The following is a 57,671-nucleotide window of genomic DNA, read 5'->3' as shown; positions in this document are numbered from 1 at the left end:
TGAAATGTTAGGTGTAGAATTACCAAACACAGTTGTACTTGAAGTTGCTGAAACAGAGCCTGGTATTAAAGGTGATACAGCTTCAGGCGGTACAAAACCAGCAAAAATGCAAACTGGTTTAATGGTTAACGTACCATTCTTCGTAAACGAAGGCGATAAATTAATCATTAACACTACTGAGGGTTCATACGTTTCACGTGCGTAATTAGCAGATAGTTTGATATTTTGGAGTGCAGACAAGGGTCAATTTGACTTCGTTGTTTGCACTCTTTTTTGTTATGCCAACTAATATTTGAGCGAAGTTAATAATAAGTTATATGAAAAGGTCATCTTCCTACTAGATGACTTTTTTCTTTAGATACAGGTCTATTTTTTTGGAAAAGCTCATATATTGCCTTACACAAGGAGGCGTCGTGATGGAGTTACAGGACGTTTTGCGAGTAGCGGGGGTAGGGCTCGTCGTTGCCTTACTTCATGTTTTCTTCGAGCAAATCGGCAAAAAGGAATTTTCATTCTTTATATTTTTCATTGCATATCTGTATATTACAGCAGAACTAATTCGATTTTTACGGCTTTTCTTTGGCGATATTCTTACATTCTTCCAATGGCTTAATTTAAATTAGGTAAACTATGACATTTCTAATTTACGCCGTAATCCTAATGCTACTCTTAATATTTATTAAAGAAACCATCGGCAAACTACACGGAATAATAGTCGTCATCTTTTTTTTCGTACTACTCTATTTCCTATTGTCGACGCTCACTATTCCTTTTTTAGAGCAGCTCCTTTCATATGTTCAATCAGTGCCTTATGTACCTCAGCTTGTGTACTCTGCACTTTTTTATCAGCTTGGCTTGTTCTTTCAATCAATTTTTGAAGAAGAGGAATATGAAACATTTGGCGAACTCGTAATGTTCTCAATACGTATTGTGCTGTTATTTTATTGGACTAGCGAACTAGGAAAAATATTGTCAGATTTATCGTCAATTTTAGAAAAGCTTCAGTAAGGGGCTACACGCCAATGCATGACATACTAAATATCTTTTTAGATCCATTGAAAATTGCTGGACAATCCATCATTTTAATCGTAATCTATACGATTTTGTTTCTAATAGTGGAAGCATTTGTACCCAAATTTAAAAGCTTTGCAGATGCTTTATTTGTAATCATTCTCGTACTAACACTTGGACAAACTGTGATGGATGCTTTCTCCTTAATGGGGGACTTAGTCAACATTGCATCTGACTTCTTTTTAGCCATTACGCCAATATTAACATCACTATTAGTGGTGTTAAACGCAGTATTTTCATTTATTGCATGGAGCCCGGTTATTCTCTTTATCTTTGAGATATTGATTTTACTTTGTAAGAAAATTTTGATTCCAGCCATTACAGTGGCACTTATACTTGATTTTTGTACAAGGTTTCTACCGGAAATTTCCTTTTCAAAGGCTTCAGAATTGATAAGGGGAACAGTAATGACATTAATTACTGCCTCTTTAATAGCGATGGTCACTGTGCTTTCTTTTACAGGGGTTGCATTTTTTACAATTGACCAAGCCATCGCAAGTCCAGTAAAAAAAGTAATCGAGCAAACCGTACCAATAGTTGGCTCGCTTATTGTTGAAGGATTTTCTATTTTTCATAAATATCAATCTACTGCTACAACAGTAGTTGGTTTTGGAGCAATGAGTGCTTTTTGGGGGGCTTCCTTCTATCCGGCAGGCAGGCTGCTCATACATGCTCTAACCTTTAAGTTTGTTGCCGCGATAGTTGAACCTTTTACTGGGAGTACAATTAGCGGATTGTTGGATGATGTAGGAAAGTCATTGTTACTACTGTGTGCTGTTGCAATCCTTCTCGGAATTGCTTTTGTCTTTATTTGGTTAATATTGATGATCATTATGCAACTAGGGGTGGGAAAAAGTTTTTGATCAAACTAATTGCGATTATTTTAATAGGAAAATGTTTACTACTTCTGGCAGATGAAAAAGACATTCTTGTCTATGTAAAACTAGCAACCTTATTAATTTTTTTAACAACAATGTTAGATTTTCTGAAACTCTAAAGCATAGAGTTGGGACTAGCTTCATACAATGTGTTGAAACAGTAAACTTTGTTCAGTGAGAAAGCTTTAAACACCTAGAATGCTTGTTAATTTCATATAAAAAAATTAATAAAGCTGAACAAAGTTACGCCTAGGCTAACCGGGGCGTATTTGATGGAAAGGGGGCGCTAAGAAAACGTGAGGTGGAAAATAAATGGAAAAAACAAAAATTAATCTTTATTCCGATTGCAGTATTAGTGTTCATTGCGTACATTTCTGTTACGTGGAACGATTCAACCGGAAAAAAGCAATCGACAATCTCATCAACAGAAGAAGCTAGACTTGAACAAGCCCTCAGTCAAATTCAAGGAGTTGGACTAGTAAAAGTATATTTTCATTATGATAACCAACCCCCTAAAGGAAATGACACGGACAACTTATTAAATGGCTATTTAAGTTCAAGTGAAACAGAAAAATATGTAACAGGATTGCTCGTTGTATCAGAAGGGGCTTCTAACCCGACTATTAAAAGGCAACTGTTAGAAACTATTAGTAGAGTCATGGAAATGCCTACTCACAGAATTATGATTGTACCTATGGAGAATAAAGGAGATGAACAATGAAAGTAAAAAGAAGAACAGTATGGTTATTAACCCTACTAAGTTTAGCGGCAGTTATTTCAGTTTATTATGTATTTGAGCCAAATCGCAATGTGGATTTAGCAACAATTTTTACGGATGATACGTTACAAGAAACAACTTTGACAGGGGTATCTGAAGAAGAGATTACAACTACAAGCTCAGAAAGTTATTTATTCGAAGATATGCGCATGGAAGTTAGCAGCGAGCGTGATCAGCTAAGAACTCAATTAACAGACAAAATTGCATCTGATGATGTTACAGCAGAAGAAAAAAGTGCTGCATATAATGAAATGAATCAGTTAATCAAACTTGAATCCTCTGAGTCAATGCTAGAAATGCTAATCCAATCTCTTGGCTATTCAGATGCATTTGTTCGCATTAATGACGATAAAGCTCAAGTAACAGTTCTATCAGATGAAGTTTCTACTTCACAAGTAAATGAAATTGTTTTCACTGTACTTTCAGAGAACGAAAATATTAGCGATGTACAAGTTAAGGTTACATCGGATTACTATTAAAAAGCTATTCTATATATAATAATATTATCAAACAGAAATTACGCAGTGCGTTCGTTATAGCAACGAAAGCACTGTTTTTTCATGATTTTCTAGAAATATCTATTTATGTATTTCAAAAAGTATTAAAAAAATATAAAATGGTAAGTGTAGTTATTAAAACATTAGGGGTGTTTTCATGTTTAAAGTACAAGAATTAAGAGAAATTATTAAATTGGTAGACAATTCATCGATTGACGAATTTGTTTATGAAAACGATGGGGCGAAATTAAAATTAAAAAAAAATAATGGAGTTATTTCAGAAGTAGTATTACCAAAAGAAGCTACTCCTGTAGTACAAGCTCCACCTGTTGCAGCTGCTGTTGTAACAGAGCCAAAAACAGTAGAAGAAGTAAAAGTAGAAGAAAAGACAGCTCCAGCTAATGTAGAGGATTCAACTTTACATAAGATTACTTCACCAATGGTTGGAACTTTCTATCAAGCACCATCACCAGATGCTCCAGCTTATGTTAGTGTAGGGGACAAAGTTTCAGAAGAGTCAATTGTATGTATCGTTGAAGCTATGAAACTATTCAATGAAATTGAAGCTGAAATCAAAGGTGAAATTGTTGAAATCCTAGTAAAAGACGGGCAATTAGTTGAATATGGTCAACCACTATTCCTAGTGAAACCTGAGTAAGGGGTGCTTTCATCATGAAAAAAGTATTAATTGCAAACCGCGGTGAAATTGCCGTACGTATTATTCGTGCATGTAAAGAGCTAGGCATTGAGACAGTTGCTGTTTATTCAGAAGCAGATAGTAATGCACTTCATGTTAAACTAGCCGATGAGGCTTATTGTATAGGACCAAAATTATCCAAGGATTCATATCTTAGCTTCCCGGCAGTTTTAGGAGTTGCCCAAAAAACAGGAGTGGATGGTATTCACCCTGGATATGGCTTCTTAGCTGAGAATGCTGATTTTGCTGAAGCCTGTGAAAACGCAGGAATTAAATTTATTGGTCCCTCATCAGATTCCATTAAAATTATGGGTATTAAGGACGTGGCACGCAGTTCAATGGAAGAAGCCGGTGTACCGTTAGTGCCAGGTACTGGGATTGTTCCTGATATTGAAACAGGTAAGAAGTGGGCGAGTGAAATTGGCTACCCTGTCATCATTAAAGCAACTGCTGGTGGTGGCGGTAAGGGGATTCGTGTCGCTCGTACAGAAGAGGATCTAGTAAAGGGCATTGAAATTACACAAAAGGAAGCAGCTGCAGCCTTTGGTAATCCAGGTGTCTATCTAGAAAAATTCATCGAGTATTTCCGTCACTGTGAAATTCAAGTTTTAGCTGACTCATTTGGTAACGTTGTACATTTAGGAGAACGTGATTGTACCGTTCAGCGTCGTATGCAAAAGCTTGTTGAGGAAGCTCCATCTCCTGCACTTTCAGAAGAACGTCGCAAAGAAATGGGCGCAGCTGCTGTAAAAGCGGCAGAGGCTTGTAATTACGAAGGTGCTGGTACAATTGAATTTATCTATGACTACCAGGCTGACCAGTTCTACTTCATGGAAATGAATACGCGTATCCAGGTGGAGCATCCAGTAACAGAAATGATTACTGGTGTTGATTTAGTACAACAGCAGTTGAAGATCGCTGCTGGTGAAGCTCTTCCATTTACACAAGAGGAAATTAAAATAAATGGATGGGCAATTGAGTGCCGTATCAATGCCGAAAATGCATATAAAAACTTTATGCCTTCTGCAGGAACGGTTGAAACATATATAACGCCAGGTGGATATGGTGTTCGTATTGACTCTGCAGTATATGCAGGCTATACAATTCCTCCATATTATGATTCAATGGTTGCGAAATTGATTGTTCATGCAGATACTCGTGAAGAAGCAATTGCAAAAATGAATCGTGCGTTAAGTGAGTTCGAAGTAGACGGACCTGGGATTCACACAACAATTCCATTCCACGAAGCACTTATGAACAATGAAGTCTTCCAATCTGGGAATTTCAACACTAAATTCCTTGAAGAAAACGACATTCTTAACGTTTCAAAAAAGGAAGAAATAACTTCGAATTAATCGAATTGCTTAAAGTCCTTCATGCTTCAATGTGGGATTTTAGACTGTAGACAAACTCTTTTGAGTTATCTACAGTCTTTTCTATTAATGCTACCCAAGCCAAAATAAATGAATCCTCTTGAAGTTCGTTTTATACTGAATAGGTATGAGAGGGGGAGACATTTTGTTACCAAAATTATCAGTACTTGATTTAGCGCCTGTACTTGAAGGTAGTACACCAGCTGAGTCATTTCAAAATAGTAGAGAACTAATCCAAGCTGTTGAAAGCTATGGATACAATCGTTATTGGGTGGCTGAGCACCATAATATGCAAGGGATTGCTAGTTCAGCGACAGCAATTTTAATAGGATATCTAGCGGCTAGTACAAATTCAATCCGTGTTGGAGCAGGCGGTATTATGCTTCCAAATCACGCACCTTTAATGGTTGCAGAGCAATTTGGTACATTGGAATCAATGTATCCTGGACGAATTGATTTAGGATTGGGGCGAGCACCAGGCTCTGACATGTTAACTGCACGTGCATTGCGTCGAGATGATCGAGGGGCTTATGAATTTGACCGACTAGTCGATGAGCTTAGAGGCTATTTTGAGGATGTGGAGCGACCTGTGATTGCAGTACCTGGAAAAGGGATGTCTATTCCGATTTGGCTATTAGGCTCAAGTCTTTATAGTGCACAGCTAGCAGGTCAATTAGGGTTACCTTATTCCTTTGCAAGCCATTTTGCACCAGATTTAATGGATGACGCAATAGCTACTTATACTAGAAATTTCAAGCCATCAGATGTTCTCGAAAAGCCTTATGTAATGGTGGCTGTGAATGCAATTATAGCTGATACAGATGATGAAGCTGAGTTTTTAGCGAGTACCCTATTCCAGCAATTCCTAGGAATTATCCAAGGGAAAAGAGGGAAAACTCAACCACCACGTGATATGTCGAACCTGTGGACAGAAGATCAAAAGAAAGTCGTGCATCAACAGCTAAAATATACGTTCTATGGCTCAAGTGAAAAGGTCTATAAACAATTAGCAGAATTTATGAGCAATCGGGAAATTGATGAGCTAATGATTAATAGCCCGATCTACAATATAGATGATAGAAAAAAATCATATGAGCTGCTTTCTAAAGTCTGGAAGTAATAAATTTTAGAAATTATCAGAGTTCCTTTTAAGCGTATTGGTGAAAAATGGTGTATAATAAAATACAAATAGAAGCCTTTATAAATTGCTGTTTTTTCTAATGTAGACAGGTTTATGAAGTAAGAGAGGATGAAGAAGATGGCTGAGAAAGTAACAAAAGCTTTCATACAACCAACTCCTTCTGGAAAAGAAGAACTTGGTCAAATAGAGGTAGCACCTGAAGTAATTGAAGTAATTGCTGGCATTGCAACTACTGAAATTGATGGGGTTGCTGCAACACGTGGCAACTTTGCATCAGGCGTTGCTGAACGCTTTGGTAAAAAAGTACATTCTAAAGGGGTAAAAGCTACACTCACTGAGGATGGTCAAATCGTTATTGATGTATATTGTTCAGTAAAATATGGTTTTTCCATTCCAAAGGTAGCAAAAGAAGTCCAAACTGTCATTAGACAGGCAATCTTAAATATGACATCAATTGATACAAACGAAGTGAATGTTCATATTACGGCAATCCAATTTGAGAATGTAAAAGAAGAAGAGTAATTGTAACTGATTACACATATGAAATACTGCAAAAGTTGAATAGGCTTTTGTAGTATTTTTTTTATTCTAACTAAGTGGTAAAAAGAGCATGTTTAATGACATCATGCTCTATTTTAGGTTTATATTTTTTACTTTCGTGAATTTATTATTAATAATAGAATGTAAAGAAAGCCGTACTAGCCATTCTCTCTAATTACATAATCTGACTTGGAAGGGGAAAAGCAGATGGAACAATATATTTTATCCTTAGATCAAGGAACGACAAGCTCAAGAGCAATACTATTCAATAAGGAAGGTAAAGTTGAGCATATCTCCCAACGAGAATTTAAGCAATATTTTCCGCATGCAGGATGGGTGGAGCACAATGCAAACGAAATCTGGAGCTCGATTTTATCTGTAATAGCAACTGTATTAACAGAAAAAAATATAAGACCAGAACAAATTGCAGGTATAGGTATAACAAATCAACGAGAAACAACTGTTGTGTGGGATAAAACAACGGGTAAGCCCATTTATAATGCAATTGTTTGGCAATCGCGTCAAACAGCTGAAATCTGTAATGAATTAAATGATGCAGGCTTAGGGGATTTATTTCACGAGAAAACGGGCTTATTAATAGATGCTTATTTTTCAGGTACAAAGGTAAAGTGGATTTTAGATAATGTAGAAGGAGCAAAAGAAAAGAGCGAGAAGGGGGAATTGCTATTTGGCACAATTGATAGCTGGATAATTTGGAAGCTAACAGAAGGTAAGGTTCATGTCACGGATTACTCCAATGCTTCTAGAACACTCATGTATAATATTCATGAGCTTAAATGGGATGAAGAGCTATTAAACATACTGGGTATCCCGTTATCAATGCTTCCAGAGGTACGACCATCCTCTGAAGTCTATGGGCATGTTTCAAAAAAACATTTCTTTGGTGTAGAGGTACCTATCGCCGGGATTGCAGGCGACCAACAGGCAGCGTTATTTGGTCAAGCGTGCTTTGAATCAGGAATGGTGAAAAATACGTATGGCACCGGTTGCTTCATGTTGATGAATACAGGTGAAAAAGCAGTTCAATCAAATCAAGGATTACTAACAACCATTGCTTGGGGAATAGATGGCAAGGTGGAGTACGCATTAGAAGGAAGTATTTTTGTTGCTGGATCTGCTATTCAATGGCTACGTGATGGTTTGAGAATGCTTCGTGATTCCTCTGAAAGTGAGAGATATGCACAAAAAGTGACAAGTGCAGATGGAGTCTATGTTGTACCTGCTTTTGTCGGATTAGGTACGCCCTATTGGGATAGCGATGTACGTGGTGCCGTATTTGGTTTAACACGTGGTACAACAAAAGAGCATTTTATAAGAGCTACCTTAGAATCGTTGGCTTACCAAACAAAGGACGTGCTTAGTGCGATGGAGGCCGATTCGGAAATAACTCTAAAATCATTACGTGTTGATGGTGGGGTTGTTAGAAATAATTTCCTTATGCAATTCCAATCGGATCTTTTAAATGTCCCTGTTGAACGCCCGGCTATTAATGAAACGACAGCTTTGGGAGCTGCTTATTTAGCTGGTCTAGCAGTTGGTTTTTGGAAGAGCAAGGAAGAGATTAGCAAGTACTGGAACCAAGATAAGAAGTTCGAGCCTGAAATGGATGGCATTGAGAGGACAGAGCTATATGAAGGATGGAAAAAGGCTGTAAAAGCTGCCCAGACTTTTAAATAAGAAGCTTTAAAAAAAGTGCCAACCTAAAAGGTGTGGCACTTTACTTATGTAGAGCTAGAATTCCATTGCTTTAAAAGCATAGCTAAGACTTAGCCTCTGAATTCCTCTTGCTGCGGCTACTGCATTGGAAGAATGTAGCTCAAATGCTTGCTTATCCTTCATTTGCAGTGCGGTCATCGCTTTTATCGCTTCCTGCATCCACTGCTTCTCGAATTTATATGATTTTGCTTCTTCGATATGACCCATTTCAACTAGAATCATTGCTTTTGTATAGCTCATAAATGGTTCTTTTTGGATTTTATTCGCCTCATTGAGTGCATCATCTAACTTATTACATAGGAACAACTTGATGGCTAAATAGTATTGATGAATATGAGGCTGTTTATATTTCGATAGAATATTGTCAATGGCTAGTAGCTGATCGTGCATTGAACCAAATCCTTGACTATAAACATAAGCATATAAAGGCTCTTTTTTCTTTTTTATAATGAACTTCTCAACCTTGTTCATATTTTTTGAGCCATATACCATATACAGAAATTCACCAATAATCCAAAGGCATATAAGAAAAAGAAGAAAAAAGCCTATCCCTAATGGTAGATCAAAAATAGCAAATACTACTCCAACTAAAATCGCACATAAATACTGTTTCCACAAATTCAACACCTCATTTGATTTTAATGGTAATTAATTTACAGCACACCGTCAATAAAATTCAATTTATATTAGCTATTTGTTCATTTTTTCTTAAGTAAATGATTGAAGCAGTGTTTGAATAGCTAAAATATGTTATTATAAAAACTAATGTTACCAATGAAGGAGATTTATACATGAAACGACATGATGCGCGCGAAAAAGCAGTGCAAGTACTGTTTCAGTTAGATAATACAGATCTAACATTACAGGAAGCTATAGGCCACGTACTAAACGAAGAGGAATCAGATGCTTTTTTTGAAAAGCTAGTACATGGTGTAACCCAAAATTTAGAAGAAATCGATGAGCAACTTACTAATAACTTAGAAAACTGGTCATTAGGCCGTTTACCTAAAATAGAAAGAACAGTACTAAGAATCGCGTTATACGAATTGCAATATATGCAGGATACTCCAAGCCGTGTCGTTCTAAATGAAGCAATTGAGCTTTGTAAAACATTCGGTGATGAGAAATCAAGCAGATTCGTAAACGGTGTACTATCTAAATTCACACAACAATAGTCGTTTGAAAGGATGTAACAGAAGATGTCGAGTGCAATTATTATTAATGGAAATGAAATTGGGCAAGAAATTCGTAAATCTGTAGCTGATCGAGTAATGAAGTTAAAAGACCAAGGTGTAACACCGGGCTTAGCTGTTATTTTAGTTGGTGACAATCCAGCATCTCAAACTTATGTGCGAAATAAACAAAAGTCTTGTGAGGCAATTGGAATTTTTTCTGAGCTTATTAAATTACCTCAGGAGGTTTCAGAAGAAGAATTACTCAACCAAATTCGTTCGCTGAATAATAGCGAGAATATACATGGGATTTTGGTGCAGCTGCCATTACCATCACACATCAATGAAGACAAGGTGATTGCTACAATTTCACCCGAAAAAGATGTTGATGGGTTCTCTCCTATTAGTGTAGGGAAAATGATGTTAGGCCAAGAAACATACTTACCTTGTACTCCATTCGGCGTTATGAAATTACTAGAACACGCTGGTATTGATATTGCAGGAAAACATGCGGTTATTGTTGGAAGAAGCCACATCGTCGGGAAACCAATGGGACAACTGTTGCTTCAAAAAGACGCTACTGTTACATACACACATTCAAAAACACCGGAACTACCATCCATTACAAAACAAGCAGATATTATTGTAGCGGCTGTAGGTCGACCAAACTTCATTACAAAGGAGCATGTTAAATCAGGTGCTGTTGTAATTGATGTTGGGATTAATCGCGACGAGAATAATAAATTAATAGGTGATGTTCATTTTGCTGAAGTAGAGCAGGTTGCATCACATATTACACCTGTTCCTGGTGGAGTAGGGCCAATGACGATTACAATGTTATTATTTAACACTGTACAGTCTGCAGAAAAATCTCTCTCACAGGACAAATAGTATAAAAACAGGTAGAATATAAGCAGAAGCTGTTTTTCTAATGAGAAACAGCTTTTATATTGAAGAACATCGAATTTCGCTTCTATGTGAAATTCGTATTTTTCTAATGGAATGAATTTCTAATCTTCTATGAAGGAGCCGTACCTATGACAACGTCTTCTTATTTAACAGTTAAAGCCTTAACGAAATATATAAAAAGAAAATTTGATGCTGATCCACATTTACGTGAAGTATATGTAAAAGGTGAGCTTTCGAATGTGAAAATACATAGCTCGGGCCATATTTACTTTACTTTAAAGGATACGGGAGCAAGAATTAATGCTGCCATGTTTCGAACACAAGCAAGTAAATTGAAATTTAGACCCGAAGAAGGAATGCAGGTTTTTATCAGAGGTGAGGTCTCTGTCTATGAATCGACAGGAAACTACCAGTTGTATGCGCATTCAATGGAGCCTGATGGAGTAGGGGGATTGTTTGTTGCCTTCAATCAGCTTAAAGAACAGCTTCAAAAAGAAGGATTATTTAATCCTAATTTTAAGCAGCCAATTCCAAAATTCCCAAAAACAGTAGGTGTTCTTACAGCTACAACTGGTGCTGCCATCCGAGATATTTGTACAACGATTTCTAGACGTTATCCTTTAGCAGAAATAGTCATTTATTCTACCATTGTGCAAGGTGATAATGCTGCACCCAATATTGTTGAGAATATCCGCTTAGCGAACAAGCAACAGCTATGTGACGTCTTAATTGTAGGGCGTGGTGGTGGATCAATTGAGGATTTGTGGGCGTTTAATGAGGAAATTGTGGCCAGAGCAATCTTTGAAAGTCGTATCCCGATCATTAGTGCTGTTGGACACGAAACAGATACAACAATAGCTGATTATGTTGCAGATTTACGTGCACCAACACCTACAGCTGCTGCTGAATTAGCTGTACCAAATCAACAAGAGCTAGTTCAACAGCTATTGAGAGGTAGATCGCAGCTACATCAGATAACATCTCAGAGATTGCAGTATGAAAGGCATCGTTTAAATAAATTAAAAAATGCCTATCCATTAGCAACACCTGAGCGACTTTATCGTCCTTTTACAGAGAAGCTCATACAATTAGATATGCAATTAGGTAGAGCATCACAAATGTTTTTGATGAAAAAGTCTAATGAGCTTCAAAAACATGTAAACGCCATAAAGCTTCATTCACCGCATTATGCAATTCAATCGAACCAAAAGCAAATCGAACAAATGACGAGAATGCTAACAAGATCTATCTCATCGCTATTAGACAAAAAGAAAGATTTTTATATATCGAATATACGTACTTTAGAAGCATTGAATCCTTTAGCGATTATGACTAGAGGCTATAGCGTTGCTTATAAAGACGTACAAGTAGTAAATTCTATAACAAAGCTTACAAAAGACGATGAAATCATGATTCATTTCCATGATGGGAAAGCACAGGCGAAAATTATAAATACGCTGGAACAAAAAGGAGGCGAATAGTTCATGGAAAATAAACAAACCTTTGCAGAAAGTATGGCAGAGCTAGAAGAGATTGTTCGTAAACTAGAGCTTGGTGATGTACCCTTAGAAGAAGCGATTGATCTTTATAAAAAAGGCATGGAATTATCCCATTATTGCCATCAAAAGCTTTCAAATGCAGAAAATCAATTAATATCAATTGTGAATGATCAAGGTGAAAAGCAACCCTTTGAGCCTTTAAAGGGAGAGGACTAGTTATGACGAATCACTTAAAGCAATTTATTGATGAGAATCTACCTAAGATTGAAGCTGAGCTTTATGATTTAGTTGAACGTATCAAAGCTCCACAATCCTTAAAGGATTCTATGCTATATTCTTTGAAAGCAGGCGGAAAAAGAATTCGTCCACTTTTTGTAGTAGCTGTGTGCGATTTGTTTCATAATAAGCAACAAGAAGCTCTATCAGTCGGTGCTGCAGTTGAAATGGTTCATACATATTCTCTAATCCATGATGATTTACCAAGTATGGATGATGACGATATGAGACGTGGTAAACCTACAAATCATGTAGTGTATGGAGAGGCATTAGCAACTCTAGCGGGGGATGCTTTAAATACATTAAGCTTTGGTGTACTTGCAAGATTGGAAAACGTTGAACCACAAAAAAAGGTGGAATTGATAAATTTACTAAGCGTTGCTTCAGGTGCAGAGGGTATGGTCGGTGGTCAAGTATTAGATATTGATGGTGAAAGTCGCAGTTTAAATTTACCTGAACTTGAACATGTTCATATTAATAAGACAGGTGCAATATTAAGATTTAGTATTGAATCTGGTGCAGTTCTTTCAGATGCAACTAAAGAAGAGCGAGCAGCTCTAGTAGAATATGCACACCATATTGGCCTGGCTTTCCAAATTCAAGATGATATTTTAGATATTGTTGGAACGAGTGAAGAACTTGGAAAAACGGCAGGTAAAGATGTCCAGAGTGATAAAAGCACATATCCAGCCCTTTTAACATTAGAGGGAGCAAATGCAAAACTAGAAGAACATTATGATTTTGCTTTATCCGCATTAACAAAAATTGAGAAAAACACGTCGCTTTTAGAAGAATTTGCTAGCTATATTGTGAAAAGAAATAACTAATTATAGGAAGTTCTTTTGAATCTTTGTTTTCACTGCTATAATAGTAAATACGTTTTCTTAGTTGTTTTAATTACGGTGACGAACTCTTAATAAAAAAATCAGCTTCTTCAATTGTATGTAAGTATATACTCCGGAGGTTTCAAATTTTTTGTTAGAGTTGAGCGAGCTAATTTTGTTTTTCTTAGAAATTATGATGAAAAGGTGTGTGAGAGATGGATTTAACTAAAATTACTAGTCCATCCTTTTTAAAAAATATGACAAATAAAGAGCTTGAATCATTAAGTCGTGAAATTCGCTCTTTTCTAATTGAAAAATGCTCGATCACAGGGGGCCATATTGGTCCTAATCTTGGAGTTGTTGAGTTAACAATTGCTTTACATAAAGCATTTAACAGCCCAAAGGATAAATTTTTATGGGATGTAGGCCATCAAGCTTATGTTCATAAAATTTTAACAGGTCGTGCAGATCAATTTGATACATTACGTCAATATAAAGGTCTTAGTGGTTTTCCTAAACGATTAGAAAGTGAACATGATGAATGGGAAACAGGTCATAGTTCAACATCACTTTCAGCCGCTATGGGTATGGCAATTGCTCGTGATATTAAAAAGGAATCTAATTATGTTGTTCCGATAATCGGAGACGGTGCATTAACAGGTGGAATGGCCTTAGAAGCATTAAATCATATCGGACATGAGAAAAAGAATATGATCGTTATTTTAAATGATAACGAAATGTCTATTGCACCTAACGTAGGTGCTTTGCACAGTATTTTAGGCCGACTGCGTACAGCAAAGGAGTATTCAAAAGCAAAAGAAGAGCTAGAAGTGCTTATGAAGAAAATTCCTGTATTAGGCGGAAAAGTTGCTAGTACAGCTGAACGTGTTAAGGATAGCTTGAAATACTTAGTAGTTTCTGGTGTCTTCTTTGAAGAAATGGGCTTCAAATATTTAGGGCCAATCGATGGTCATGATTTTGAGGCATTAGAAAAAACCTTGGAATATGCAAAAAAAGTAAAAGGACCTGTAATTGTTCATGTGATTACGAAAAAAGGGAAGGGCTATAAACCTGCAGAGGAAGATACTGTAGGGACATGGCATGGAACTGGCCCGTATAAAATGGAAACAGGTGACTTTGTCAAAGCAAAGGCAAAAGGTCCAGGCTGGAGTAATTTAATCTCTGACTCAGTACGTAAGCTTATGGAAAATGAAGAGCGAATTGTAGCAATCACGCCTGCGATGCCTGTTGGTTCTAAGATGGAGGGTATACAACGAGACTTCCCAAATCGATTCTTTGATGTCGGCATTGCAGAACAGCATGCAACGACAATGGCAGCTGGAATTGCTACACAAGGAATGAAGCCTTATTTAGCTATTTATTCTACTTTCCTTCAAAGAGCTTATGACCAAGTATTACATGATATCGCTAGACCAAACTTAAATGTAGTTATTGGAATTGACCGTTCAGGTTTAGTTGGTGCTGATGGCGAAACTCACCAGGGTGTGTTTGATATTTCATTCCTGCGTCACTTACCAAACATGGTGTTAATGATGCCTAAGGATGAAAATGAAGGTCAGCATATGGTGAAAACGGCCTTTGAATATAACGATGGACCAATTGCATTGCGCTATCCTCGTGGTAATGGATTAGGCGTTGTGATGGATGAAGAAATGAAAACCATTCCAATTGGCAGCTGGGAAGTACTTAAAGAGGGGCAAGATGCTTGTATCTTAACCTTTGGTACTACAATCCCTATGGCAATGGAGGCATCATCAGAGCTTGCTGAACAAGGCATAGATGTGAAAATTGTAAATGCTCGTTTTATCAAGCCGCTTGATGAAAATATGTTACATGAATTGTTAGCAAAGAAAATGCCGATTTTAACGATTGAAGAAGCCATCCTACAAGGTGGATTCGGTAGTGCGGTACTAGAATTTGCAAGCGACAATCAGTATGTCGATGTAATGATTGATCGTATGGGTATTCCTGATTTGTTTATCGAACAAGGTAACGTCGATCAGTTATTAGAAGAAATTCATTTAACAAAAGAGGATGCAATTGCTCGTATAGAACAACTAGTAAAGAGCAACAAAGTAATAGGATCTAAATTAGTATGACAAAACAAATAAAAGAGCGAGTGGACATTTTGCTTGTTGAAAGAGGCTTATGTGAGACTCGTGAAAAAGCAAAACGTTCTATAATGGCAGGTCTTGTTTATTCAAACGAAACAAGAATTGATAAGGCTGGAGAAAAAATTTCTATTGAGGCACCACTTCAACTTAAAGGCTCACAGCTAAAATATGTGAGTCGTGGCGGCCTTAAATTAGAGAAAGCATTAGAAATCTTTGATATGTCAGTATCAGGAAAGTTAATGCTGGACATTGGCTCTTCTACAGGTGGATTTACGGATTGTGCTCTGCAAAATGGTGCAAAGCATTGCTATGCACTTGATGTAGGCTCAAATCAGTTAGCATGGAAAATTCGCTCAGATGAACGTGTAACTGTTATGGAAAAGACAAATTTTCGATATTCAAAGCCTGAGGATTTTACAGAAGGCTTGCCGGAATTTGCAACAATTGATGTATCCTTTATTTCGTTATCACTTATTTTACCTGTTTTAAAAACAATCTTAATTCCTGGTGGAGATGTCATGGCTTTAGTAAAGCCACAATTTGAGGCTGGAAGAGAGAATGTTGGGAAAAAGGGAATTGTCCGTGATCCCAAAGTGCATTTAGATGTACTTGAAGAAACAGCAAATATGGCAACGAAAATTGGTTTTGTTGTGAAGAATGCTTCTTATTCTCCTATAACAGGAGGAGAAGGGAATATCGAATTTTTATTCCATTTGGTCAATCCAAAAGAAGACCAAGTAGTTGAAGCCTTTACGAGCTTTAAAGAAGTAGTAGATTTTGCTCATAATGAATTAAAATAATGGTAGTGGGTGGCTCTGATTCTAGGGCTATCCACTTTTTCTTGTGGTTTTATTTATGAAATGTTAGTATAAATATACATAAATATTCATAAGAGGTGAATGCAATGAACAAAGGTCAACGTCATATGCGCATAAGAGAAATCGTAACAAATAACGAAATTGAGACACAAGATGATTTAGTAGATTGCTTAAAACAAGCTGGGTATAACGTCACGCAAGCGACAGTTTCACGTGATATAAAAGAATTGCATCTCGTAAAGGTACCATTACAGGATGGTCGTTATAAATACAGCTTACCTGCTGACCAACGCTTTAATCCTTTGCAAAAATTACAAAGAGCATTATCGGATTCGTTCGTTAGTATTGATGGTGTGGCGCACTTTTTAATGTTAAAATCTTTACCTGGTAATGGGAATGCAATCGCAGTTTTAATCGATCATTTAGAATGGCCGGAAATATTAGGTACGCTTTCTGGTGATGATACAATTTTGATTATTTGCCGTCGAGAAGAAGACCGTGAAGATATTAAAGAACGAATTATTGGGATGATTTAATTTATTATTTTATACAATGCGTAGAATTCCACGCTTCGTATGACTTTATTCATGTTTGGCTTTTTATTATTTAAGCAAACTTAAGAGGTGATGTATGTTTGTTAAAGGAACTTAGTATTCGTAACTTCGCAATTATAGATGATTTAACTGTGGATTTTTCAGAGGGACTAACGGTTTTAACAGGGGAGACAGGTGCAGGGAAGTCGATCATTATAGATGCTGTCCATTTACTCGCAGGTGGACGAGCTTCACTGGAATTTATAAGACATGGTGCGAAAAAGGCTGAGCTAACAGGGTTATTTATGGTTTTGAATGAAAGCCATCCTATTTATGAAAAACTTCAAGAATACGGAGTCGACATTGATGAGGGAATGATTATTCTTCGTCGAGACATCAACGAAAATGGAAAAAGTGTTTGCCGTGTTAATGGGAAATTAGTAACACTTTCTATTCTTCGAGAAATTGGTTCCACATTAATTGACATTCATGGACAGCATGAAAGCCAGGAGCTTATGGATGAAAAGAGACATATATATCTGCTTGACCATTTTGCCCATAATGAGTTAGCGCCAATCAAAGAAAAATATACAGAAAAATATCAAGCATATAGAGAATTTAAGCGTGAAATTGCATCCATTAATATCGATGAACAACGTCTTGCTCAAAGAATTGATTTATATCAATTCCAAATTGGTGAATTAGAAGAAGCAAGCTTGAAATTAGGAGAAGAAGAACAGCTAGTAGAAGAACGTAGACGCTTATCTAATTTCCACAAAATTTTTGAACGCGCCAATATTGCCTATGAATCCATTTCTGGAGAGTTGAAGGGCTTAGATAATATTGGGGATGCTATGAATGCTCTAGAGGATGTCGTCGAATTGGATGAGCAATTTAAAGAATCCACTGAAACGGTAAGCTCTGCTTTTTATGCACTGCAGGATGCTGCATATCAAATTAAAAATGTCCTAGATGATCTAGAATTCGACCCAGAACGTTTAAATGATGTAGAGCATCGATTGGCACAATATCAAACGATGAAAAGAAAATATGGAAATACAGTTGAAGAAATTTTAATTTATTTTGAGAAAATTCAAGATGAATTAATCCAACTTCAAAATCGAGATGAAACAATTCAAAATTACGAGAAAAAATTGAACAAGATGGAAGAAGAGCTTGAGCACTTAGCCCTTTCATTAACGAAGATTCGAAAGCAATGTGCAACAAAATTAAGTGAAGCCATTATGGAGCAATTGCGTGATTTACATATGGAAAAAGCGAAATTCATTGTTAATTTTGAAACCTTACATAGTTTCGATTTGAATGGGAAAGACTATGTATCATTCTATATATCAACAAATGTAGGTGAACCACCTAAATCATTACCAAAAATTGCATCCGGTGGAGAGTTATCTCGAATTATGCTAGCACTTAAAACAATGTTTTCCTCATCTAACGGTATTACTTCGATTATTTTTGATGAGGTTGACACAGGTGTTAGTGGCCGTGTTGCACAAGCGATTGCTGAAAAAATTGCAGCTATTTCGGTTTCTTCACAAGTATTATGTATTTCCCATTTACCACAAGTTGCAGCAATGGCAGATCAGCATTATTTAATTCGCAAACAGGTGGAACAAAATAGAACATATACAACGGTTTCTAATATTGATATTCAAAATCGAGTAGAAGAAATCAGTCGTATGATGAGTGGTTCAGAAATAACTGACCTTACATTACAGCACGCTTCTGAACTTTTAAAACTTGCCGAAGTTAGAAAACAAGAAATGAAAAACTTGTTTGTTTAACTGCAAAAAAGAATTTATTTTTCGCTTAAATATTTGTCAAATGTAGTTTTAGGAGTAGCAATCACAGGGCTACTCCTTTATTCCCCCTTTCTTTAGATTTCTCACGACAAATATTTACCTCTCATTATTGATGTACAAGTGACACATAGTAAATGTACAAATCTTAAAGGAGGTGGACTATGAAGTGCCATTTGCGTAATCTGTTGACTTTTCTATTACTCATGGTGTTCATTTTATCGCCAAATGCTGAAGCCTTTGCGAAAAAATTAATACCAATGGGCGAATCAATTGGGATACAGTTACAATTGCCATTTGTTTACGTTGCCCATGATGTACTTTTGCCAAATGGACAATGGCTAAAAAAAGGTGACGTAATTAAAGGAGTAAACGGCTCAGAAGTAACATCAGTTGATAAAATTAAACAACAGTTAGACTCCAAAGAGCTTACGTTATCCGTAAAACAAAAAGCACAAGAGCAACGTGATATTTCATTGACAAGCGAGCAGGCAAACAATATTTTGCCCTTTTTGAAAGATGAAACGGATGGCATCGGGACATTAACCTTTATAGATCCGGAATCAAAACAATACGGCGCGTTGGGTCATCAAATAATTGATGGTGTGTTAAATGAACCACCAGATTTTACAGATGGATCAATATTTTTAGCCTCCATTGAACAAATAAAGAAAAGCAGTCCGGGTAATCCTGGCTATAAAATCTCAGTAATTGAAAATAACAACATTCGTTTAGGGAATGTCAAATCGAATGATCTATATGGTATTTTTGGTAGCTGGGAAAGTGAAATAAAGAACAATTTGCGAAAACCGATTGAAATAATGAAAGATGAAGAAATTGCACTAGGTAAAGCTGAGATTTACACGGCTATAGAAGGATCAGAAGTAGAAGCGTTTGATATCGATATTGTAAAGATAGAGGATAATATCTTGCAATTCGTTGTAACGGATAAAGTGCTACTAGAAAAAACCGGAGGAATACTTCAGGGGATGAGTGGTAGCCCGGTTATTCAGAACGGAAAGTTTGTAGGAGCCGTGACCCATATGTTTGTCGAACAACCACAAAAGGGTGCCGCAATTACGGTAAATGAAATGTTAAAGAAAGAACCAAAATAAGGTGTATAAGGAATAAAGACTATATTTACTGAAAAGTATAGTCTTTTTCCTTTTTTTTTATTAAAATAAAACTAATGCATGGAGGAACATCGATTCTATAGTTGTATCTTTTTAGAAATATGTCGATTCAACAAGAAACATTCATACTACATAATTATTTTTCGCATAAAAGAAGGTTTTTACTTAAGATTGTCGAATGTAGTGTTGTCAAGTATAGTAAATATGTGGCATAAATTGAGATGGGATACTATTAAAGATGAATATGTGTTGTTTATAATCTAAGGGGGAATTTTTTTGGCGAAAGTAAGAGTGGCAATTGCTGACGATAACCGCGATTTAGTCAGAACGATGGAACAATTTTTTGAAAATCATCCTGATATTGAAGTAGTAGCAACTGCATCAAACGGTAAGCTTTGTATTAAAATGTTAGAAGAATTTCATCCAGACGTTTTACTTCTAGATATTATCATGCCACATCTAGACGGTCTTGGCGTTCTAGAAGCAATGTACAGTGATGACGCATTTGCTAAAACGCAAGTAATCATGCTTACGGCCTTTGGACAAGAAGATGTTATGAAACAAGCGGTTACATATGGTGCTTCATACTTTATGTTAAAGCCATTTGAATTTGAACAGCTTGTACAAAAAATTCTACACTGTGCTGGACAAAAAACAGAGAGTGTAAAAAGACAAAGCATCCTTCAACCAGAAGGACAAGCTAAAGTGAACCAACGTCAGTTAGATACAACAATTACAGCAATTATAAAAGAAATCGGTGTCCCAGCACATATTAAAGGTTACTCTTATTTAAGAGAAGCCATCCAAATGGTTTACTATGATATTGAATTATTAGGATCTGTAACAAAAATTCTATATCCAGAAATTGCGAAAAAATTCAGTACAACGCCTTCACGTGTAGAACGTGCTATCCGCCATGCAATCGAAGTAGCATGGAACCGAGGCAATTACGAATCCATTTCGCAAATGTTCGGCTACACAGTGCATCACTTAAAATCAAAACCAACAAATTCTGAGTTCATCGCCATGATTGCGGACAAGATTCGTATTGAATTGGTGGCTTCTTAAGAGATTATTTACTATAGCATATCTAATCCAGCTTAAAGCTGTGACTAGATATGCTTTTTATTTTAAAGGATAGGCAATTATGTAAGGTCTCTAGCAAGTTAGCAAATAGAATAGAAATAGAAACTATACTATTATCTAGCGATTGGAGATAAAATATGAAGATAAATTGGAAGGTTCGTATAAGGCATAGACAATTTTGGGTAGCAATTATTTCTGCATTCGTTCTGTTAGCAAATCAAGTGGCTTCTATATTTGATGTAGATATTACTCTAATGAGTGCGAAGATACAACAATCATTAGAATCGATTTTGCTAATTCTAGCTTTATTTGGAATTATCATCGACCCGACAACAGAAGGAGTTAAGGATAGCTCGCAAGCAATGGTTTATGTTAAGCCGAGATGTGATACTGATGACGTTCCTAAGTCGATTGAAAAAGTAGAGGAAAAGCAGCAGGAAATGAAAATTGAAGTTCAGCATGAAACAAAAATTGAAGTCATCCAGCAGCAGCAAGATGCATCAAAAGAAAAGATAGAGTAAATTGTCTTATAAATATTTAATTTTTTGAAAATATGAAATAATGATGCATCAAAAGTAATATTTTACTAATTTAGGGCATTTTGTCTAAACAAACTGGAAAATTTTATTTATACTGGTTTGTAGAGGTGTTTTGTATGATTATTTTTACTAACGATTTTATCGAAATTATCGAAGAAAATAATAAAGTGTTATTAAAAACAATTCAAGCTAACTTTCAATTAAAAGACTTTGACCAACTCGTACGTAAGTATCCAAGGATCAGATTGACCAATTTTGCTCTCCTCAAAAGTGCATTAGGTATGGTATCTACTCAACCGGTTGAAATTGGTCAATGGCTGCCAATTATTGAAATAGAAATTGCAAAGGATAATATGTCGGCAAATATCACTTTGAACGAAACGACTGAACAAATAAAAAATAATCAAAATAAAATCCTTCTCAATTTAGATGAACTATTAAGTAAACATCATATCACTCATGGTATTAAAGAGATTGATACTGAAAAAATAATTGCAGGTAAGACCTATTGCATCGCTGAAGGCACCGAACCTGTAAAAGGTGAAGATGCAAAGATTACCTATTTAGAAATTCCTGAAAGAAAACCCGTCATCCATGAAGATGGAAAGGCGGATTATTTTGAAATGAATTTCATTTTTGAAATCAAAGAAGGCGATTGGTTAGGTGAAAAGATTCCTGCTCAGCCAGGTATTGATGGAAAAAATATTTTTGGAGAAAGTGTACCAGCTCCATACGGTGATGATATACCGCTTAAATATGATTCCCAGGCTGCCTATGAAATAGAAAAGGATAATAAAATAATTCTTTATGCCTCAAAAACAGGTGCTGTTGAAAATCATCATGGACTTCTTACGGTGAGTAATCATTTAAAAATCGAAGGAGATGTGGGCCTGGGAACTGGCAACATCGACTTCGATGGTTCTGTTTCAGTCCAAGGCACCGTCTGTAGTGGCTATTCCGTGAAGGCTACAGGTGATATTTCCATTGAAAGTCCAGAAGGGATTACTGGAGCTAAGCTTATACAATCCCTAAATGGTGATATCTATATAAAGGGCGGTATTTTTGGTCTTAGTGAAACAGAGGTAGAAGCAGAGGGTAGCATTTTCGTAAAGCATGTGAATGATGCTAATTTGGTTGCCAAAAATGAAATTGTCATAGGATTTTATTCGCTAGGCTCTTATTTAGTGGCGAACATAATTTCTCTTGATGAAAACAAAGGGAAAATTATTGGTGGTAAAGCTGTAGCTAAAAATTCAATTATTACTGCATTCTCGGGAAATAGATTAGATAGAAGGACAGAGCTGGTAATCGAATGCTTAAGTAAACAGGAAGCTCTTGATAATATTCATGAAAGAGCAGCCCTTTTAAAAGGTATCCGTGAAGAAATTTTCGAGTTAACAGCAAAACTGCACGAAGCAAACCAACATAAGAGCAGACTTAACAGAATGCAACTGCAGGGCTTGCAGGTTTTACAAAAAGAATTAGAAAAAAAGAAAGTCAATTCTGAGCAGATTGATAATGAAATTCAGCAGCTGATGCAAGCTGTTAAAGTTAGTGGTAAAGAAGAGATTGTTGTGAAAAAAGAAGCTAATCCTGGTACACTCATTCAGATAGGTAAAAAATCCTCTTTACTAAATAAAAGTACACAGGGGAAGTTTTTAATAGAGTTTGGAGAGTTGAATGTATAAATGACAAAGCGAATCCCTATATTTGCCCACCGTGGGGCATCTGGCTATGCATTAGAAAATTCATTTAAAGCCTTTGAGAAAGCTCGGAAGCTTGGTGCTGATGGAATTGAGCTAGATGTACAGTGTACAAAGGATAATTGCCTAGTTGTGTTTCATGATATAGAGCTATTTCGATTGACGGGTGTAAAAAAGAAAATTAATGAATGCACCTACGAGGAATTAAGAAGGTATTCATTAGGTAAGCATATTTTGAGAAGGTTTTCAAAAGACAAAATCCCTACCTTAACGGAAGTTGTAGAATGGGCAAATCTTCATAACCTGCCTTTAAATATTGAATTGAAGGAATCATTACTTGAAAATCGTAACGCTGTTATTGACGGATTGAGGGGATTAGAGTTACCAAAGGGTAGTCATTTTTCCTCATTTCATGACGAATTATTACGTATTGTTAAAATGCAAAGACCAGAATTCCAAACGGCTATTATTATAACTAAGAAATACAACTGGCAGGAATTATCTAAACAATCACATATAGATGCTGTTCATGCACATAAAAGATATTATAAACGTGAATATTTTAGAGCTTGTATTGATACAGGTAAGGGCTTACGATACTACTCCATTACTGGTAAGGAATCATTTTTAGCTTACCCTGATCCATCAGTAATCGGTTGGATTACGGACTTCCCGGATATAGTAGCTAAGGCAGAACGAAGTAAAAATAATAAAATAGACGTTCAATTTTAAGGGATTTGGGTACCCTAAAATCGAACGTCTATTTTTATGTCAAAATAAATTGTTTACTGAACCTTTGGTGGGATTTTTCCATTTTTACGATCTCTATGGTATAAAAACCCAGCAAAAAAGCCAAGCCCAACAACTAAGAAAATAATACCGATGATAAATTGTAGCCATAACCAAGGGAATGGTGATATTAATTTACTAAATAATGTATCACGCATAAATTTGATTCCAGCACCAGCCATTAAAGCAGGAATCAACATAACAATAAAAGCTAACATCCTTGCCATTTTTAATAACACCTCACTATTACTTTTATTTTACAATGGTCAATTTGAAAGTCAAGGAACACTAAACCTTTACATAAAATGAATAATATTTTTGGATAGTTCAAAAAATTCCCAATATAACAATTTCGGGATTAATGGTTGCCTATTTCCAGAATAAAAAGTATGTTTAATATAGGTAAGAAATTTGTTAGCAATACTAGTATGATTTAAGTTCAATTAAGTAATATTCGAGAAAGAAAACGCTTACTTCTTGGAGGGATTGTAATGGAAATCTTTAAATACTTAGAAAAATACGATTATGAGCAGGTAGTTTTTTGCCAAGATAAAACTTCTGGATTGAAAGCAATTATTGCTATTCATGACACAACACTTGGCCCAGCATTAGGTGGATGTAGAATGTGGACGTATGCAACAGAAGAGCAAGCAATTGAAGATGCACTTCGTCTAGCTCGTGGTATGACTTATAAAAATGCGGCTGCAGGTCTAAACCTTGGTGGAGGTAAAACTGTTATCATCGGAGATCCCTTTAAAGACAAAAATGAAGAGATGTTTCGTGCATTAGGTCGTTTTATTCAAGGCTTAAATGGTCGATACATTACAGCGGAAGATGTTGGAACAACAGTATCTGACATGGACTTAATTCATGAGGAAACGAATTATGTAACTGGTATTTCTCCAACATTTGGTTCTTCAGGAAATCCATCTCCAATTACTGCTTATGGTGTATATCTTGGCATGAAGGCTGCTGCAAAAGAAGCCTTTGGTTCAGATAGCTTACAAGGTAGAACGGTTTCAGTTCAGGGTCTTGGAAATGTTGCCTATACATTATGTGAATATTTATATAAAGAAGGCGCAAAATTAGTTGTTACTGACATCAATCAAAAAGCAATCGATCGAGTTGTTAATGACTTTAACGCTATCGCGGTAGCACCAGATGAAATTTATCAGCAAGAGGTGGATATCTTCGCACCTTGTGCACTTGGGGCAATCATCAATGATGAAACAATTCCTCAATTAAAAGCAAAGGTAATTGCAGGTTCTGCCAATAACCAATTAAAAGATTCAAAACACGGCGATATCATTCATGAAATGGGTATTGTTTACGCACCTGATTACGTAATTAACGCAGGTGGAGTAATCAATGTTGCAGATGAATTATATGGTTATAATAGAGAAAGAGCTATGAAGCGTGTAGAAACAATCTACGATAGCATTGCTAAAATATTTGAAATCTCAAAACGTGATAATATTCCAACATATCTAGCGGCAAATCGTCTTGCAGAAGAACGAATTGAACGTATGGCGAAATCCCGCTCACAATTTTTACAGAACGGGAAAAATATATTAAATGGAAGATAATCTTTTGATGATTTGAAAGTCAATGAGGGAAGTGAAGTAGAAAATCTTTGCTTCCCAATTTGGTTAGGAGGGAATTTATTTGTCTCAAGAATATGATTTAGTCATTCTGGGTGGTGGAACAGGAGGCTATGTAGCTGCAATAAGAGCCGCTCAGCTTGGACTTAAAACAGCGATCGTTGAAAAAGAACAATTAGGTGGTACTTGTCTTCATAAGGGCTGTATCCCAAGTAAAGCCTTATTAAGAAGTGCGGAGGTTTACCGTCAAACAGTTAATGCAAAAAGCTTTGGAGTAGAAGCTCCTGAGGTAAAGCTGAATTTCTCGCAAGTTCAAGATAGAAAGACATCCATCGTAGAGCAGCTCCATAATGGTGTTAAAGCATTGGTTAAAAAGGGGAAAATCGATGTTTATTATGGAATGGGTAGAATTTTAGGGCCATCTATTTTTTCACCGATGCCAGGAACAATATCGGTAGAAATGGCAGGGCAAGAAAATGAAATGCTGCTACCAAAAAATGTGATTATAGCAACGGGGTCAAGCCCTCGAAATTTAAATGGGATAAATGTTGACGGTCAAACGATTCTTTCATCAGATCACGCTTTAGAATTAGAAGTATTACCAACTTCCATTATTGTAGTTGGTGGGGGAGTCATCGGTATTGAATGGGCTTCTATGTTAGTTGACTTTGGGGTGAAAGTTACAGTCATAGAGTATGGTGAACGAATATTGCCAACAGAAGATGTAGAAGTATCAAATGAAATGGAAAAACACCTTGAAAAAAGAGGCGTAGAAATCGTAAAAAACGCAAATATTCTAGCCGAATCCATAGAGCTGGAGAATGGCATTAAGATTTCTGCCAGCATAAATGGAGAGAATCAATCCTTTGTGGCGGAAAAACTATTAGTAGCTGTTGGGCGGATTGGGAATATTGACGGAATCGGTTTGGATAATACAGAAATTGAATGTGAAGGTAATTTCATAAAAGTAAATGAAGTATATCAAACGAAAGAAAAGCATATTTACGCCATTGGAGATGTCATCGGGGGTATGCAATTGGCTCATATTGCTTCACATGAAGGAATTGCAGCGGTTGAACATATTGCTAATGGTGAAAAGAAACAAATTGATTATACAAATATTGCCCGCTGTATCTACAGTTATCCAGAGGCTGCAAGTATCGGTTTAACTGAAGAGCAAGCTAGGGGTAAGGGGATCAATATCAAAGTAGGAAAGTTTCCGTTTAAAGGCATTGGAAAAGCTTTAGTTTATGGCGATGCTGAAGGGTTCGTCAAGATTATTGCAGATAAAGAAACGAATGATTTAATAGGTGTTCATATGATTGGACCACATGTAACTGATTTAATTTCAGAAACAGCATTGGGCATGCTATTAGATGCAACACCTTGGGAGATCGGTCAAACCATTCACCCTCATCCATCACTTAGTGAAATTATTGGTGAAGCAGCACTTGCTGTTGAAGGAAAAGCGATTCATTTTTAAACAATAGATTAATAGAATTTTTATTAACAAATATTGATTCCTAAACTATTTTAAGGGATAGGGTAAATTATTGAAGCTTTCCACTTTAGCGAAAGGGGATGTTTTTGTGGGAGAAGAAAAGATTAAACATCAGCAATTAGGGCTATCTGATGAAGCAGTACTAAAAATGTATGAGACGATGTTAACAGCAAGACGACTTGACGAAAGAATGTGGCTACTTAACCGAGCAGGTAAAATTCCATTTGTTATTTCTTGTCAAGGTCAAGAAGCAGCACAGGTTGGAGCGGCTTTTGCATTAGATGAAACAAAGGATTATATCGCACCGTATTATCGTGATATGGGTGTCGTTTTACATTTTGGTATGACACCAAAAGATTTAATGCTTTCTGCCTTTGCAAAAGCAGAGGACCCAAATTCTGGCGGACGTCAGATGCCTGGCCACTTTGGACAGAAGAAAAATCGGATAATTACAGGGTCATCTCCTGTGGCGACACAAATACCACATGCGGTTGGTGTAGCACTTGCAGGGAAGATGAGAAATGAAGACTACTTAGCGTTTGTGACCCTCGGGGAAGGCTCTACAAATCAAGGAGATTTTCACGAAGGAGCTAATTTTGCTGGTGTTCATAAGCTACCTGTTATTATTTTAGTTGAAAATAACCAATATGCGATTTCTGTACCAATTGAAAAGCAATTGGGGTGTGCAAAGGTTTCTGATCGAGCTATCGGCTATGGAATGCCAGGTGTAACTGTTGATGGCAAAGATCCATTAGCAGTTTATGAAGTTGTTAAAGAGGCGGCAGATCGTGCGAGACGTGGGGAAGGGCCGAGCTTAATCGAAACGGTCACTTACCGTTTGACAGCGCATTCGTCAGATGACGACGACCGTCAATATCGCACTGCTGAGGATATTGCAGAAGGTAAAGCAAATGACCCAATCAAATTATTTGAGAACTATTTAATTGAGTCAAAGACAGCAACAGAAAATGATCTTGCACAATTGAATGAAAAAATAATGAATATCGTCAATGAAGCTACAAATTATGCGGAAAATGCTCCGTATGCACCTCCAGAGCATGCACTGAAATACGTGTACGAGGAAGGAGAAGAGAGCTAATGGCAGTGATTTCTTATATTGAAGCAATTCAAATGGCTATGAAGGAAGAAATGCAACGTGATGAGCGTGTTTTTATATTAGGTGAGGATGTTGGTCTTAAAGGTGGGGTATTTAAGGCGACAGCTGGCTTATATGATGAATTTGGTGAATATCGAGTATTAGATACTCCTTTAGCAGAAAGTGCGATTGCTGGTGTGGCAATTGGTGCCGCTATGGTTGGTATGCGTCCGATTGCTGAGATGCAATTTGCTGACTTCATCATGCCGGCGGTGAACCAAATCGTTTCAGAGGCGGCTAAAATCCGTTATCGTACAAATAATGATTGGAACTGTCCTATCGTAGTTCGTGCACCATTTGGTGGTGGAATTCATGGGGCGCTCTATCACTCTCAATCAGTAGAAGCCTTATTTGCAGGTACACCAGGATTGAAAATTGTTATTCCTTCCACTCCATATGATGCGAAGGGCTTGCTAAAGGCAGCAATACGAGACGAAGACCCAGTATTATTTTTCGAGCACAAGCGTGCATATCGTTTAATAAAAGGGGAAGTACCTTCTGAGGACTATGTACTGCCTATTGGTAAGGCCGACGTAAAACGTGAAGGCGATGACATCACGGTAATAACATATGGTTTAGCTGTAAATTTCGCTATTCAAGCCGCAGAACGACTTGCAGCAGATGGTATAGAAGCCCATATTTTAGACTTACGAACTGTTTATCCATTAGATAAGGAAGCAATCATTGAAGCAGCAAGTAAGACTGGAAAAGTATTATTAGTGACAGAGGATAACAAAGAAGGTAGCATTATGAGTGAGGTTGCTGCAATTATTGCAGAGCACTGTTTATTTGATTTAGATGCACCTATTAAGCGATTAGCTGGACCAGATGTTCCTGCTATGCCATATGCACCAACAATGGAAAAATATTTCATGATTAATCCTGAAAAAATAGAACAGGCAATGCGCAGCTTAGCCGCGTTCTAAAAGGGGGATATTATATGTCTATTGAAAATATTTTAATGCCACAGCTTGGAGAAAGTGTGACCGAGGGTACAATTGAAAAATGGTTGGTTAAGCCCGGTGATCAGGTCAACAAATACGATCCAATAGCGGAAGTGGTAACTGATAAAGTAAATGCAGAAATTCCTTCTTCTTTTACTGGAACGATTAAAGAGCTCATTGCAAAAGAAGGTGAGGCACTAGAGGTTGGTACGATAATTTGTTCGGTGGAAGTAACAGATGCTGCAACTGAAAAAGTAACTGTTCAACCTAAGAATCCAAATGTCAGCTCAGCAATCTTAAATGCCAATCAGCCTCAGCAAAAGGACGAATCCAAAGCCCTGAAAAAGGAATCAAATTCTTTAGGAGCTTCAAAAAAACGTTATTCGCCAGCTGTTTTACGAATTGCCGAGGAGCATAATATTGATTTACAGCTAGTGGAGGGCACAGGTTTAGAAGGACGTATTACAAGAAAAGATCTACAAAAGCTAATAGAAGACGGTCAAATACCGCAAGCAGATACTTCAGCCAAGATTGAAATGGAAACAATAGCACAACAGGTAGAAGAAAAACCTGTATCTATACCAACCAAGGAATCTTCAGTACAAAGTGTAAATGGGGACATAGAAATACCTGTTTCATCTGTGCGAAGAGCAATTGCAAAAAATATGGTTCGAAGTACGCAAGAGGTTCCACATGCCTGGATGATGATGGAAGTGGATGTTACGAATCTTGTAAGCTATCGAGATTCTATCAAAAATGAATTCAAAGCAAAGGAAGGCTTTAATTTAACTTATTTTGCTTTCTTTATAAAAGCAATAGCAAGAGCGTTAAAAGAGTTCCCGATGATGAATTCTGTTTGGGCGGATGATAAAATTATACAAAAGAAGGATATTCACATTTCCATCGCAGTTGCAACAGAGGATGCCCTTTTTGTACCTGTCATCAAACATGCAGACGAAAAGTCTATTAAAGGTATTGCTAAGGAAATTTCTGAACTGTCCACACTTGTTAGAAACGGAAAGCTTCGTTCAGAGCATATTCAAGGTGGGACATTTACTGTCAATAATACTGGCTCATTTGGCTCAGTTCAGTCTATGGGGATTATCAATTACCCACAAGCTGCTATTGTACAGGTCGAGTCGATTGTTAAAAGGCCAGTAATCATGGAAGGTGGCATGTTTGCTGCCCGTGATATGGTGAATTTATGTCTATCCCTAGACCATCGTATTTTAGATGGACTAATTTGCGGCAAATTCCTGAATCGAGTAAAAGAGATTCTGGAAAATGTAAACAAAGATACAATGTCGGTCTATTAAAAGCTTTAAAGAATATAGGTAAAAGAAAACACAACTCGCCATTGGTGTGGAGTTGTGTTTTTTATACTTTATTGGAAAGCTTTTCTAATGTAGAATTAATATATACTTTAATCTTTAACTAGATGAGTTGTGTTATGCATGAACTAGTTAAAAATGTACTATATGATTTTAAAATAGTGTCTTAGAAATCAAAGCGGATATAGTTAAAGGGGGAAGCTTTTAAGCGAGAATATGTCAATTCAAATGAAGGATATTCAATTTCCAGCTGTTAGTTATGATGAGTGGAAAGAACAAGCAATAAAAGCATTAAAGGGGAAACCGTTTGAAACATTATTTACAAATACTATTGAAGGTGTAACATTACAGCCTCTTTATACAAAAGAAATGCTAGTGGATAAATTAGACGAGCAATTAGAACAACAAATTTCAACTATCCGCTCATTAAAAGCAAGTGATACTTTTAATATTGCACAGCAAATTTATGGGGAAACGTCTGAGCAATTTTTTAGCTCTTTACAAGCTAGTATTGAAAAAGGGAATGACTGTATAACGATCAATAGTCTTGTTTCATTTTCCTGGAACGATGAAAATTTAACTAAATTAGCTCGATTTTTATCTGAAAATTCATTTAAAATTTTTGTAGAAAATGAAAATGACCCAATTTTAAATGTTTTCAGTATAATAGATAATCCGAATATAGAAGGGTTTATTCTTAGTAACGAACCAATTAGCTCGATTAATTTTGAAAAGGTTAAAACAGCTGCAGCAAATCTTGTGCCTTATCATAATGATGGTGCAAATGCTGTCCAAGAGTTGGCTATTGCTCTTGCTTTAGCCAACAAATATGCTCAATCTGTAGGTGATTTCGAAAAGTTCACAGCCCAATTTTTTGTAAACTTTGCTATTGATACAGATTTCTTTTCGGAAATCGCAAAGCTACGAGCATTTAAAGTGATGTGGAAAGCGTTTTCACAAGCCTATGGAATGGAAGAGGCTACAAAAATTTCGGTACTAGCAGAAAGCTCATTACGCAGTTATACAAAAGCCGATGAATTTGTGAATCTATTACGTGCGGGTAATGAAGCCTTTGCTGCACTAATTGGAGGAGCAGACTATTTTACAGTCCATCCACATGATTGCTTAACAAAGCCTAATGATAAATCAATGCGAATTGCTCGCAATGTTGCGTTAGTTTTAAAAGAAGAGTCCTATGTTGAAAATGTTTTAGATGCTTCTGGAGGCTCGTACTTTATTGAAACATTAACTGCTGAATATGTAGAAAAAGCCTGGGCACTTTTTTTAGATATCGAGAAAGCTGGGGGAATTGAAGCTTACACACATTCTGGTGAATTACAGTCTGATATCGATAAGGTATACAAAAATAGAGTTAAAGCTGTTGCTACGAGAAATCACTCACTAATTGGGACTAATATTTATGCTAATCCAAATGATGAAGTACCTGCGGATACACATGCTCAATTTGCAGATATTAAAAGGTTAGCGATTCCCTTTGAAAACCTGCGTGTGAACTACAAAAACCTTCAACCGAAAATTGCGATTTTAACCTATGGAAAATTAAAAGATTTTAAACCACGTGCAGATTTTGTGGAGGGCTTTATTGCTACTGCCGGGATCGTACCCGAGAAGTCAGGAGAACTACAAAGTGTTGAAGAAGCTATAGCTTGGTTAGAAAATGCAAATTATGATTATGTAGTGATTGCCGCAAAGGACGAAGATACAAGACTACTTGTCCCTTCAATTCTAGAGTCAAAACTGGAAGGCTTGCTATTAGATGCTGCAGGCAAATTTAAAGAAGAGCAAGAGGAATGGCTTGGAAAAGGTTTAAATGGCTTTATATTTGCTGGTCAAAATATTGTCGATAAGCTATCTGAGATTCTAGAAAGCTTGAAGGAGGTACAATGATGAGTAAGCCAAATTTCGAATCGATTCAAATTAAAGATGTTTTAGTAACTGAGAAGCTACGTTCTAGTCGCAGCTTTATGACAAACGAAGGCATTGAAGTAAATGAATTTTATAATAAGAAAGATATTGAAAATGCAGCTCATCTTAATGACGTTTCTGGAGTGGCACCAAATACACGTGGACCCTATCCAACGATGTATGTAGCTCGTCCATGGACAGTTCGTCAATATGCAGGGTTTTCTACAGCAGAAGAATCGAATGCATTTTATCGTCGTAATTTAGCAATGGGTCAAAAAGGGTTATCAGTTGCATTTGACTTAGCCACTCACCGTGGCTATGACTCTACACATCCAAGGGTAAAAGGGGATGTAGGGAAAGCCGGGGTTGCCATTGATTCAATTGAGGACATGAAAATACTATTTGATGGTATTCCATTAGACCAAATGTCGGTTTCAATGACAATGAATGGTGCTGTATTACCAATTATGGCCTTCTATATTGTAGCAGCAGAAGAGCAAGGGGTGACACCTGAGCAGCTTGCGGGTACAATCCAAAATGATATTTTAAAGGAATATATGGTGCGTAATACGTACATTTATCCACCTGAGATGTCTATGAAAATTATTGCTGATATCTTTGAATACACTAGTAAGTTCATGCCAAAATTTAATTCTATTTCTATTTCCGGCTACCATATTCAAGAGGCCGGAGCTACGAATGATATTGAATTAGCTTATACATTAGCTGATGGGCTGGAATATGTTCGTACCGGCTTGAAGGCAGGAATTGATATTGATTCATTTGCTCCTAGGCTGTCATTCTTCTGGGCAATTGGGATGAACTATTACATGGAAGTAGCCAAAATGCGTGCTGCTCGACGGATTTGGGCCCAAATGATGAGCACGTTTAATCCGAAAAATCCAAAGTCTCTTGCTTTACGTACTCATTCACAAACCTCGGGCTGGTCTTTAACTGAACAGGATCCGTTTAATAATGTGACGCGAACTCTTATCGAGGCAAATGCTGCTTCAATGGGACATACACAATCTCTTCACACAAATGCATTAGATGAAGCCATTGCCTTACCAACAGACTTCTCAGCTAGAATTGCTCGTAATACTCAGCTATTTCTTCAAGAGGAAACTGGAATGACAAAGGTAATTGATCCATGGGGCGGCTCCTATTATGTAGAGAAGTTAACTGAGGAGCTTACTCGAAAAGCATGGGAATTAATCAATGAAATAGAAGAGCTAGGTGGAATGGCAAAAGCAATCGAAACAGGCTTGCCTAAAATGAAAGTAGAGGAATCTGCTGCAAAACGCCAAGCGAAAATTGATTCTAAAGCAGAAACCATTGTTGGGGTAAATAAATATCTATTAGATAAAGAGGAACCGATCGATATTCTGGATATTGATAATACTATTGTTCGTCAAAAACAAATCGAGCGTTTAGAGAGATTAAAAGCAGAGCGTGATGAAGACGAAGTACAAAAACAATTAGATCGTTTAACGAATGCTGCACAAACTGGTGAGGAAAACTTATTGGCTGTTGCTGTGGATGCTGCCCGTGCTCGAGCGTCCTTAGGAGAAATCTCTGATGCAATCGAAAAAGTTTCGGGTCGACATAAAGCAGTCATCCGTTCAATTTCTGGTGTGTACTCTTCCAATTTCTCAGATGATGAGCTGATTAAAGAAGTAAAGCAAATGACAGAAGAATTTTTAGAAAATGAAGGGCGCCGTCCTCGTATCCTTGTAGCAAAAATGGGACAGGATGGGCATGATCGTGGAGCAAAGGTAGTAGCAACAGGCTATGCAGATCTTGGCTTCGATGTAGATATATCGCCATTGTTCATGACCCCAGAAGAAGCAGCACAAATGGCTGTTGAAAATGATGTTCATTGTGTAGGTGTATCTTCGCTTGCTGCTGGACACAAAACACTGGTGCCAGAACTAATTGAAGAACTACAAAAGCTTGGTCGCGAGGATATTATTGTTATTGTTGGTGGGGTAATACCGGCTCAGGATTATCAATATATATATGATGCCGGTGCAGTGGCTATCTTTGGACCTGGTACAGTAATCCCGGTTTCTGCTATAAAAATCATCGAAGAAATTTACCGACGTTTGGGATACGAGGAAGTGTCTGAATAATGGAACGTAAGGAAAACCTTCAGCAGGATAAGGGTGCATTAAATGTTAGATCTGGTGTAGAAGGTGGTCATGATGGACTAACCATTAAACCTAAAAAGTTTAAGAAGAAAAGTCCGGATCCTGTTAATATAAATCAGCTAGTAGAAGAAATTCGATTCGGACATCGAACGTCCCTTTCAAAGGCCATCACCCTTATTGAAAGCTCGCATCATGAGCATAAGGAACAGGCTCAAAGGCTTTTACAGGAGCTCCTACCCTATACGGGGAAAAGTATTCGGATAGGGATTACGGGGGTGCCTGGTGCAGGAAAGAGTTCTTTTATAGAAGCCTTTGGAACAATGCTATGTAATATGGGGAAAAAGGTAGCAGTTTTAGCAATCGATCCTAGTTCTACACTATCTGGTGGAAGTATTTTAGGAGATAAAACACGCATGGAGGAGCTGAGCCGGAACAAGAGTGCATTTGTACGGCCATCTCCAAGTGCAGGTACTCTAGGTGGCGTTCATAAAAAATCGAGAGAAACGATGCTTTTATGTGAGGCTGCGGGATACGATGTTATTCTAATAGAAACCGTTGGAGTCGGTCAGAGTGAGACATATGTGCGCGGAATGGTAGACTTTTTCCTTCTATTAGTGCTAACAGGTGCTGGGGATGAATTACAAGGCATGAAAAAAGGGATTATGGAGCTAGCGGATGGAATAGTTGTTCATAAAAGTGATGGTGATAATGTTCAGAAGGCTCGCAGGACAGTTCGTGAGTATATGCAAATTTTGCACTTTCTACAGCCAGCAACACCTGGGTGGATGAGTAGGGCTCTCCCTGCTTCCTCGATAGAAAAAACAGGCTTATCAGATATATGGGAGATGATTTGCGAATTTGAGCAAACCATTAAAAGAACAGATATTTGGGAATCTAGGCGTCTTGAGCAAACGAAAGAGTGGTTTCATACGATGATACGAGATTCACTGATCGATTCTTTTTTCCAAAATTCTAATCGTAAAATTCAAGTAAAGTCAATAGAAGAGGCCATACTACGAGGAGAAATTACTGTTACACAGGGTGTTTCAAAATTATTTCCTTAAAAGCAAGAATGTCTGCAATTTCACAGCTTTATGTTAAAATGAATAGTTGAGAGGAGCGATAAATCATGAATATGGATTACGATTTATTTATGGAAGAAATTAAAAGAACAGCACGTGCTGAAATTGAAGGTGCGGGCTATGAACAACTACGTACACCAGAAGAGGTTGAGGAAGCATTTGCTCGTCCTGGTACAACTCTTGTAATGGTTAACTCAGTATGTGGCTGTGCAGGTGGTATTGCACGTCCAGCAGCAGCGAACGCTATTCATTATGATAAACGTCCAGATCACCTAGTAACTGTGTTTGCTGGTCAAGATAAAGAAGCGACTGCTGCTGCGCGTCATTTCTTTGGAGATGAGCATATTCCATCATCACCAGCATTTGTTTTATTAAAAGATGGTAAAGTGGTTGCAGATGTTGGAAGACATGAAATTGAAGGTCATGATCCTATGTCAGTAGTTACAAACCTGCAAGGTAACTTTGAAGAGTACTGCGAAGAACTGTAATAGTTGTTTCTATTAAGAAAACCTAGTCTTAATTCATTTTGGGACAGGCTTTATGGATAAGATAGCAAATGGCTTCTTATTGCAAAATCGAAAACGAGGGCTGGTTGCTAAAAGCTTGGCAATCAGCCTAGTTTTCTAACATTTTATTTTGTCGCAATTTTCAGTATGGATGTTTAAAGGAGGAAGTCGATATTAAAAAATATAAAATCGGCTATCGAACTATTAAAACAGCAGTAGGTGCCACAATTGCTATCGCAATCGCGAGCTATTTCAATTTAGACTTTGCATCCTCAGCAGCTATTCTAACAATACTATGCATTCAGACAACAAAAAGAAAGTCTGTACATGCAGTCTATACAAGGTTGGTAGCGAGTTTTATAGGCATGGCATTTGCCTATCTTTTGTTTGAAAGCTTTGCTTATAACCCTATTGTGCTTGGGATTATGATTCTTTTATTTATACCTACAATTGTTTCAATAAATGTATCTGCTGGATTTATATCAAGTGTAGTAATTATTATGCACATATACTCAGAAGCTAACTTCACTCTTGAATTATTTCTAAATGAGCTTACCTTGATGGCAATAGGCTTTGGTACAGGTCTAGCGGTAAATATGTATATGGGCGATTACCAGAAGGACTTAGAACGATATATTGACGAGTTAGAGACCATTTACCGTTCGATCTTCTCTGAAATCGTGAAATACCTACGTAATGGTGATACCTCTTGGGATGGGAAAGAACTCATTGAGGCGGAAAATCTTTTAAATAGAGCAAAATCTTTAGCCTTCAAGGATGTTGAAAACCATTTAACCCGAAAACAGAATGAATTCTATCTTTATTTTGATATGCGTGAGAGACAATTTGAAATTATTGAACGCGTATTACCAAAAATTACAACATTGCCTGTTATGGTACAGCAAGCGGAGTTAGTGGCGGATTTTATGGAGGATTTGGCTGAAAATGTACACTCCGGCAACACAGCGAAAAGATTTAGAGAGAAATTAGAAATTGTGAAAAAAGAATTTGCAAAAATGCCTTCGCCAGAAACTCACGAAAAATTTCTTGCAATGGCATCACTCTATCAATTTATCGAAGAGATGGATGAGTACTTAGTTATTAAACAGTCTTACAAAGGAATAAAGAAAAAGGGAAGAAAAAAGGCGATTACAGAAGAATTGTAATCGCAAGGTTTTGATTTTAGAAGAATGATAGACCAAATGCTAAAGTAGAGATTACCATAATTGCTATCATACAATATACAACTATCTTCTGAAATTTTTTATTACTCATATTCGTTCTCTCCTTTGTTTCTTATTTTTAGTTTATCAAATTTAGAAAATAACACAAGTACGTAGCCAATTGTTTTCAAATTAGTTAAAATATAAATGTACTATAACAGAGGGGTGTTAGGATGGAGAGAGTGGACCATATTGGTATTGCTGTCAAAAGCTTGGATGAGAGAATTACATATTACACGGAGACGCTTGGGCTTAAATTACTGAAAATTGAAGAAGTTCCGTCTCAGCAAGTACGTGTCGCATTTATAGATGCGGGTAATGTGAAGTTTGAATTATTAGAGCCAACAAGTGAAGATAGTGCAATCTATAAACATATTGAAAAACGTGGTGAGGGTATTCAACATATAGCTTTTGGAGTTTCTGATATTCGTGAGAGAATGCAAGAATTAAGAGAAAAAGGGGTAAGGATTCTCTCGGATGAACCAAAACCAGGTGCAGGAGGAGCTGAGGTAGCCTTCTTACACCCAAAGGATTCTTTTGGTGTTTTATATGAGCTGTGTGACAAAAGTGGAAAAGGGGATAAATAAGCTATGGATATGTTTGATAAAATAAATGAAATGTATGACCGTAAGCGTGAAATCGAGCTTGGTGGGGGAGACAAAAGAATTGAAAAGCAGCATGAAAAAGGCAAGCTAACTGCTCGTGAGCGTATTGATTTATTGCTGGATAAAGGTACCTTCGTAGAAATCAATCCTTTTATTACCCATAGAACTTCAGACTTTGGGATGGACAAGCAGGTTGGACCTGGAGATGGTGTAGTGACAGGCTTTGGTAAAGTAAATGGGCGAAATGTCTATTTATTTGCACAAGACTTTACTGTTTTTGGTGGTGCCCTTGGTGAAATGCATGCCATGAAAATTGCAGCCGTTATGGATTTAGCAGCCAAAAATGGTACACCATTTATCGGCATTAATGATTCAGGTGGTGCGCGTATTCAAGAAGGCGTATTGTCTTTAGATGGTTATGGTCATATTTTCTATCGTAATTCAATCTATTCAGGCGTAATTCCACAAATCTCAGTAATTATGGGCCCATGTGCGGGTGGTGCAGTTTACTCGCCTGCAATTACTGATTTTATTTTAATGGTTGATAAAACCTCGCAAATGTTCATTACTGGACCAAAAGTAATCGAAACGGTAACTGGAGAAAAAATTTCTTCCGAAGATTTAGGTGGTTCAAAGGTGCATAACTCCATTAGTGGAAATGCTCATTTCCGTGCACCGTCTGAAGAGGAATCTATTGATCAAATTCGTAGATTACTAAGCTACTTACCTCAAAGCTATAAAGAAAAGGCACCAAAGCAACCAAGACCTGAAACAGATGATTATCGTCCAGATATCATTGACTATGTACCTATTGAACCGACAAAGCCCTACGATGTTCGAAGAGTAGTAGAGCAAGTTGTGGATGAAGGTTCATTTATGGAAGTGCATTCTGAATTTGCAAAAAATATTGTAGTAGGCTTTGCTCGTATTGCAGGGGAATCTGTAGGGTTAGTTTGTAATCAACCGAAAGCACTTGCTGGTGGTCTAGATATTGATTCATCTGACAAAGCATCACGCTTTATAAGAACTTGTGATTCCTTCAATATTCCGATTATCACTTTTGAGGATGTTTCAGGCTTCTTCCCGGGAGTTAAACAAGAGCATGGCGGAATCATCCGACACGGTGCGAAAATCCTATATGCATATTCTGAAGCAACTGTTCCTAAAATAACAGTTATTTTACGCAAAGCATATGGTGGAGCATATGTAGCACTAAATTCTAAAGCCATCGGAGCAGACTTAGTATTTGCATGGCCGAATGCAGAAATTGCAGTAATGGGTGCAGCAGGAGCAGCAAATATTATCTTTGCTAATGAAATTGCTAAATCGCAAGATCCTGATGCTACGCGTGCTGCTAAAATTGAAGAATATAAGGAGAAATTTGCAAACCCTTATGTAGCTGCATCACGTGGGATGGTAGATGATGTTATCGATCCTAGAGAAACACGTATTAAACTGATACAGGCTCTAGATATGCTGTCCAACAAAGAAGAAACACGCCCATCCAAAAAACACGGAAATATCCCATTATAAGAAAAACGCCTAAAAAGAGTTGTTCCTATTGTTAAAGGAACAACTCTTTTATCTATAGTTTTTCTTCTTTTTTGATGTCATCGTCATCTAAAACACCTTTAGTTGACTCTTTGAAGTTTTTCATGGACTCACCAATAGAACGACCTAATTTAGGGAGTTTGGAAGGTCCAAATATTAATAAGATAATCACTAAAATAATGACTAAACCTGGAATTCCAATTGTGCTTAGCATTCAAATTTCCCTCCAATACAAACACTATTTTTTCGAGCTGTCTTCTTTTTTAAGATCCACTAAGGTGAATTCTTCCTTCACTTCTTTAAACTCTCCTGTCACGTCATCAACAATCTCTTTTGTAGAATTTTTAAATTCCTTTAAGGTCTGTCCGACAGCTTTACCTAGTTGTGGCAATTTTGAAGGACCAAATAATATTAATGCGATGACAAGTATAATAACTAATCCTGGAACGCCAATGGACTGTAGCATGAAAACTCCTCCTTTTTGTGTTAGTATGTAGCTTGTCCATTTTTTTCTTTTTAACTTGTTTTTTATTAGTTTGCTCCAAAATGATGATACTTATTAAAATTAAACACTGATAATACTGCAGTGAAGTACATCATAACTGCTATCTTTATTAATAAATTAAATTTTTATCATTTAATTAGGAGTAACAATACGTAACTTAGTTAAAAATAAATTATCAACTTCTAAATTTAGAGTGTCCTACAAATTGCTTTTGTAGGTAGAAATGGAAAGTATCTAGGAGGAATCACATGACACAATATAACCGTGAAGAGCTATCATTGATTTTTCAAGTGTTAGCTGGAATATTAATAACTATGGGTGCTGCGTATGCCTTATCTGTATATTATGGGGCAATATCAGGACTTGCTTTAATAATTGGTGCTGTTGGCTTAGCGATTATTATAGGCTGTTGGGTTGGCATCAAGCATTTAGGATTTATGGTAACCATTATTATAGGGGCAATTATTTTTGCCTTTTGTTTTAATTTTGGAGCGTTGTTTCATTAAAAATGAAACAAGATTATATAAAAGCTGGTCATCTCTATAAAGAGGTGGCCATTTTTTAATACGATCGAAACTATTTACCAAATTAAACCGTATTTATTTTAAGGGGGGATGTTCAGGTGACATGGAATCAGCTTCATAAAGAACAAGAAGAAGTTTTCATACAGTTAAAAAGAATTGAGAAACTAAATAAACAAAAGGAAAACTTAACAGAACAGCTTACACATATCAAAAGAGAAATTGATAATTATAATTTAGAGCTTAAAGAAATAAGAAAGAAGCTTCAGCATTTGGATAGTTTTTCATTCATTAATTTAATTCAAAGCTGGACAGGTAAACAAGAAGAATTACGTGCACAAAAAATTGACAAGGCTGCAATACTTGAATTGAAAATGAATGAAGCAGAAAAAATGAAAGAAGATTTAACAAATGATTTAGTATTAACAACTTCTGAGCTTCAAAAAAGCGATCAACAAAAACTAAATAATAAATTAGAGCTGCTCATAGCAAAAAAACAAATATGGCTTAAAGAATTTGAGCCGGATAAAGCATTAAAATTACAGCAATTAGAAGAAGAAGAGCTCAATTGCAGCAAATTAAAAATAGAAATAGAAGAAGCAAGAGCGACAGGAAAAGATGCAATTCGGATATTGTCTAGTACATTAAAGGTGTTGGATAGTGCAAGTAATTACTCAACCTGGGATACGTTTTTGGGTGGGGGACTACTCGCTACCCATTTAAAGCATGAAAAAATAGATGAATCGAAAAATAAAATGCATCAGGCACAAATAGCGCTCCAACGCTTTAAAAATGAGTTGCTCGATATTCAAGAAATGTCGACCAGACATTTAACTATCAATACAGATGGATTTGTGAAATTTGCTGATTATTTTTTTGATGATATATTTTCAGCTTGGTCGACTCATACGAAGATTACTTCATCAAAGGAACATATATCAAGAGTCCTTTCTGATGTTCGAAATACAATACTTAAAATTGAACAAAAATTACAACTAGTCGAGCAAAAACAAATTGAACTTATAAAGCAGAAAAATAGTATATTAATGCTAAACAAGTAATGTTTGGTTGTCTTCAAACTTTTTGAGGCGTAAAATAGAAGAATAATGAAGTATAAGGGAGTTTTATAACATGAACAGCCGTTTAGTAAATGAATTTTTAGAGCTAGTGCAAATTGATTCAGAAACAAAGCATGAAGAAATCATTGCACCAATCCTAGTAAAAAAGCTGGAAGAAATGGGATTCGATGTTTTTCAAGATGATGCCCATACTCGTAATGGTCATGGTGCAGGTAATATTATTGCCACTTTAAAGGGATCACTTGATGTAGAGCCTATTTATTTCACTGTTCATATGGATACAGTTGTTCCAGGTATCGGCATTAAGCCTGAGATTCGCGAGGATGGCTATATCTATTCTGATGGAACTACGATATTAGGAGCGGATGATAAGGCCGGAATGGCTGCATTATTCGAAATGGCTCGCCGATTAAAAGAGCAAGAAATAGAGCATGGTACAATCCAATTTATCATTACTGCTGGTGAGGAAAGTGGCTTGGTAGGAGCGAAAGAGTTAGATCCTTCTCTAATCCAGGCAAAATTAGGCTTTGCTGTAGATAGTGACGGAAAAGTTGGGGGAATTGTAACGGCTGCTCCGTTCCAAGTGAAATTAGAAACGAAAATTTTCGGTAAAACAGCTCATGCTGGTGTAGCTCCAGAAAAAGGAATTTCAGCGATTACTTTAGCTGCAAAAGCGGTAGCGAAAATGAATCTTGGAAGAATTGATGAAGAAACGACAGCTAATATTGGTCGTTTTGAGGGTGGCAAGGCGACAAATATAGTATGTGATGAGGTCTATATATTAGCTGAAGCTCGTTCAATTAATAAAGATAAATTAGATGCTCAAGTGAATCATATGAAAGAAACCTTTGAAACTGTAGCTGAAGGTTTAGGTGGCCGTGCAGAGGTTGATGTAAAATTAATGTACCCAGGCTTCTCAGTTACTGAATCTGATCGTGTTGTTCAAATAGCAATGCAGGCAGTAGAAACTATTGGAAGAAAGCCTCAGCTTGGTATTTCAGGCGGAGGAAGCGATGCGAATGTTATTGCAGGCTTTGGTATTCCTACTGTGAATTTATCGGTTGGATACGAAGAAATTCATACAACAAATGAACGTATGCCTATTGAAGAATTAGAGAAATTAGCCGATTTATTAGTAGAAGTAGTAAAATGTTCTTCAAAATAGCATTTTAGTTGAGGTGAAATAATGTCATTTGAAAAAGTTGTTATTTTTAATTGTGGTAAAGAGGAATATGCAGTTCCGGTAGGCCAGGTTGTTTCTATTGAAAAATTGAGCCATATTACACCGATTCCGCATTTGCCGAAATATTTACTCGGATTTGCAAGAGTACGTGGGGAACTAATCCCTGTAATTGACTTTAACCGTATTCTTTATAATCAGACTAGCCAAGGTGATTTAAGCAGAATGGTTGTACTAAACACCGATATTGTGAATTATGGGCTAGTTGTTGATGAGGCAAAGGAAATTTTAAATCTTACAGAAAACGAGATTAAACAAGTCGGGCTTGTAAATTATTCAAAAACTCGTTATTTTACAGCAGTGGCAAACCTAGAAGATCGTATGATAGCATGTGTAGATCCGAAAATTCTAGTAAACTCACTAGATGGAATTCGCGAAATTATTGAATATCTACATAAACTACTTGAGGATGAAAATAATCAGGTGAATTCTTAAAAGTAAGCTAGTATGGTGAAAAAGTTATTGCACCTACTAGCTTCTTTATTTGAATAATTAGTTGTGGTTTTCTGATTGGGATTCACTATTATTAGTTATCGTTGAATTTTTCTTATAAAAATGAGTTGTAAATCCATAAATACTAGGAATGAACATGATTACTGTTATTAAAACTAAGGTAAATAGCAGGTTTTCTTCAACCCATGGTATATTTCCTAGGGCAAATCCTGTACCTAACCATACAAAGGTCCAAATCAACGCACCAAGTACATTATAACGGACAAAGTTAATATAAGAATGGCCAGTAAAGCCGGCAATGAAAGGAATCATTGTACGCATTAAAGGAATAAAGCGAGAGAAGGTAATAGCAACTTTTTCATATTCATTTAAGAAGTCACTAGCTTTATCAATACTTGACATAGGTATAATTTTAGTGAGACGATTTTTTTCAGCAGGTATTCTTTTAAAAGCATGTCCGATAAGAAAATTATTACTATCAGCTAAAGAAGTTGCAACAAAGAGTAGGAAAAATAAAACAAAGATATTTAATTCACCTACTGCAGCAATTGCACCACTTGCAAACAAAAGAGAATCTCCAGGTAAAAAAGATAAGATAACAAAACCTGTTTTACCAAAGACAATTAGAAAGAGCAGTAAATATATATAGATTCCAAACCTGTCTATGTAGAAGTAAAGTTCAGAATCAAGCCTCCGTAACACTTCAAAGATTTCAGACATATCCAATGTAGCAAACTCCATTCTGTTATTTCTAAATATATATCTTATTAAATTATATTCTTAAAATAAAATAATTAACCTGCATTTATCCTTAATTTAACTTTTTTTCATCAAATTTTTATCTGAATTATAATTCAGATGACTTCTAGCGTACAGTCGCTGATAGATTTGAAACTTTTCAGGCTATTTAATCGTAGATATATCTAAAGCTTAATGTGACGTGAGGTGTAATAAATGAAAAAGTATTTGCCATATAGACCAGTTCTTTATTTACCTAAAACGAAGAGTGAAAGAATAATGGATATTATAGGGATTACCCTTTTTCTAGGAGCCATACTCTTTGTAGGAGTAAACTGGGGCAATATTCCGGAAAGTATACCTGCCCATTTCAATATTGAAGGGGAGATAGATCGTTGGGGTTCCAAATACGAGTTTATATTCCTCCCAATCATAGCAGTGTTCCTATTTGTGATTATGAGCCTTTTAGAGAAAGCTCCTCATATGCATAATTATCCAGATCGAATCAATGAAGAAAATGTAGAACAATTTTATTTGCATAGTCGCAAATTACTAAATATCGTAAAAAATTTTTGTTTGATTTTGTTTGCTTATTTAATTGTTCAGATTGGTCGTGTTGCAATAGGGGGAATAGAAAGGTTCTCGATTGGATTAGTCCCAATTATCTTGATTATCTTATTTGGTACAATCGGAATTGGAATATATAGGCAATCAAAAATAAAGTGAATTACGAGCAATTACAATTTAATTCGTGGTGGGAAGAATGGAATATCTATATTATAATATAGATAAAAATGGTAATTGAACGAGACTAGATACGGGTTGTTTTTTAAAGCTTTTGTAAAAGCATATTCAGTAAAAAATATATTATTAAAATATAATTAGTGATTCGTTCCTGATTGGGGAGAGCTTTTTGCAAAATCTGATTCAAGTATTTTTAGGTGGTATGTTAGGTAGTGCACTGCGCTATTTAGTTCAATTATATACAAATACCTCCATCATGCTTTGGATTGTAAATATTTTAGGTAGCCTTATCCTTGGTAGCTTAAATGGATACTTTTTAAAAAATGAGAAGCCGTCAAATTTATTTTTAACGACAGGAATGCTTGGTGCTTTTACTACATTCTCTACCTTTACGGGTAACTGGTTCAGCCTGCTGCAAGAGAACCTGCTTTCCGGAATTGTGTATGGTTTAGTCATGACTTTGCTATGTTTTATAGCGGCTTTATTAGGGTACATTTTGAATCGAGGTAAGCAAGCATGGAATGGATAATGGTGTCGTTCGGAGGAGGTGTAGGGGCTGCACTACGGTATTTGGTTCAACTATGGATTGTTAAAATTAAAATTTCTTCCTATTGGGCTACCGCTTCTGTGAATGTGTTAGGGTCAATTTTTCTTGGGATTGCAAGTCATGGCGTAATTGAATCAAGTACCATCCTTGCGTTTTTAACAGTTGGGATTTTAGGGGCTTTTACAACCTTTTCAACCTTTGCATTTGATATCGTAAAATTGATTGAAGCAAAAAAATGGAGAACAGTATTTTTATTTATAAGCGTGAATTTAATTGGTGGTATTCTTGGATTTTTAATAGGTTGGGCGCTTAAGTAATAATTGATATAGTAAAATACATACATTAAAGGCGGTACTGACATGAAGGCATATTTAGCAAATGGATTATTTTCAATAGGGGACAGATTGGTAAATGAAATGCTTGCCAAGGAAATTCGTAAAGAATTACCTGAAATTGATCTCTATGTTCCACAAGAAAATGATGCAATTAACGACAAACAAGCATTTGCCAATAGTATAGCAATTGCAGAGGCAGATATGGAAAAATTACAAAATAGTGATGTATTAATTGCTGTTTTAGATGGCATTGAGGTTGACTCTGGTGTAGCAGCGGAAATCGGCGCATTTTCTACCTACAACCGACCAATCATTGCGTTATTTTCGGATGTACGCCAATTAGGACGAGAAAATCAACAAAAAATTAATGCCCTTGTTGAAGATGGCACAGAAAATCAATTCATATATCGAAATTTATTTGTAATCGGCATAATTAAAAGAAATGGTGTCATCGTAAGTACAGTGGATGCTGTTGTTGAAAATGTGAAAAGGTATTTAAAGGAGGAAAAACAGTGAAAAGAACGGGTGAAAAGGTTTTAAGTATTATTGCACATGTACTTAATGTGTTAGCGGTAGGTTTATTGATTGTAATGCTATTTGGCAGCAGGATGTTTATGGATATGACCATGAGCGACCCTGTTTTACAGAGTGAATTTGAAAGTCAAATGTCTGCAAGTGGATTAACGCAAGCTGAGATGGATGATCTGCTATTATATATGGATGATTTTATTGGCTTTATAAGCGGAGTAGGCTGGGTGTTTGTAGTTTTAGGTCTCATTGCATTAGTACTTGGAATTATTGGTACATTCAGAGTCGACAAAAATGCAAAATTAGCGGGAATCTTATTTAGTATTTCAGCGGTTTTATCGGGGATTATTTCACTACAAGGTATTTTGTTGATCATTGCTGCTATAATGTGCTTTGTACGAAAACCAAAATCAGACATCTCTCTTCAAAAGACAGATGAAAATGGGTATGTTATTGATTAATTAGATTGGATTTAAAGTTCGGAAAACAGCTCTATATTGAGAGAAAGTTAAGCCTGTCTCAGTTGGCGATTATGTTATTTGGATTCGACAATTAATTGAATGATTTTAAAAAAAGTATGGCAATTCATAATGGAATGTGCCATGCTTTTTTAATTTTTAAAATTTAACTCTAATTTTCATAAAGGTAATTAAAAGGAGGAAAATTCCGGTTTACTGCTTAAAAAATGCCCAAATGAATGAATTTGGGCAATATAGACGGAAAAAATTCCTTTATTTTAAGTGAAATATGGGTTTTTTTAAATTTAAAAGGAAATTTTCCGCTTATCCCCAAACCCAAATTCCTTTAACCAACTGAATGGGAAATCACCATTTTAAATGCAAGTGTAAAATCGTCCCTAAATTACTTCAAGCCTTGTAAGCAATTTTCTCTAGTGCTAATAGCTTTTCTTTTACATCCAAGCCGCCGCTAAAGCCAGTCAGTGTTCCACTTTTACCTAATACACGATGGCAAGGGATGACGATGGCAACAGGATTAGAGCCGATTGCTGTTCCCACTGCTCTCACAGCTTTAGGGTTTCCTATCTGATTTGCAATGTCAGAGTAGCAAAAAGATTTACCATACGGAATTGCACTCAGTGCCTTCCAAACATTCATCTGAAAATTGGTACCATGAACGTCAAAAGGGAAGGTGAATTGCTTTCTTGCTCCATCAAAATACTCTTTTAATTGGTCTGTATAAGTAGTTAATTTATCTTCTGCCTCGATTAAACGACAGTCTGGAAATTGTTTTATGCTGCTTTTAGCCAAATCGTCTATTGAGGAGTGCTCTGTCCCTAGATAACATAGTCCTTTTTCAGTTGCTGCAATATAGACTTGCCATTCTTTATGTAATAGTAATTGATAATAAATAATCGTTTCTCCTGCCATAAAAAACACCTCCAATAATCTATAATCTATCATGAATATTTTAACCTATTTAAAGCCAGTGAACAGGCATTATTTAAATGATGCAAGTTTAAAAATAAAATACTTGGAAAAAGTAATAATGTTTAGTATTTCTGCCAAGAAAAATTCTTCAACTTACTTTAGAGGATAAAATGGTGACTTTTTCATCATAATTATTTGGTAGATATGAATGAAATTACTTAACAAGTTGGAGGGAAAGTTAATGTTGAAAATTGGTATAGTTTTAGGAAGTACTCGTGAAGGTCGAGTTAGTCCACAAGTTGGAGAATGGGTAAAAGGGATTGCGGATAGTCGTGGAGATGCCACATATGAAATCCTTGATATTGCAAATTACAAATTACCGTTATTAGGAGAACCAGGTGGAGATGCTTCGGGTGTCGGTGATTGGTCAGCAAGTGTTTCTAGCTGTGATGGATTTGTTTTCATCGTTCAGGAATATAATCATTCACTCTCAGGCGCTCTGAAAAATGCTTTAGACTTCTTGCGTGATGAATGGCATAACAAAGCTGCTGGTATTGTTAGTTATGGCTCTGTTGGTGGAGCCCGTGCTGCCGAGCATCTACGTGGCATATTAGGGGAATTACTTGTTGCAGACGTTCGTGTACATCCAGCACTATCATTATTTACTGATTTTGAAAATGGTACAGTATTCAAACCAAAGGATGTACAAAATCAATCTGTAAATGATATGTTAGATCAGCTAATTTCATGGAGTACAGCTCTTAAAACAATCCGTAAATAATTTATTATTAGCCCACTCATTTTTTATGAGTGGGCTTTTTTCTGAAATCAGCTCGATTATTCAAGCAATTTTCTATACAGTTTCCATACTAAGGTTTAAAATAAAGTAAATAGTTTGAAAATTACAGCTGAAAAAATCATATTTATATAGTATAGAAGATTTTCACTTTGTATGGATGGGATTAGGGGGATTCTGTTGTGAGGATTCAAATAAGTAATGTAACAGTCACTAAGAACAAAAAGGATATTTTAAAAAATGTTGAGTGGAAGGTGGAAAAAGGGCAACACTGGTCAATTTTAGGTTTAAATGGTTCCGGCAAAACGACTTTATTAAATATAATAAATGGTTATCTACACCCTACTGTTGGTCAGGTAGAAGTACTAGGGGAATTGTTTGGAAAAACGTATATACCGGATTTGCGAAAACAAATGGGACTAATTAGTTCTTCTATACAACAGCAAATACAGGAAATTGAAAGTGTTTTAAGTATTGTTTTAAGTGGGAAATTTGCCTCGATTGGTCTATGGGAGGCTGTGGACCAGGCAGATGTAGAGCAAGCGAAAGCTTATATGAGTTTACTGAAATGTGAGCATTTGCAAGATCGGGAGTACAGAACTTTGTCACAGGGGGAACGCCAGAGAATATTAATCGCAAGAGCGTTAATGGCTAGCCCTAAATTACTAATATTAGACGAGCCCTGTAACGGATTAGATATTATAGCTCGAGAAGAATTACTGAAAATCATTGAAACTGTATCAAAAACCAATGAATGTCCTACACTTATTTATGTAACACATCATGTTGAAGAAATACTTCCATGCTTTACTCACACTTTATTATTAAAAAATGGGGAAGTATTTAAACAAGGCAGATCTAACGAAATTTTAACTGAGAAAACTTTATCGGACTTTTATGACCGTCCTATTTCGGTTCAAATTGAGCAAAATCGAACATGGCTTGCTTTAAAGGAAATTGTAGAACAAAAATAGACATTAAAAACAAGGATTATACATTATTATTCATGTTAAAAGATGCTGAACATATAATTTATTGAAAATGATGAAGACTATAGGGAAATAGTAAGATATCAAAAGGGGGATAATTATGACAGAACAAACTAAACCAAAAAGCGAATTTATGTCTTGGTTAGTTGCTATTTTTTTTGGAATTGTCATTTCATTTGTATGTCGTGAATTCATTTTTTCCCCACTTATTGTTAAAGGTGCTTCCATGGTGCCTACATATGAGAATCAGGATGTAATAATTGTTAGTAAAATAAGTGAAATCAATCGTTTTGATCAGATTGTATTTGAAGCACCTTACGAAAAAGAGTATTATATCAAAAGAGTTATAGGGTTGCCCGGTGATACCGTTGAAATGAAGGACGATATCCTAATCATAAATAATACAGAATATGAAGAAGCCTATGTGAATCGAGATGATAGTAATCCATTTCAAAAACGGGTAACTGAAAACTTTACATTAGAAGAAATTACCGGATATAAAACGGTACCTAAAGGCTATTTATTTGTTTTAGGGGATAATCGGTTAAGAAGCTCTGATAGTAGACATTTTGGCTTAATACCAATTGAATCTGTATTAGGTGAATCGAAATTCCGAATCTATCCGTTAAGTAACATCAAGTTATTTAACACAAGTAAAGAATAGCAAAGTGGGACTGACATCTGTTAGTCTCACTTTTTTACAGAGGGTATACAATTGGGCTGAGAACAACTTGGCCTGATTACACATTACCGGCTTATAACAAATTTTAACTCAATAAGATGCTACATTACATTGGGTTTATATGCTGTTATTTAATATGATGGTAGAGACAACTATTCATTGGAGGGTATCTTACATGCTAGCTAAAATTTATAAGAGTGGTACAAGTTATACAGCAGAATATGAACGAGTATATGATGAACCAAGTGAAAAAGTTTGGACGTCATTAATAAGCAATGAAAAGTTTAAGTTTTGGATGGAACATCTTGAAATAACAGACCTAAGAAAAGGTGGAAATATTAATTTTCATTATAATGATGGGTCAGGTAATCTGGAGAAAATACTGATAACAGACTATGTTGAGGGGAAAGTCCTCCAGTTTGAATGGGGAGAAGATACTGTTAGATTTGAAATCACTCCTGCTGACACAGGTTCACAATTAATCATGAAACAAATTCTCACAACTATTACAGACCACACGCCGAAAGATTTAGCAGGCTGGCATGTTTGCTTGTTAGGATTCAGTGATATTGTAACAGGTGAAACAAATCTACTTCCAAACGATGAATGGGAAAAATGGTATGTAGAGTATAAGTTGTTGGTTGAGCATTTATAAAACCTTAGGGGAGTGTAGACAGGTAATAATCGTCTACACTCTTTTTTAACCACAAATAAGAACTTTCTTTTACCCCCAAAAAAAGAGAAACGAGTACGAAGTTTGAAATCTACTCGCTTCTCTATCTGTTTTAAATAATATTGGAGGTTTCTTTCTTTTCAAAGCGAACAGTCCATAGCTTAAGGCAAAATTGCAATAAGAAGATATCATCAGGATCATTTAAAGAACGATTAGTAAGAGATTCGATTTTTCGTAATCGATACAATAAGGATTGTCGATGCAAATTTAAGGCTCGTGCGGTCTGACTCACATTCCCTTGATGAATTATATACGAGGATAGTGTATGTAATAAATCAAGACCGTTATTTTTATCATAAGCTGCAATGACACCTATAGTATCGTGCATCAATTCTGTAGAAAATGTATTATTCGTTAGCGAAATTAACAGCTGATAAATCCCTGTGCTCGCAAAGGTGCTTCTCGAGCCGGCTCCTTTTTGACTTCTTCCAATTTCTAATGCAGTCCTCGCATTTTTATAGCTCAAATGAAATGTCAGTGACCCGGCATGATTTTCGCCAATTCCCCATGAAATGGAGGGTATTCTGTTTTCTTTAACATGTTCATCTAGTAAGTTTAATAGGCAATTAACATCTTGGCTGGCATCTTGCACCTTACATTCCAGAAAGACGATGAGTAAGTCCTTTTGAAAAGTATATATAACCTTTTTGTTTATTTTTTTGGCTGATGTCTCAACTAATTCTGAAAATGCCCGTATAAAGTCCTTCTCTGACTCTTTACTTTTATCCTTCTTATATAGATGGTAGAATTCTTCAACTTTTTCAGGAATACCGACCACACAAACATAAGGAACCTCAACGTCTATGCCGATTTTATGACCTTGTTTAATAAATTCCTCTTTTTCGCTCCAGTTTCCATTTAGTAACAGTTTGATATAGTCATTAATCTCCTTCTCTTTATTTTGATAAAAAGTTCTTTCTTTTTGAATCCATAGAGTTAGAATTGTCACAATTTGATTTAGTACTAACCAAGAGAGGGGAGAGGCATTAAGCTTTTTGGATTTAAACAGGATAAAACAATATTGTTGATTTAAAAGATGAATAGGGATTATTTGCATGAACATACCGCTATTAAGATGTACAATGGATGGCTCCTCTTTCTTTAAAATAAAGGATTCCTTCTGATCATGCCGCTCACATATTTCAAAAACATCATTATAAGTTAATGTTACATCCATTTGAAAGTCCTTGGAGAGATAGCGTAAAACTGTATCAATAGATTCATTGTCTAAGTAAAGCTTTAATAGCTCTCTTTGAATGTCGTCAGCTTTTATAGTTGAGGTTTGTTCCCAATTATTTAACTGCTCTAATATGATTTTAATAATATCTGAGAATCGAATCTCCCAGGGCAGCTCAATTATAGGAAAGTTATTTATATTACAAAAATCTATTACTTCCTGGGGGATATAGTGGACATGTCTTCCGATTGCAACTGCAAGTGCACTTGCTCCAGAAAGAAAAACTTCCTTCACATAAGAAACAAAAACCTCGGTGTTATTCCCACATCCAATTGCAGTAGTTAGAACTAATTCATTATTTCTGACAAAATCTTCTACAGGCAGCTCCATTACCGAAACAGAATCTACTACTTGTGTAGCGATTCTTTCCTCTCCTGATAATAGCTTAGCACTAGAAAGTAAAGGAATTGTTAGTACATCTTGTAAAGTATATTGCAATTTCGAATCCCCCCATTAATATAATTGATGTCTTTTATATATACTGTTGGATCGCGTTTGCATGAACGTCTAGGTCAACGTTGCAGCCAGTAATGATGATAACCAATTTTGTATGCGGCTGCACATGTAAGATATTGTCCAGAACTGCACCAATTCCAATTGCTGCTGCACCTTCAACAATAATTTGATGTTCTTTATATAAATAAGCCATTCCTTTTTTTATCGATTCTTCAGGAACTAAATAAGACTTATCAATAAAGCTTTTTATCATATTAAAAGTATAGTTATTGTTTACTCCAATGCCTCCGAGCAAACTATCTGCTAATGTAGGAAATTCACTGACTTCAACCGGTTTATCGGCCTTTAAGCTCTCATACATTGCAGCACCATTTTCCATCGAAACGCCAATTACCTGAATATCCGGGTTGGTTGACTTCATAACAAGACCAATACCTGAAAGTAAACCTCCTCCTGATAGGCCTCCAATGACACCGTTGACAGTGGGGAGATCCTCTAAAATTTCTAAAGATATCGTTCCTTGTCCTGCTATAACATGGGGGTGATCAAAGGGTGGAATCAAGGTTAGTCCTTGCTCTTTCATTAATTGATAGCACCTTTGTTCTGCGCTATCCTGACTTTCTCCATAAATCTCTAACTCAGCACCTAGGCTTTGTATTTTTTCGATTTTTGCTTTTGGAACATGCGTAGAGACACAAATAACCGCTCGAATACCTAATTTTTTAGCAGCTAATGCAACAGAATAGCCATGGTTTCCTGTTGAAAAAGTAATGACACCCTTGGATTTTTGAGCTTCAGATAGGCAATGAATTGCATTTACTGCTCCACGCATTTTAAAAGCGCCACTTTCATGAAGCTGCTCGAATTTTAAAAAAATCTCAGCATCTTTTAATTTTGAAATGGTAGGGGAGTACACTAAGGGACTCTTCTTGATTAATGATGAAATATTAGATTTTGCCTTCCAAACATCTTGTAAGGTAATACTCTTGTTTTCTATTAAAAGCCCATTAGAAGTTTCATGCATATTAAAACATCTCCTCTCGACAATATCTATGTAAAGTATTTTAACATAAAATAAAATGAAAATTTAGATAATATTTTAAATATTTCAGAATAATTAAAAAAGTGTCTAATAATTTCATACAAATTGTCTGATTGTTTTGGAGAAGGCTATGAATTTATAATTCAATGTAACAAATCATTACATCGTTAGTGATTTATGACAACGAAGGAGGATTCATATGGCAGTATTTGAGATTTCAGAATACAAAGAAAGACTACAAAAAACAAAAGAAAAAATGGCTTCTAAAGGAATGGATGTCCTATTAGTAACGGATCCTGCTAATTTAAATTATCTGACTGGGTATGATGGATGGTCGTTTTACGTGCATCAATGTCTAATTGTACTGTTAGATGAAGAAGAACCTTTCTGGATTGGTCGAAATCAAGATGCGAACGGTGCTAAGGTTACGACTTATCTAAACGAAAATAATATTATTCCATACCCAGATTATTATGTTCAATCTACAGAAAGACACCCAATGGATTTTGTTTGCAACATCCTAAAGGAGATTGGTAAAACAAATTGCACTATAGGTCTTGAAATGGATACGTATTACTTTACTGCTAAATGCTTCACTCAATTACAGCTTGGTCTTCCACAAGCTACCTTCACAGATGCCACATCACTCGTAAACTATGTAAGAATTATTAAATCAGATACAGAAATTGAATATATGAGAAAAGCTGCAAGAATTGTAGAAAATGCTATGCAGGTTGGAATTGATGCTATTGATGAAGGTGTCCGTGAATGTGATGTTGTTGCTAAAATTATGCATGCACAAATAAGTGGAACTGTTGAATTTGGCGGTGATTATCCAGCAATCATGCCACTATTGCCATCAGGTGAAAGAACATCTACACCTCATTTAACATGGACTGATGAAAAATATAAATCTGGTATTCCGGTTATTTTGGAGCTTGCAGGCTGTTATAATCGCTACCATTCTCCACTATCTAGAACAGTTTTCATCGGTGAACCTGATCCGAAAATTAAATATTTGGCTGATGTTGTAACAGAAGGGCTAAATATTACACTAGATTCTATTAAACCAGGTGTTACATGTGAGGAAGTAGAAGAAGTTTGGCGCAAAACAATCGCAAAGAGTGGTTTTGAAAAGGAATCTCGTATTGGTTATTCAATGGGGTTAAATTATCCACCAGATTGGGGCGAGCATACTGCAAGCTTACGTCCTGGGGACAATACAATTTTACAGCCTAATATGACTTTCCACTGTATCCCTGGCATTTGGCTGGATGAATATGGGGTGGAGTTAAGTGAATCCTTCCGTGTAACCGAAAGTGGAATTGAAGTTTTTGCAAACTTCCCAAGACAGCTATTTGTAAAAAATACAACAAAAGTATTTTAAGGTGTGAAAACTATGAACCTTTTTAAGGAAGAAGAGATTAGAAAGTATGTGGCAGTAAATGAGAAGGCTATTGAAATTGTAGAAGAGGGCTTCATGGCTCTAGCTAATGGAAAAGTGACACTGCCGCCGATTATGAGAATTGATATCCCTGAAAATAATGGGGAAATTGATGTGAAAACTGCTTATATCAAAGGTTTAGACACTTTTGCTATTAAAATTTCATCAGGTTTTTTTAATAATTCAAGTCTTGGACTGCCAAGTTTAAGTGGCATGATGATTCTCTTTAACACTACAACAGGCAAAACAGAATCTATATTACTTGATAATGGCTATTTGACAGATGTTCGAACGGCTGCTGCTGGTGCTGTTTCTGCAAAATATTTAGCAAAAGATAACATACAGCATGTTGGTGTAATCGGCACTGGAACACAGGCAAGATACCAAATTGAAGCACTTTCTAAAGTTCGTGAATTTGATACAATTCATATCTTTGGTCGTAATGAAGAGGCTGCAAAAAAATACGCAGTCGAAATGGAAGCAAAATTAGGCAAAAAAGTAATTATAGCTAAAAGCCCGGAGCAAGTAGTAAAGGAAAGTGAAATTGTAGTCACAACAACGCCTTCAACTACTCCCTTAATTCAAGCAGAGTGGTTGCATCCAGGTCTTCATATTACAGCAATTGGGTCTGATGCAGAGCATAAACAAGACCTAGATGAGAAAATCTTCAGTCAGGTAGATATGATTGTGTGTGATGTGAAATCCCAAGTGTTCCGTCTAGGGGAACTGCATCACGCTAAGAAGCAAAATATCATTCAGGATGATTCAACAATTATAGAACTTGGTGAAATCACGGCTGGATTTAAAAAAGGTCGAGAAAATGACGGACAAATTACGGTGTGTGATTTAACAGGGACAGGAGTTCAAGATACTGTGATTGCACGATTTGCCTATGAGCAATTACACACTAAAATCAAAGAGTTTCAATTATAAATTGGAGGGATTTAAATGACAGAAAAAATTAATGTAGGAACAAAAGCTGTTTGGTCAGGAGAAAAAGAAGTGCTTGTACACGGGGCAACTCAAGTACCTGTTATTGTAAGTGTAGCCTACAACTATGATGATATGGACGAATGGTACGATGTTGCTGTTGGAAAAAAACAAGGACATATCTATGGACGTAATACAAATCCAACTGTTCAAGCCTTCGAGGATAAGGTGAAAATTCTAGAAGGTGCAGAGGCCGCAACAAGCTTTTCAACTGGAATGGCTGCAATTAGTAATACACTATATACATTCTTAAAGCCTGGTGATCGAATCGTTTCAATTAAGGATACTTATGGTGGGACGAATAAAATTTTCACTGAATTTTTACCGAAAATGAATATAGAAGTAGCTTTATGTGATACAGGTGATCATGAAGCGATTGAAGAAGAACTTGAAAAAGGATGTACTATTCTGTATTTAGAAACGCCAACAAATCCAACAGTAAAAATAACAGATATCGAAAGAATGGCTAAGAAGGGGAAAGAAGCAGGTGCCATAGTTGTTGTGGATAATACTTTCGCAACACCTATTAATCAAAATCCACTTGAGCTTGGGGCAGATCTTGTTTTACACAGTGCAACGAAATTTTTAGGTGGGCATGCAGATGCTCTTGGTGGTGTGGTTTGCGGTGCGAAGGAATTAATCGAGCCAATCTATCATTATCGTGAAATTAACGGGGCTACATTAGATCCGTGGGCAGCGTACTTATTATTACGTGGAATGAAAACATTAAAATTAAGAGTTGTTCAGCAAGAAAAGAACGCCTTAGCCATTGCTCAGTATCTACAGCAGCAGGAGCTTGTGGAAGACGTTTTCTATCCTGGGCTCGCAACACATACAAACCATGACATTGCTAAAAAACAAATGAAAGGGTTTGGCGGAATGCTAAGCTTCTCATTAAAGGGCGGTATGGATGCAGTAAAAATTCTATTACCGGCATTAAAATACGCAAATAGAGCAGCGAATTTAGGTGCTGTCGAAACTACTTATGGTCCAGCTAGAACTACAAGCCACGTTGAATGTACACCTGAAGAAAGAGCAGCAATGGGCATTCCAGAGGGCTTAGTAAGAATTTCAGCAGGAATTGAGGATACGGAAGACTTAATCCAAGATTTAGAGCAAGCATTTGCATTATTAAAAGAAAACACTGTAACAGTTTAAAGGTAGAAGGTGAAACAAATGGAAATGAATACCCTTTTATATGTTCATAAATTATCTGATGAAATTATTAGACTACGAAGATATCTTCATCAGCATCCTGAATTAAGCTTTGAAGAATATGAAACATCGAAATTTGTATACCAACAGCTATCAAATATTGAGGGGATGCAAGTAGAAAAGGGTATTGGGGTGGAAACATCTGTAGTTGGAACTTTAACAAGAGGGAATGGTCCAACTGTAGCGATAAGAGCTGATATGGATGCTCTTCCAATCTTAGAAACTACTGAGCATTCATTTCCTTCAGCGAATAGTGGCGTCATGCATGCATGTGGACATGACGCCCATACTGCTATTGCATTGTCAGTGGCAACTATTATGGGTGAAATTTGGAGAAATAGTGACATTCAAGGAACTGTGAAATTTATTTTTCAACCAGCTGAAGAAAATACTGATGAATCAGGAAAAACAGGTTCTCCTTATTTGATTGAGGCTGGAGTTCTCAAAGATATAGATTGCATTATCGCACTACATATGGATCCAGA

At 36.3% G+C, this 57,671-nt stretch carries 63 protein-coding genes (2 of these 63 cut by a window edge); 54 read left to right on the top strand and 9 right to left on the bottom strand.

The features are described from left to right. The 11 genes from efp to glpK all read left to right on the top strand — a co-directional run. A protein-coding gene (gene efp / locus LG296_RS11505) for an elongation factor P (protein ID WP_107934840.1) crosses the window boundary here: on the top strand, window positions 1-205 show its end. Its footprint begins 353 nt before the window's first position; 205 of the gene's 558 nt are visible here — the last part of the coding sequence; its start codon lies beyond the left edge, outside the window; its stop codon occupies window positions 203-205. A 211-nt stretch (window positions 206-416) separates the two neighbouring features. After that, window positions 417-623 (top strand): stage III sporulation protein AC, encoded by a 207-nt coding sequence (locus LG296_RS11500; RefSeq protein WP_107934841.1) that lies wholly within the window; start codon window positions 417-419, stop codon window positions 621-623. 7 nt (window positions 624-630) lie between these two features. Then, entirely contained in the window at window positions 631-1,008 is a 378-nt protein-coding gene (locus LG296_RS11495; RefSeq protein WP_153062697.1) for a hypothetical protein, read from the top strand. 14 nt (window positions 1,009-1,022) lie between these two features. Continuing rightward, entirely contained in the window at window positions 1,023-1,934 is a 912-nt protein-coding gene (locus tag LG296_RS11490; protein ID WP_107934842.1) for a stage III sporulation protein AE, read from the top strand. A gap of 316 nt (window positions 1,935-2,250) precedes the next feature. After that, on the top strand, window positions 2,251-2,670 hold the full coding sequence (locus tag LG296_RS11485; RefSeq protein ID WP_251401722.1) for a hypothetical protein: 420 nt from the start codon (window positions 2,251-2,253) through the stop codon (window positions 2,668-2,670). Then, a complete protein-coding gene (locus tag LG296_RS11480) occupies window positions 2,667-3,206 on the top strand; it encodes a SpoIIIAH-like family protein (protein ID WP_107934844.1) in 540 nt (179 codons plus the stop codon). The genes LG296_RS11485 and LG296_RS11480 overlap by 4 nt, the downstream gene beginning before the upstream one ends. A gap of 175 nt (window positions 3,207-3,381) precedes the next feature. Next, a complete protein-coding gene (gene accB, locus LG296_RS11475; RefSeq protein ID WP_107934845.1) occupies window positions 3,382-3,882 on the top strand; it encodes an acetyl-CoA carboxylase biotin carboxyl carrier protein in 501 nt (166 codons plus the stop codon). A gap of 14 nt (window positions 3,883-3,896) precedes the next feature. After that, window positions 3,897-5,276, top strand: coding sequence for an acetyl-CoA carboxylase biotin carboxylase subunit (accC, locus tag LG296_RS11470; RefSeq protein ID WP_107934846.1), 1,380 nt, complete (start codon window positions 3,897-3,899; stop codon window positions 5,274-5,276). Between the two features lie 145 nt (window positions 5,277-5,421). Then, window positions 5,422-6,414: an LLM class flavin-dependent oxidoreductase gene (locus LG296_RS11465; RefSeq protein WP_107934847.1), complete on the top strand. Its 993-nt coding sequence runs from the start codon at window positions 5,422-5,424 to the stop codon at window positions 6,412-6,414. Between the two features lie 138 nt (window positions 6,415-6,552). After that, on the top strand, window positions 6,553-6,957 hold the full coding sequence (locus LG296_RS11460; protein WP_107934848.1) for an Asp23/Gls24 family envelope stress response protein: 405 nt from the start codon (window positions 6,553-6,555) through the stop codon (window positions 6,955-6,957). Window positions 6,958-7,182: 225 nt separating this feature from the next. Beyond that, window positions 7,183-8,673, top strand: a complete 1,491-nt coding sequence (gene glpK / locus LG296_RS11455) for a glycerol kinase GlpK (RefSeq protein WP_107934849.1) — start codon at window positions 7,183-7,185, stop codon at window positions 8,671-8,673. A gap of 54 nt (window positions 8,674-8,727) precedes the next feature. Here the strand turns inward: glpK and LG296_RS11450 are convergent, their stop codons facing one another. Then, a complete protein-coding gene (locus tag LG296_RS11450) occupies window positions 8,728-9,330 on the bottom strand; it encodes a hypothetical protein (RefSeq protein WP_107934850.1) in 603 nt (200 codons plus the stop codon). A gap of 173 nt (window positions 9,331-9,503) precedes the next feature. Here LG296_RS11450 and nusB point away from each other — a divergent pair, with 173 nt between their 5' ends. From nusB to LG296_RS11380, 14 genes are all read left to right on the top strand, one after another. Continuing rightward, a complete protein-coding gene (gene nusB, locus LG296_RS11445; protein WP_107934851.1) occupies window positions 9,504-9,887 on the top strand; it encodes a transcription antitermination factor NusB in 384 nt (127 codons plus the stop codon). 24 nt (window positions 9,888-9,911) lie between these two features. Beyond that, a complete protein-coding gene (folD, locus tag LG296_RS11440) occupies window positions 9,912-10,775 on the top strand; it encodes a bifunctional methylenetetrahydrofolate dehydrogenase/methenyltetrahydrofolate cyclohydrolase FolD (protein WP_107934852.1) in 864 nt (287 codons plus the stop codon). 146 nt (window positions 10,776-10,921) lie between these two features. Beyond that, window positions 10,922-12,274: an exodeoxyribonuclease VII large subunit gene (gene xseA / locus LG296_RS11435; protein WP_107934853.1), complete on the top strand. Its 1,353-nt coding sequence runs from the start codon at window positions 10,922-10,924 to the stop codon at window positions 12,272-12,274. Window positions 12,275-12,277: 3 nt separating this feature from the next. Beyond that, window positions 12,278-12,508 (top strand): exodeoxyribonuclease VII small subunit, encoded by a 231-nt coding sequence (locus LG296_RS11430; protein WP_107934854.1) that lies wholly within the window; start codon window positions 12,278-12,280, stop codon window positions 12,506-12,508. Window positions 12,509-12,510: 2 nt separating this feature from the next. Beyond that, complete coding sequence (locus LG296_RS11425; protein ID WP_107934855.1) at window positions 12,511-13,395, top strand: polyprenyl synthetase family protein; 885 nt, start codon at window positions 12,511-12,513, stop codon at window positions 13,393-13,395. A gap of 212 nt (window positions 13,396-13,607) precedes the next feature. Then, window positions 13,608-15,512: a 1-deoxy-D-xylulose-5-phosphate synthase gene (gene dxs / locus LG296_RS11420; RefSeq protein ID WP_107934856.1), complete on the top strand. Its 1,905-nt coding sequence runs from the start codon at window positions 13,608-13,610 to the stop codon at window positions 15,510-15,512. After that, window positions 15,509-16,327 carry a TlyA family RNA methyltransferase gene (locus LG296_RS11415; protein WP_107934857.1) on the top strand — a complete coding sequence of 273 codons (819 nt, stop codon included), beginning with the start codon at window positions 15,509-15,511 and terminating at the stop codon, window positions 16,325-16,327. Before dxs ends, LG296_RS11415 begins: the two co-directional genes overlap by 4 nt. 104 nt (window positions 16,328-16,431) lie before the next feature. Beyond that, on the top strand, window positions 16,432-16,881 hold the full coding sequence (gene ahrC / locus LG296_RS11410) for a transcriptional regulator AhrC/ArgR (protein ID WP_107934858.1): 450 nt from the start codon (window positions 16,432-16,434) through the stop codon (window positions 16,879-16,881). A 98-nt stretch (window positions 16,882-16,979) separates the two neighbouring features. Continuing rightward, window positions 16,980-18,683 carry a DNA repair protein RecN gene (gene recN, locus LG296_RS11405; RefSeq protein ID WP_107934859.1) on the top strand — a complete coding sequence of 568 codons (1,704 nt, stop codon included), beginning with the start codon at window positions 16,980-16,982 and terminating at the stop codon, window positions 18,681-18,683. A gap of 179 nt (window positions 18,684-18,862) precedes the next feature. Then, the gene (locus LG296_RS11400; RefSeq protein WP_107934860.1) at window positions 18,863-19,813 is read left to right on the top strand and encodes a SpoIVB peptidase S55 domain-containing protein; all 951 of its coding nucleotides are present in this window, start codon (window positions 18,863-18,865) and stop codon (window positions 19,811-19,813) included. A gap of 294 nt (window positions 19,814-20,107) precedes the next feature. Continuing rightward, on the top strand, window positions 20,108-20,899 hold the full coding sequence (spo0A, locus tag LG296_RS11395; RefSeq protein ID WP_107934861.1) for a sporulation transcription factor Spo0A: 792 nt from the start codon (window positions 20,108-20,110) through the stop codon (window positions 20,897-20,899). Window positions 20,900-21,054: 155 nt separating this feature from the next. Further along, window positions 21,055-21,438 carry a phage holin gene (locus LG296_RS11390; protein WP_107934862.1) on the top strand — a complete coding sequence of 128 codons (384 nt, stop codon included), beginning with the start codon at window positions 21,055-21,057 and terminating at the stop codon, window positions 21,436-21,438. A gap of 134 nt (window positions 21,439-21,572) precedes the next feature. Continuing rightward, entirely contained in the window at window positions 21,573-23,144 is a 1,572-nt protein-coding gene (locus tag LG296_RS11385; protein ID WP_107934863.1) for a DUF342 domain-containing protein, read from the top strand. Continuing rightward, the gene (locus LG296_RS11380) at window positions 23,145-23,891 is read left to right on the top strand and encodes a glycerophosphodiester phosphodiesterase family protein (RefSeq protein ID WP_107934864.1); all 747 of its coding nucleotides are present in this window, start codon (window positions 23,145-23,147) and stop codon (window positions 23,889-23,891) included. A gap of 53 nt (window positions 23,892-23,944) precedes the next feature. On the opposite strand, the gene LG296_RS11375 is transcribed toward LG296_RS11380, so the two are convergent. Next, entirely contained in the window at window positions 23,945-24,175 is a 231-nt protein-coding gene (locus LG296_RS11375) for a DUF2627 domain-containing protein (RefSeq protein ID WP_107934865.1), read from the bottom strand. Between the two features lie 264 nt (window positions 24,176-24,439). Here LG296_RS11375 and LG296_RS11370 point away from each other — a divergent pair, with 264 nt between their 5' ends. The 10 genes from LG296_RS11370 (at window position 24,440) to LG296_RS11325 (ending at window position 37,311) form a co-directional block, all read left to right on the top strand. Then, the gene (locus LG296_RS11370) at window positions 24,440-25,534 is read left to right on the top strand and encodes a Glu/Leu/Phe/Val dehydrogenase (RefSeq protein ID WP_107934866.1); all 1,095 of its coding nucleotides are present in this window, start codon (window positions 24,440-24,442) and stop codon (window positions 25,532-25,534) included. Window positions 25,535-25,613: 79 nt separating this feature from the next. After that, on the top strand, window positions 25,614-27,032 hold the full coding sequence (gene lpdA / locus LG296_RS11365) for a dihydrolipoyl dehydrogenase (protein ID WP_107934867.1): 1,419 nt from the start codon (window positions 25,614-25,616) through the stop codon (window positions 27,030-27,032). A 166-nt stretch (window positions 27,033-27,198) separates the two neighbouring features. Continuing rightward, the gene (locus LG296_RS11360; RefSeq protein WP_107934915.1) at window positions 27,199-28,149 is read left to right on the top strand and encodes a thiamine pyrophosphate-dependent dehydrogenase E1 component subunit alpha; all 951 of its coding nucleotides are present in this window, start codon (window positions 27,199-27,201) and stop codon (window positions 28,147-28,149) included. After that, the gene (locus LG296_RS11355; protein WP_107934868.1) at window positions 28,149-29,132 is read left to right on the top strand and encodes an alpha-ketoacid dehydrogenase subunit beta; all 984 of its coding nucleotides are present in this window, start codon (window positions 28,149-28,151) and stop codon (window positions 29,130-29,132) included. The genes LG296_RS11360 and LG296_RS11355 overlap by 1 nt, the downstream gene beginning before the upstream one ends. A gap of 14 nt (window positions 29,133-29,146) precedes the next feature. After that, window positions 29,147-30,466: a dihydrolipoamide acetyltransferase family protein gene (locus tag LG296_RS11350; RefSeq protein WP_107934869.1), complete on the top strand. Its 1,320-nt coding sequence runs from the start codon at window positions 29,147-29,149 to the stop codon at window positions 30,464-30,466. A 231-nt stretch (window positions 30,467-30,697) separates the two neighbouring features. Continuing rightward, window positions 30,698-32,389 carry a methylmalonyl-CoA mutase family protein gene (locus LG296_RS11345; protein WP_107934870.1) on the top strand — a complete coding sequence of 564 codons (1,692 nt, stop codon included), beginning with the start codon at window positions 30,698-30,700 and terminating at the stop codon, window positions 32,387-32,389. After that, complete coding sequence (gene scpA / locus LG296_RS11340; protein ID WP_107934871.1) at window positions 32,389-34,539, top strand: methylmalonyl-CoA mutase; 2,151 nt, start codon at window positions 32,389-32,391, stop codon at window positions 34,537-34,539. The genes LG296_RS11345 and scpA overlap by 1 nt, the downstream gene beginning before the upstream one ends. Continuing rightward, window positions 34,539-35,621 (top strand): methylmalonyl Co-A mutase-associated GTPase MeaB, encoded by a 1,083-nt coding sequence (gene meaB, locus LG296_RS11335; RefSeq protein ID WP_107934872.1) that lies wholly within the window; start codon window positions 34,539-34,541, stop codon window positions 35,619-35,621. Before scpA ends, meaB begins: the two co-directional genes overlap by 1 nt. A 65-nt stretch (window positions 35,622-35,686) precedes the next feature. Further along, window positions 35,687-36,127, top strand: a complete 441-nt coding sequence (locus LG296_RS11330; protein WP_107934873.1) for a BrxA/BrxB family bacilliredoxin — start codon at window positions 35,687-35,689, stop codon at window positions 36,125-36,127. A 191-nt stretch (window positions 36,128-36,318) separates the two neighbouring features. Then, entirely contained in the window at window positions 36,319-37,311 is a 993-nt protein-coding gene (locus LG296_RS11325; RefSeq protein WP_107934874.1) for an aromatic acid exporter family protein, read from the top strand. 16 nt (window positions 37,312-37,327) lie between these two features. On the opposite strand, the gene prli42 is transcribed toward LG296_RS11325, so the two are convergent. Beyond that, window positions 37,328-37,420 carry a stressosome-associated protein Prli42 gene (prli42, locus tag LG296_RS11320; protein WP_153062698.1) on the bottom strand — a complete coding sequence of 31 codons (93 nt, stop codon included), beginning with the start codon at window positions 37,418-37,420 and terminating at the stop codon, window positions 37,328-37,330. 121 nt (window positions 37,421-37,541) lie between these two features. Here prli42 and mce point away from each other — a divergent pair, with 121 nt between their 5' ends. Together mce and LG296_RS11310 are read left to right on the top strand one after the other, a co-directional pair. After that, window positions 37,542-37,955: a methylmalonyl-CoA epimerase gene (gene mce, locus LG296_RS11315; protein WP_107934875.1), complete on the top strand. Its 414-nt coding sequence runs from the start codon at window positions 37,542-37,544 to the stop codon at window positions 37,953-37,955. Between the two features lie 3 nt (window positions 37,956-37,958). After that, entirely contained in the window at window positions 37,959-39,506 is a 1,548-nt protein-coding gene (locus LG296_RS11310) for an acyl-CoA carboxylase subunit beta (protein WP_107934876.1), read from the top strand. 52 nt (window positions 39,507-39,558) lie between these two features. Here the strand turns inward: LG296_RS11310 and tatA are convergent, their stop codons facing one another. Continuing rightward, window positions 39,559-39,738 carry a twin-arginine translocase TatA/TatE family subunit gene (tatA, locus tag LG296_RS11305; protein WP_107934877.1) on the bottom strand — a complete coding sequence of 60 codons (180 nt, stop codon included), beginning with the start codon at window positions 39,736-39,738 and terminating at the stop codon, window positions 39,559-39,561. Window positions 39,739-39,762: 24 nt separating this feature from the next. Continuing rightward, a complete protein-coding gene (locus tag LG296_RS11300; protein ID WP_107934878.1) occupies window positions 39,763-39,990 on the bottom strand; it encodes a twin-arginine translocase TatA/TatE family subunit in 228 nt (75 codons plus the stop codon). A 287-nt stretch (window positions 39,991-40,277) separates the two neighbouring features. On the opposite strand from LG296_RS11300, the gene LG296_RS11295 reads away from it, so the two are divergent. The 4 genes from LG296_RS11295 (at window position 40,278) to LG296_RS11280 (ending at window position 43,304) form a co-directional block, all read left to right on the top strand. Continuing rightward, window positions 40,278-40,535 (top strand): hypothetical protein, encoded by a 258-nt coding sequence (locus LG296_RS11295; RefSeq protein ID WP_107934879.1) that lies wholly within the window; start codon window positions 40,278-40,280, stop codon window positions 40,533-40,535. 116 nt (window positions 40,536-40,651) lie between these two features. Beyond that, window positions 40,652-41,611, top strand: coding sequence for a hypothetical protein (locus tag LG296_RS11290; RefSeq protein WP_107934880.1), 960 nt, complete (start codon window positions 40,652-40,654; stop codon window positions 41,609-41,611). Window positions 41,612-41,681: 70 nt separating this feature from the next. Then, on the top strand, window positions 41,682-42,794 hold the full coding sequence (locus LG296_RS11285; protein WP_107934881.1) for a M20/M25/M40 family metallo-hydrolase: 1,113 nt from the start codon (window positions 41,682-41,684) through the stop codon (window positions 42,792-42,794). Between the two features lie 21 nt (window positions 42,795-42,815). Next, the gene (locus LG296_RS11280) at window positions 42,816-43,304 is read left to right on the top strand and encodes a chemotaxis protein CheW (protein ID WP_107934882.1); all 489 of its coding nucleotides are present in this window, start codon (window positions 42,816-42,818) and stop codon (window positions 43,302-43,304) included. Window positions 43,305-43,361: 57 nt separating this feature from the next. On the opposite strand, the gene LG296_RS11275 is transcribed toward LG296_RS11280, so the two are convergent. Then, the gene (locus tag LG296_RS11275) at window positions 43,362-44,042 is read right to left on the bottom strand and encodes a VTT domain-containing protein (protein WP_107934916.1); all 681 of its coding nucleotides are present in this window, start codon (window positions 44,040-44,042) and stop codon (window positions 43,362-43,364) included. A 234-nt stretch (window positions 44,043-44,276) separates the two neighbouring features. On the opposite strand from LG296_RS11275, the gene LG296_RS11270 reads away from it, so the two are divergent. The 5 genes from LG296_RS11270 (at window position 44,277) to LG296_RS11250 (ending at window position 46,675) form a co-directional block, all read left to right on the top strand. Beyond that, window positions 44,277-44,786 carry a DUF1648 domain-containing protein gene (locus LG296_RS11270; protein WP_107934883.1) on the top strand — a complete coding sequence of 170 codons (510 nt, stop codon included), beginning with the start codon at window positions 44,277-44,279 and terminating at the stop codon, window positions 44,784-44,786. Window positions 44,787-44,973: 187 nt separating this feature from the next. Then, window positions 44,974-45,333, top strand: a complete 360-nt coding sequence (locus LG296_RS11265; RefSeq protein ID WP_107934884.1) for a CrcB family protein — start codon at window positions 44,974-44,976, stop codon at window positions 45,331-45,333. Then, window positions 45,321-45,668 carry a CrcB family protein gene (locus tag LG296_RS11260; protein ID WP_107934885.1) on the top strand — a complete coding sequence of 116 codons (348 nt, stop codon included), beginning with the start codon at window positions 45,321-45,323 and terminating at the stop codon, window positions 45,666-45,668. The genes LG296_RS11265 and LG296_RS11260 overlap by 13 nt, the downstream gene beginning before the upstream one ends. Before the next feature lie 42 nt (window positions 45,669-45,710). Continuing rightward, entirely contained in the window at window positions 45,711-46,202 is a 492-nt protein-coding gene (locus LG296_RS11255; protein WP_107934886.1) for a nucleoside 2-deoxyribosyltransferase, read from the top strand. After that, a complete protein-coding gene (locus LG296_RS11250; RefSeq protein ID WP_107934887.1) occupies window positions 46,199-46,675 on the top strand; it encodes a DUF4064 domain-containing protein in 477 nt (158 codons plus the stop codon). Before LG296_RS11255 ends, LG296_RS11250 begins: the two co-directional genes overlap by 4 nt. Before the next feature lie 405 nt (window positions 46,676-47,080). Here LG296_RS11250 and LG296_RS11245 read toward each other — a convergent pair whose 3' ends face one another. After that, on the bottom strand, window positions 47,081-47,602 hold the full coding sequence (locus tag LG296_RS11245; protein WP_107934888.1) for a methylated-DNA--[protein]-cysteine S-methyltransferase: 522 nt from the start codon (window positions 47,600-47,602) through the stop codon (window positions 47,081-47,083). Between the two features lie 241 nt (window positions 47,603-47,843). On the opposite strand from LG296_RS11245, the gene LG296_RS11240 reads away from it, so the two are divergent. From LG296_RS11240 to LG296_RS11225, 4 genes are all read left to right on the top strand, one after another. Next, a complete protein-coding gene (locus tag LG296_RS11240; RefSeq protein WP_181418091.1) occupies window positions 47,844-48,383 on the top strand; it encodes an NADPH-dependent FMN reductase in 540 nt (179 codons plus the stop codon). A 197-nt stretch (window positions 48,384-48,580) separates the two neighbouring features. Next, window positions 48,581-49,372 (top strand): ABC transporter ATP-binding protein, encoded by a 792-nt coding sequence (locus LG296_RS11235; RefSeq protein WP_181418092.1) that lies wholly within the window; start codon window positions 48,581-48,583, stop codon window positions 49,370-49,372. Window positions 49,373-49,487: 115 nt separating this feature from the next. Beyond that, complete coding sequence (lepB, locus tag LG296_RS11230; RefSeq protein WP_107934890.1) at window positions 49,488-50,051, top strand: signal peptidase I; 564 nt, start codon at window positions 49,488-49,490, stop codon at window positions 50,049-50,051. A 193-nt stretch (window positions 50,052-50,244) separates the two neighbouring features. Continuing rightward, a complete protein-coding gene (locus tag LG296_RS11225; protein ID WP_181418093.1) occupies window positions 50,245-50,724 on the top strand; it encodes an SRPBCC domain-containing protein in 480 nt (159 codons plus the stop codon). A 130-nt stretch (window positions 50,725-50,854) separates the two neighbouring features. Here the strand turns inward: LG296_RS11225 and LG296_RS11220 are convergent, their stop codons facing one another. Together LG296_RS11220 and eutB are read right to left on the bottom strand one after the other, a co-directional pair. After that, window positions 50,855-52,477, bottom strand: coding sequence for a PucR family transcriptional regulator (locus LG296_RS11220; protein WP_107934892.1), 1,623 nt, complete (start codon window positions 52,475-52,477; stop codon window positions 50,855-50,857). 34 nt (window positions 52,478-52,511) lie between these two features. Further along, window positions 52,512-53,519, bottom strand: a complete 1,008-nt coding sequence (gene eutB, locus LG296_RS11215) for a hydroxyectoine utilization dehydratase EutB (RefSeq protein ID WP_107934893.1) — start codon at window positions 53,517-53,519, stop codon at window positions 52,512-52,514. A 217-nt stretch (window positions 53,520-53,736) separates the two neighbouring features. Here eutB and LG296_RS11210 point away from each other — a divergent pair, with 217 nt between their 5' ends. The 4 genes in view from LG296_RS11210 to LG296_RS11195 are tightly spaced (at most 18 nt apart) and all read left to right on the top strand, a layout consistent with a single transcriptional unit that may run on beyond the window. Further along, window positions 53,737-54,924, top strand: a complete 1,188-nt coding sequence (locus LG296_RS11210; RefSeq protein WP_107934894.1) for a M24 family metallopeptidase — start codon at window positions 53,737-53,739, stop codon at window positions 54,922-54,924. Between the two features lie 12 nt (window positions 54,925-54,936). After that, window positions 54,937-55,914 (top strand): cyclodeaminase, encoded by a 978-nt coding sequence (locus LG296_RS11205; protein WP_404426988.1) that lies wholly within the window; start codon window positions 54,937-54,939, stop codon window positions 55,912-55,914. 15 nt (window positions 55,915-55,929) lie between these two features. Continuing rightward, window positions 55,930-57,129, top strand: coding sequence for a cystathionine gamma-synthase family protein (locus LG296_RS11200; protein WP_107934896.1), 1,200 nt, complete (start codon window positions 55,930-55,932; stop codon window positions 57,127-57,129). 18 nt (window positions 57,130-57,147) lie between these two features. Further along, a protein-coding gene (locus tag LG296_RS11195) for a M20 family metallopeptidase (RefSeq protein WP_107934897.1) crosses the window boundary here: on the top strand, window positions 57,148-57,671 show its beginning. It continues 715 nt past the right edge of the window; the window shows 524 of its 1,239 coding nt (coding positions 1-524); it begins with the start codon at window positions 57,148-57,150; its stop codon lies off the right edge, out of view.

Source organism: Ureibacillus chungkukjangi (genome assembly GCF_044795995.1).
GTDB lineage: Bacteria > Bacillota > Bacilli > Bacillales_A > Planococcaceae > Ureibacillus > Ureibacillus chungkukjangi.
The sequence above is the reverse complement of the archived record's forward strand: the minus strand, read 5'-3'. Positions and strand labels throughout refer to the sequence as shown.

Excerpts from the sequence above, each read along its gene's own strand:
- LG296_RS11500 (WP_107934841.1), top strand. The coding sequence starts at position 417 with ATGGAGTTACAGGACGTTTTGCGAGTAGCGGGGGTAGGGCTCGTCGTT.
- LG296_RS11495 (WP_153062697.1), top strand. The coding sequence starts at position 631 with ATGACATTTCTAATTTACGCCGTAATCCTAATGCTACTCTTAATATTT.
- LG296_RS11490 (WP_107934842.1), top strand. The coding sequence starts at position 1,023 with ATGCATGACATACTAAATATCTTTTTAGATCCATTGAAAATTGCTGGA.
- LG296_RS11480 (WP_107934844.1), top strand. The coding sequence starts at position 2,667 with ATGAAAGTAAAAAGAAGAACAGTATGGTTATTAACCCTACTAAGTTTA.
- accB (WP_107934845.1), top strand. The coding sequence starts at position 3,382 with ATGTTTAAAGTACAAGAATTAAGAGAAATTATTAAATTGGTAGACAAT.
- accC (WP_107934846.1), top strand. The coding sequence starts at position 3,897 with ATGAAAAAAGTATTAATTGCAAACCGCGGTGAAATTGCCGTACGTATT.
- LG296_RS11465 (WP_107934847.1), top strand. The coding sequence starts at position 5,422 with ATGAGAGGGGGAGACATTTTGTTACCAAAATTATCAGTACTTGATTTA.
- LG296_RS11460 (WP_107934848.1), top strand. The coding sequence starts at position 6,553 with ATGGCTGAGAAAGTAACAAAAGCTTTCATACAACCAACTCCTTCTGGA.
- glpK (WP_107934849.1), top strand. The coding sequence starts at position 7,183 with ATGGAACAATATATTTTATCCTTAGATCAAGGAACGACAAGCTCAAGA.
- nusB (WP_107934851.1), top strand. The coding sequence starts at position 9,504 with ATGAAACGACATGATGCGCGCGAAAAAGCAGTGCAAGTACTGTTTCAG.
- folD (WP_107934852.1), top strand. The coding sequence starts at position 9,912 with ATGTCGAGTGCAATTATTATTAATGGAAATGAAATTGGGCAAGAAATT.
- xseA (WP_107934853.1), top strand. The coding sequence starts at position 10,922 with ATGACAACGTCTTCTTATTTAACAGTTAAAGCCTTAACGAAATATATA.
- LG296_RS11430 (WP_107934854.1), top strand. The coding sequence starts at position 12,278 with ATGGAAAATAAACAAACCTTTGCAGAAAGTATGGCAGAGCTAGAAGAG.
- LG296_RS11425 (WP_107934855.1), top strand. The coding sequence starts at position 12,511 with ATGACGAATCACTTAAAGCAATTTATTGATGAGAATCTACCTAAGATT.
- dxs (WP_107934856.1), top strand. The coding sequence starts at position 13,608 with ATGGATTTAACTAAAATTACTAGTCCATCCTTTTTAAAAAATATGACA.
- LG296_RS11415 (WP_107934857.1), top strand. The coding sequence starts at position 15,509 with ATGACAAAACAAATAAAAGAGCGAGTGGACATTTTGCTTGTTGAAAGA.
- ahrC (WP_107934858.1), top strand. The coding sequence starts at position 16,432 with ATGAACAAAGGTCAACGTCATATGCGCATAAGAGAAATCGTAACAAAT.
- LG296_RS11400 (WP_107934860.1), top strand. The coding sequence starts at position 18,863 with ATGAAGTGCCATTTGCGTAATCTGTTGACTTTTCTATTACTCATGGTG.
- LG296_RS11390 (WP_107934862.1), top strand. The coding sequence starts at position 21,055 with ATGAAGATAAATTGGAAGGTTCGTATAAGGCATAGACAATTTTGGGTA.
- LG296_RS11385 (WP_107934863.1), top strand. The coding sequence starts at position 21,573 with ATGATTATTTTTACTAACGATTTTATCGAAATTATCGAAGAAAATAAT.
- LG296_RS11380 (WP_107934864.1), top strand. The coding sequence starts at position 23,145 with ATGACAAAGCGAATCCCTATATTTGCCCACCGTGGGGCATCTGGCTAT.
- LG296_RS11375 (WP_107934865.1), bottom strand. The coding sequence starts at position 24,175 with ATGGCAAGGATGTTAGCTTTTATTGTTATGTTGATTCCTGCTTTAATG.
- LG296_RS11370 (WP_107934866.1), top strand. The coding sequence starts at position 24,440 with ATGGAAATCTTTAAATACTTAGAAAAATACGATTATGAGCAGGTAGTT.
- LG296_RS11360 (WP_107934915.1), top strand. The coding sequence starts at position 27,199 with ATGTATGAGACGATGTTAACAGCAAGACGACTTGACGAAAGAATGTGG.
- LG296_RS11355 (WP_107934868.1), top strand. The coding sequence starts at position 28,149 with ATGGCAGTGATTTCTTATATTGAAGCAATTCAAATGGCTATGAAGGAA.
- LG296_RS11350 (WP_107934869.1), top strand. The coding sequence starts at position 29,147 with ATGTCTATTGAAAATATTTTAATGCCACAGCTTGGAGAAAGTGTGACC.
- LG296_RS11345 (WP_107934870.1), top strand. The coding sequence starts at position 30,698 with ATGTCAATTCAAATGAAGGATATTCAATTTCCAGCTGTTAGTTATGAT.
- scpA (WP_107934871.1), top strand. The coding sequence starts at position 32,389 with ATGAGTAAGCCAAATTTCGAATCGATTCAAATTAAAGATGTTTTAGTA.
- meaB (WP_107934872.1), top strand. The coding sequence starts at position 34,539 with ATGGAACGTAAGGAAAACCTTCAGCAGGATAAGGGTGCATTAAATGTT.
- LG296_RS11330 (WP_107934873.1), top strand. The coding sequence starts at position 35,687 with ATGAATATGGATTACGATTTATTTATGGAAGAAATTAAAAGAACAGCA.
- prli42 (WP_153062698.1), bottom strand. The coding sequence starts at position 37,420 with ATGAGTAATAAAAAATTTCAGAAGATAGTTGTATATTGTATGATAGCA.
- mce (WP_107934875.1), top strand. The coding sequence starts at position 37,542 with ATGGAGAGAGTGGACCATATTGGTATTGCTGTCAAAAGCTTGGATGAG.
- LG296_RS11310 (WP_107934876.1), top strand. The coding sequence starts at position 37,959 with ATGGATATGTTTGATAAAATAAATGAAATGTATGACCGTAAGCGTGAA.
- tatA (WP_107934877.1), bottom strand. The coding sequence starts at position 39,738 with ATGCTAAGCACAATTGGAATTCCAGGTTTAGTCATTATTTTAGTGATT.
- LG296_RS11300 (WP_107934878.1), bottom strand. The coding sequence starts at position 39,990 with ATGCTACAGTCCATTGGCGTTCCAGGATTAGTTATTATACTTGTCATC.
- LG296_RS11295 (WP_107934879.1), top strand. The coding sequence starts at position 40,278 with ATGACACAATATAACCGTGAAGAGCTATCATTGATTTTTCAAGTGTTA.
- LG296_RS11285 (WP_107934881.1), top strand. The coding sequence starts at position 41,682 with ATGAACAGCCGTTTAGTAAATGAATTTTTAGAGCTAGTGCAAATTGAT.
- LG296_RS11280 (WP_107934882.1), top strand. The coding sequence starts at position 42,816 with ATGTCATTTGAAAAAGTTGTTATTTTTAATTGTGGTAAAGAGGAATAT.
- LG296_RS11275 (WP_107934916.1), bottom strand. The coding sequence starts at position 44,042 with ATGTCTGAAATCTTTGAAGTGTTACGGAGGCTTGATTCTGAACTTTAC.
- LG296_RS11270 (WP_107934883.1), top strand. The coding sequence starts at position 44,277 with ATGAAAAAGTATTTGCCATATAGACCAGTTCTTTATTTACCTAAAACG.
- LG296_RS11260 (WP_107934885.1), top strand. The coding sequence starts at position 45,321 with ATGGAATGGATAATGGTGTCGTTCGGAGGAGGTGTAGGGGCTGCACTA.
- LG296_RS11255 (WP_107934886.1), top strand. The coding sequence starts at position 45,711 with ATGAAGGCATATTTAGCAAATGGATTATTTTCAATAGGGGACAGATTG.
- LG296_RS11245 (WP_107934888.1), bottom strand. The coding sequence starts at position 47,602 with ATGGCAGGAGAAACGATTATTTATTATCAATTACTATTACATAAAGAA.
- LG296_RS11240 (WP_181418091.1), top strand. The coding sequence starts at position 47,844 with ATGTTGAAAATTGGTATAGTTTTAGGAAGTACTCGTGAAGGTCGAGTT.
- lepB (WP_107934890.1), top strand. The coding sequence starts at position 49,488 with ATGACAGAACAAACTAAACCAAAAAGCGAATTTATGTCTTGGTTAGTT.
- LG296_RS11225 (WP_181418093.1), top strand. The coding sequence starts at position 50,245 with ATGCTAGCTAAAATTTATAAGAGTGGTACAAGTTATACAGCAGAATAT.
- eutB (WP_107934893.1), bottom strand. The coding sequence starts at position 53,519 with ATGCATGAAACTTCTAATGGGCTTTTAATAGAAAACAAGAGTATTACC.
- LG296_RS11210 (WP_107934894.1), top strand. The coding sequence starts at position 53,737 with ATGGCAGTATTTGAGATTTCAGAATACAAAGAAAGACTACAAAAAACA.
- LG296_RS11205 (WP_404426988.1), top strand. The coding sequence starts at position 54,937 with ATGAACCTTTTTAAGGAAGAAGAGATTAGAAAGTATGTGGCAGTAAAT.
- LG296_RS11200 (WP_107934896.1), top strand. The coding sequence starts at position 55,930 with ATGACAGAAAAAATTAATGTAGGAACAAAAGCTGTTTGGTCAGGAGAA.